Here is a 55714-nt window from a genome sequence, read left to right as displayed (position 1 = left end):
CACTCATGAAAAGGCCCGCTTTACCTGCAAGCGGGCTTATGTGACGCGATGATGACGATGTGCAACTCCCTTACGCGAGCAAACTAATGTCAGTTTTTGTGCCCAGGTTTCGGTGGGTACAAAAGGCGGGTGGAATTTGACCGGATAAGCGTCGGCTATCTTGAGTTCTGCACAGCCACGCAGAATCTTGAAGCGGTCACAGGAGCCAGATCGGCGACATTTCCCTTTAACTTGCAGGACGATTCCGAGAGGATCTCGACCGCTTGCGCCGCTCAAATCACGGCCCTGCGTTTTGGTGGATCGGACGCTGCCGTGTATACAGCCGAGCTAATACAGTGCTATCAGGGTGAGGGGGCATACTCCCTCACCATTGGTCGTCGGCACTGCCCTTACGAAAGAATACGACTTACCCTCGCCAAAAAGTCACGCCAGCTTATTTCAGGCTAACAGCGCCCGCGTTCAACCTATGAAGAGCCCATTAACTCTGAATAGGGAATATCAGAATGACCATCGGTTCCAACTTCAACTACTCTGCCGACATCGCTCAACGGCATCATCGAGAAAAGCGCTCCAGCAAGAATAAATGGAGAGCGACATACCCCAACCCGCCTGATTTGTGCTTTGACTACCGCGCGTTGGTGGAGCAAGTAAATGGCATCGCGCTGGCCACTGAAACCCAACATAAAATCTGCATCATCGGCGCGGGCATTACAGGCTTAACAACCGCACGCGAACTGTATCGATGCGGTTTCACCAACCTGACTTTACTTGAAAAATCGACACGCATTGGCGGCAGGCACCTTACCGCCCTTGGGCACAACAATACCAACACTGTCGGCAGACCACCTTTCGAGATGGGGGCAATGAGGATGCCGTTCTTCAACCACTCAAGCGAGCCCCCTAAAGAGGGGCGATCACTGATGGCCTATTACGCCAATGCGTTCGAATTACGTCATTCAGACTTTCCAAACCCGGGTAGCCCTGCAGTGCGCTCAACGGGCATCTACCTGCGAGAGGGAAGCATCGATAACAGCACAGAACCCACCATGCTCATCTGGAAAAACGCCGATGGAAAAACCCCGCCTCCGGGTCAAACGTTGGGCAACGTTTTTGCAAAATGGAAAGTCTTCGCCGAACGCATGACGCTGATCATCGCCGAACATTATGGCGCTGAACATTGGGAGGACATGTGGGCGTCGATAGTCAGAACATATGAAGGTATTTCCTTTCGCGACCTGGTCAAAATGCCAAGTATCGACAACTGGAATCAAAGCAACCCTGGAAACTTTGGTGGCATGGGCATGACGGCGCAGGAGTCGGCTGTTTTCTACGCGATCGGAATTGGTGATGGCAGTTGGGGAGCGTTTTATGACGTCTGCGCGCTTTATCCGCTACGCACGGCAATATTCGGGTTCAGTAGTCATCTGCAATTGATCCACGGCCGCGTAAACGCGGACGGCACCCTCATGGCCTCGCCTTACTTGGATGCTCCCGAGACGTTGGATTCGAGAGGCATTGCGTTCAACAAACCAAACTACATCGGCCTTGGATCGCTGGCCGAGTCCCTGCTCTTCATCAAACCCGGCGAAACGCAGGATTCCTTGTACGAACACCTCATAAAAAGTCAGTCCGGGTTATTGACCAGCAGTGCAGTGACAAAACTGAAGAAACTTAACAACGGGCAAATACGCGTCTATTACGACTGGAGCATCAGCCCAAAAGGAACATCGAGCAGCGCATTCATCGATTGCGATTCTGTCGTAATGACGCTGCCCTCATGGCTGATCGAAACACAGATATCCATTGAAGGTTTCAGCCAGGAAATGCTCCCCTTCGAGATCACAGAAGCCTACAAAACAGCTCATTGGGAAACCAGCTGTAAAGTGTACGCCCCGCTTAAAAAGTCGTTCCTCTCTCACAACAAGAACATCCCCCAGACGCTCGTGACAGACAGTTTAGTTCATGATGTATATACGTACCGCTACAACAACACCAACACCTATGATTGCATCCTACTCAGCTATACGTGGGAAGATGATGCCACAAAGTTATCGGTGTTCAGCGATGAAGAGCTTGTAGACAAATGCATCGAAGACCTTGACCGAATCTTGTTGAAAGCCACAAACATAAAAGAAAAAATATCACCCTACATCGGACGTAAACAAGCGGTCGTGCAACGCTGGATGAACGATAAAAACTCACTGGGTTGCGCAAAGCTTTACCGTGCAGGTACTTACTATAACGCTATGAAACTACTGCAATATAATCGTAACTTTTCTCATACGTCAGGCCTTTACCTCTGTGGGGAGTCTTTTTCCGTCGATGCAGGCTGGACGGAACCCTGTTTCAGAGGAGCAGTGGATACCGTGATAAACATTTGCAACAAAACCCATGCAACATTCAACGGAAGTTTTACTATGCAGGACTATCCCACCTACAAAGCCGAACCGTAAAAGAAAGAGACTACAACGCAACGGGAATCGCCCGACTTTCAATTAAACATTTACTCGCCTCTTATAAACACCCAACCGATTTCCGGTTGTATAACAATAAGAGGTCACCTCCATGAGCGAACCAGCAAGCCCTGCACGCGTAGCGGTCATACAACTTGATCCACAGGTTGGCATGAATAACCGAGCCAATAACTTGCATCAAAGTCTTGCACTGGCAACCGAAGCCGCAAACGGCGGAGCCAACCTGATCGTGCTGCCTGAGCTCACCAATTGCGGGTATTTTTTCAGCAGTCGCCAGGATGCTTTTGATCACGCCGAACTGATTCCAGACGGTACCAGCGTGCAGGCATGGATAGATTTTGCCTGCAGGCATCAGGTTTATCTGGTGGCTGGCCTGTGCGAAATAGACGGTATGCAGTTGTTCAATACGGCCGTGCTGCTAGGTCCTGACGGGTTTATCGGCAAATACCGCAAAGCGCATTTGTGGAACCTGGAAAAGCTTTGGTTCACACCTGGCAATACGGGCTTTCCAGTGTTTGAAACGTCGATCGGCCGTATTGGCTTGCTGATTTGTTGGGATATCTGGTTCCCGGAGGTGCCCCGCATTCTTGGCCAGCAAGGTGCCGATATTATTTGCAGCCTGAATAACTGGGTGTGGACGCCACCGCCGCTATTCGATGAGGCAGGCAAATGCATGGCGTCATACCTGACGATGACCGCCGCCCACGTCAATAATGTGTTTATCGCCGCCGCCAGCCGCATTGGCGAAGAGCGTGGAGCGCGCTACCTCGGATGCTCGTTGATTGCCGGCACCAACGGCTGGCCGATTGGCGCGGTAGCTTCGGCCAATCGCCAGGAAATCCTGTTCGCGGACATTGATGTCACCAGCGCCCGCAGTGCTCCGATCTGGAACAGCCTCAATGACCTGCAACGTGATCGACGTAATGATCTCTACGATCAAATGCTCGGTTACTCCCAACACCCCGCCCTTCCGCGTTGATCGGAGGGCACAGCATGAAAACACTCATTACCGAAACGAGATCCGGTTGCTCCTGGATGGACGTCACCGTCCTGATGCTGGGGTTGAGTAGCGTACTGCTGGTGCTTTGGGTAGCGCTGAGCACTCAAGGCTCATGGCCGGGCTATGCCGAGATGGTCGCGAGCCTGCCCCATCCGGTTGCGTGGCTACGGTGGATACTGGGGGATATCAGTGAAGTAGCCTTCTACAAGCATGAACTTGCATCACTCGGCTTGCTGGGCGGCGCTTACCTGGCTTGGTGGGCGAGCAAGCACGGTAAGACCTGGCAGGGATTTTCCATTTCCTACGGAACGGGACTGTGGCCTTGGCTGATAACCAGTTCACTGTTGGGGCTACTGCTGAGCAATCTACTGTGGGGCTGGAGCGTCACCGCACAGACGTGGCAACCGACGTTCGCGGCGTTCGTCTCATTACCGGCGGCGATGGTGCTGATGTTCGGTGGCGGCTGGAAAGTTGCGATAAACGGTGCGGTGCTGGGCGCATTGCTGGTGACGCCTATGTGCTTGTTGATCGTGAACTTCGTGTGCGTACCGCTAGGTCTTCCAGTGGTTATCGGCAACGTGGTGGGCATGGCCGTCGGCAGTGTCATAGCGTTTGTACTGTGTCGTCGAGTGCCCTTGCTGGTGCGTTCCGATTACATCGCCCCCGCCAGACCGGCGCCTGCAAAACCGCCGACTTACGGGATAGCCTGGAGCCTTCGACGGGTACTGGCAGACTTTTCCGAAGCGCCGTTTTTTGGGAACGAACTCGCCAGTCTCGGGTTGCTGGCAGGCGTGTTATTGGCATACGCCCTGAACCCCGTCAGCCCGGCGTATGGATCAGGCCTGGTCTTGCCGTTGCTGGGCGCCCAGGCGCTGACATCGTTGTCAGGTGTCGTGATCTGGCGAAAACAGTGGATCAAACGAGGCTGGTACCCAACCTACGTGCCACTGGTATCCGTCGTGCCTGCGGCTGTATTGACCCATGGTGGTAGTTGGACAGTCATTGCTTCGAGTGCACTGCTCGGGGCGCTAATCGCGCCGCCATTGGCCTGTGCGATTGCAGCGCGCGTGCCCGCACACGTTCACCCGTATATAGGTAATGTCACTTCAATGGCGTTGAGTACATTGATGATAGTGCCGCTGGTAGGTTGGTTAGTTCAAGCGTAAGAGCCTTCCCACGCTGCGCGCCTTCTGCAGCGTGGGAACAGCTTTCGGTCTCTCACAACCACCGCCAAAACCGACTCCAGAATCCCCGCCCCAAATCATCCTTACACCCCGCATATTGCTGCGCATACATCTGCGAGCGCGCCTGAACCTTGCTGGCCACCGGCGGCAACCAGGCTTTGCTGGCGTAGGTGCGCTGGCGGTAGCCGCCCCAGCCTTCGTGGTAGTTCAGGTACTGGCCGTAGGCGTCGTATTTGTACACGCCGTTGACGCTGTAGGTCTTGTCCATGTACCAGCCGACAAAGTCGATGGCGTCGTCGAAGTCATGGCGACTGGCGCCGCTGCGGCCGGTGCTTTTGCGGTAGTCGTTCCACACTTCATCCTTGGCCTGGGCGTAACCGGCGGCGGTAGAGACGCGGCCCCAGGGGATGATCCACAGCAGGTATTTGCGTGGGGCCAAGGCGTCCTGATGGAAACCCGACTCTTGGTACATGATGGCGAACGGCACCTGGATCGGCACGCCCCAACGCTTTTGCGTGACTTTGGCGGCGTCGTACCAGTCGTCCTTTTCACGGAAGATGCTGCAGAGATCGTTGGGGTTGCGTGGCGGTGAAGTACCGCACGCCGCCAACAGAGAAGAGAGGAGTAACAGTCCGACGGCTTTGCCTGCGCTCAAGGGGCACCTGTGTGTCATACGCGTAAAAGGCCGCCAGTTTACGCGTATCACACTCAAGTACAGCGCTACCGTGACGGGTAAAGCGGCGTCCTTGCCACTCGACCCAAAGGTTTAAGCCAACGGCACGCGACGGTTGGTCAGCGCCAGGCGACCCACAAAAAAGCTCAAGGCCGCACCCAGCAACAGCATGGCCAAGGTGCTCCAGGCAGCGCGCGACAGTTGCTTGGCGGCCACTTCGGCGGCTTCACGGGCTTTTTGTTCAGCCTGTTGTTTCAGCTCATCGACCTTCTGCATGGCCTGTTGATAGGCCTGGGCGTAGTTGTCGACGATCTGCGTGGCTTCTTCTTTGCTCTTGCCGGTACGGGCAGCCACGATGTTGACCAGGGCTTCTTTATCGGCCGCGTTCAGCGCAGGCTCACCGGAGGCTTTGACGCGCTCGAACCATTGCTTCAGCGCATCGCCGGCCTGGGCAGGGTCGGTCGCTGCGGCGGTGGCGGACTGTTTGCCATCGGCGGCGGCCTGGTCGGTCTTCTGCTCGACGTTAGCCGGGTCCAGTTCAGGCTTGCCGCTCTGCTTGAGCAAGGTATCGAGTTCGCCTTGCAGGCTGTTCCAATCCAACTGGATACCCTGCTCGTTCAGTTGTTGCTTGATGCTGTCACCAATGCCTGGCGCCGCCGCGGCGATACCACTGCCTGCAGCCGACAGGCCTTTACCGACCACATTGCCGGCAGTGCCGACGACACTGGCGGCCAAGCCAGCCAGCAGCCAGGTGGTGAGCAAGGTGGTGACGGTCCAGGTCAGCACGCCGTGCAGGCCGCCGCGATCCGGTGCCGTGCGGCCGGCGACAAACGCGCCAACGCCGATGGCAACCAGCGTGGAGACGAACAGCCAGATCCCTGCACCGGTGCCGAAACCGCTCAGCGGGTTACCGGCTTCCATGGGGTTGACCGCGCTGGCACCGATGGCCGTGCCCAGCACACTGAGTACCAGATAGGTCACCAGGGCAATTGCACTACCGGCGAGCACCGAGCTCCAGGACACACGAAACAGCGAGCGATTGGTTTCATAGACAGTGGTCATACAGAGGTCCTTCACACGTTATGGGAGCAAGGCGAAATGCCTTGATGGGTGTGAGTGTGGCGAAACGACATACGTTCAGTCGTGGCCCAAATGCACCAGGTGGCCTGGTGCATTCGCACTCCCCTCCCTGCACTTTCTCTGCACTATCCTGATACCCGGGTGTCGTACTTTCATGCACCCAAAACCCGGAGATTCTATGACCCAGGATGTTCTCGCCAAAGAAACCAACCGTCGCCAACTGCAGCAAATAATCTCCGGTGTGTCCGACGGGATCATCCTCGCTGAGGTCGACCAGACCATCCTCTGGGCCAATGAAGCTGCACTGAACATGCACGGCATTGATGACGTCACAGCACTGGGTGCCAATACCCAGGCCTACGCCGAACACTTCGCCCTGCGCTATCGCAACAATCATCCGGTGCTACTGGAAAACTACCCCCTCGCCCGCGTAGCCGCAGGCGAAGAGTTCAGTGATGTGGTGGTCGAATGCACCCCCATCGCTGACGCCGATAAGACCTGGGTCCATCGCCTGCGCAGCCTGATCATCACGGACTCGCACGGCGAACCGGAATTGCTGGTGCTGATCCTCAGCGACGCCACTGAATGGGCGAGTGCCGAGCAGCGGTTCGAGAAAACCTTCAACGCCAATCCGGCGCCCGCGGTGATCTGCCGCTTGAGCGACCTGCGCTACATCAAGGTGAACCAGGGTTTTCTGGAAATGACCGGCTACAACCGCGACCAAGTCATCGGCAAATCCGTGTATGAACTGGACGTACTGGAACAGGCCGAACGCAAGGACCTGGCCATCCAGCGCCTGGGCGAAGGCGCGACCATCCCGCAAATGCAGGCCGAACTGAGACTGCCCGAAGGTGGCAGCAAACTGGTGATCGTCGCCGGCCAGCCGCTGGACATGAACGAAGAGGACTGCATGCTGTTTTCCTTCATGGACCTGGAGCCGCGACGCAAAGCTGAAATCGCCCTGCGCCAGAGTGAGGAACGCTTCGCCAAGTCTTTCCGCCTGACCCCGGTGCCCACCCTGGTGTGCAGCGCCGCCAACCGCCAGGTGGTGGACATCAACGAAGCGTTCATGAGCCTCACCGGCTATACCAGCGAGGAACTGATCGGCAAGTCCGTCGAAGACATCGACTTCATCGACAGCCCCCAAGCGGGTGCGCAGTTGTTCACCAGCCTGGAAAAAGCCGGCAATCTCGACGGCCAGGACCTCAAGGTGCGTAAAAAAGGCAATGAGGTGATCGACTGTGTGGTCTCTGCCGACACCGTGATCATTCAGGACGTGCCCTGCTACTTGCTGGTGATGATGAACATCACCGAACGCAAACGCTCGGAACTGGAACTGGTGGCCGCCATCGAAGAGGTGATGCAGGACGCCTCCTGGTTCAGCCAGACCCTCATCGAAAAACTGGCCAATGCCAAGAGCGTCAACAGTCCCAACCAACCCAATATCAGCTTTACCGACCTCACGGCCCGCGAGCGCGATGTGCTGGGCTTGATTTGCGAAGGCCTGGCCGACAAGGAGATCGCCTCGCGGCTGAAACTGGCGCCCAATACGGTGCGCAATCATGTCGCCACGGTGTACTCGAAACTGGGGGTGCACAGCCGCAGCGCAGCCATCGTCTGGGCCCGTGAACGCGGGCTGTTTGCGGGTGAGTTGCGTCTTAAAAAGTAAACCCTTTAAGTGCAAATGCACTAGTGCACCTAGTGCGAATTCGCCTTATGGCGCCAGGGGCCAGTCCTTAACCTTCAAGGGTCGAAACTTATCCCTTGAAGGAAACAGCATGTTTACCCTCTCTCAATTGCGAAATTGCATCGAAGAAGGCCTGTCGCCGCTGACATGTGAATTCACGTTGTGCCGGGATGCGTCCCTGACGCTCAAGGTCTACGACGCTGAAACCGGCCGCGTGGACTTGGTGGTGACCGGGATCAGCACGAACCGGCTGCAGACCCCGCAAGAAGTTGAAAAGATGGTGGAAGAGCTGCGCTACGAATTGCAATGCAACAACGTGGGTAAGCTCACGCTGGATGATTTGCCTTCAGCGACGCAACAATAAGCTCAGCGTGCGGGGGTAGTTTCTTAGTGGAGTAAGCACCCCCTGCTTTCTTCGCTGGGAAGGTAACGCGGTTTTTGAAGCCGGTTACCTCAACCCGGAGCCGCTACGATAACCACCGTCACTTCTTGACGGGGGTGATCTCCAGGATGGTGCCGTTGGTGGTCTTGAGCAGTACGAACTTATCGCCTACCCGCGTCCATTGGCTGTCTTCTTCAGGCTGCTTGAGACCGCGTTTTTTCCAGTCGCTGACGGCCGATTCCTTGCGCATCAGCATATCCGGCGCGCGATCACCTTCTTTCAAGTCACGGGCGTTGATATTCGAAGGTTGCACGGTTTCCTGAGGGGTATCACCGGCCTGCACGATAAAGCTGGCGGTGGACAGGCTCGTGGCGACCAGCAGGCAAGCGATCAGGGATTTGGATTTCATGGGTGCTCCTTCAATGAATGATGCGTACCCAGGTTCGGACCGCTGCCACGCGCGATCATTCCATCAAGCAACACGCCACCTGTGGCGAGGGAGCTTGCTCCCGCTGGGTTGCGCAGCAGCCCCAAAAAGCAGAACCGTGTACTCCCTGAACAGACGCGGCGTAGGAGTTGGGGCCGCTTCGCAGCCCAGCGGGAGCAAGCTCCCTCGCCACAGGTGACATGCCTTCATAACCAGGTAGCGTCCCATAGAGAGTAGTCACCCACCAAGCCTGCTCACAGGGGATTCCCGACAATGTAGCGCACCACCCCCGTGGAGAGGGAGCTTGCTCCCGCTGGGTTGCGCAGCAGCCCCAAAAAGCAGAACCGTGTACTCCCTGAACGAACGCGGCGTATGAATTGGGGCNNNCGCTTCGCAGCCCAGCGGGAGCAAGCTCCCTCGCCACAGGTGACATGCCTTCATAGCCAGGTAGCGTCCCATAGAGGGTAGTCACCCACCAAGCCTGCTCGCAGGGGATTCCCGACAATGTAGCGCACCACCCCCGTGGCGAGGGAGCTTGCTCCCGCTGGGTTGCGCAGCAGCCCCAAAAAGCTAAACCGTGTACTCCCTGAACGAACGCGGCGTATGAATTGGGGCCGCTTTNGCAGCCCAGCGGGAGCAAGCTCCCTCGCCACAGGTGACATGCCTTCATAGCCAGGTAGCGTCCCATAGAGGGTAGTCGCCCACTTGCTCCACCAAGCCTGCTCGCAGGGGATTACCGATGATGTAGCGCGCGATTTGGATAAGGTCTTCTTCGGCACGCGCGGCTCGATCATGGTATCCGCTTTGCCAAAAAGCGCCCTGTGTGCCGCAGGCTCGATTGATCGTCAGCGTACTCCTCGATTTCACCCGCTGCATAACCTGGGGCAGCGACGCGTCCTGCAATTCAAACAACCAATGGAAATGATCCGGCATGATGACCCATGCGAGTGATTCAACCAGGCCGAGGTCATGGGCCTGCTTGAGTTCTGCAACCAGCAACCGCCCCAGGTAAAAGTGGGTAAATACGGGCCGCCGTTGATAAACCACCGCGGTCACCAAGTAGGCACGACCTGTTTCTGAGTAACGACCACGACGTAACAAATGAGAGCTGGGCTTCTGAAGCAACTCAATGCTCCTGGCGATTGATAATCCGATCAACTCAACCTAGCAGTCCGCACCCATCTCCCTGCTCAATTCAATTTCCTCATATTTCCTTCCACCCATGTGGCGAGGGAGCTTGCTCCCTCGCCACAGGAACCCCCTCATCCTGCAGCCCCCATTGCCCGCATGAAATAAATCCTGTAATTTTTCATGAAATTAATCGAAATAAATTTCATGAACCAACAAGAAGAACTCGCCACTCTCGCGGCGTTGATCCACGATCTGCGCAAGCACAAGAAGCTCACCCTCGCCCAGCTCGCGCAAAAAATTGAGCGTTCCGTGGGTTTCCTGTCGCAGGTCGAGCGCGGCCTGTCGCGACCGACGGTGGCCGATTTGACCGCCATCAGCCACGCCCTCGACGTGCCCACCACCTACTTCTACAGCCAGCCCAAACCCAAGGCCGTGGACTGGATCACCCGCCCCAACGAGCGGCGCACGGTGTATTACGCCAATGGCATCACCGACATCCTCGTCTCACCGAGCATGAACGGCGCGTTCTCGATGCTCGACAGCCTCTTAGCCCCTGGCGCCAACAGCGGCGAACAAACCATGAGCGATCGCGCCGAGCAGGCCGGTTTTGTGCTGGAGGGCGAATTGACGCTATGGGTAGAAGGTGAGGCCGATCCGGTCACCCTTGGCCCCGGCGACAGCTTTCACCTGGCCAGCTTCGCCCATTGCCGCTACGCCAACCTCACCGACCTGCCCGCCCGCGTGTTGTGGGTTTACAACTAGGAGCAACACCCGTGAAAAGCCATGCCTCCACGTTACTGGCCGAAGTACGGACCTTTCGCCAGAACCATCCCGATGTGCGTTATGTCGACCTGATCGCCCTGGACATTCCCGGGCATTTCTACGGCAAGCGCTACCCCATCGAGATGCTGGAAAAAGTTGCCGCCGGCAGCCCGTTGAAGCTGCCGCAGAATGCCGTGTTGCTGGGGGCTCAGGGCGGGTTGTTCAAGATTGGCGACTACTGCTTCAACGACGGCGACCCGGACGCCAACCGCCGCCTGGTGCCGGGCACGCTCAAGCCGGTGAGCTGGGAATCACAGCCGTTGGGCCAGATGCTGATGACCTCCGATGGCACCGACGCGCCCATCGAATTCGAACCCCGCGAAGTCCTGGCCAAGGTGCTGGAGCGCCTGCAGCACAAGGGCATCCACCCGGTGGTGGCGTTTGAGCTGGAGTTCTACCTGTTCGACAAAACGTTGGATAACGGCCTGCCGCAATTCGCCCGCGACCCGCTCAGCGACGATGCCGACGACCAGCCCAACCTGCACATCGAACGGCTGTCACGCTTCAGCGGCGTGCTGGATGACATGGCGCAAACCGCCAAGGACCAAGGCATCGATATCACGGTGATCACCGCCGAACTCGGCCCCGGCCAGTTCGAGATCAACTTCGGCCACCTCGACGACGGCCTGCGCGCCGCCGACTGGGCCGCCCTGTTCTGCCGCAGCACCCGTGGCGTGGCGCTCAAACAGGGGTACCGCGCCAGTTTCATGGCCAAGCCTTACCTGCAATTCCCGGGCAGCGGCATGCACGTGCATGTCAGCCTGTATGACGGCGCGGGCAACAATGTGCTCGCAGCCCATCAGCAGCAGCCCCTGCGCCACGCCGTGGCCGGGTGCCTGGAATTGTTGCCGCACTGCATGCCGATCTTCTCGCCCAACCACAACGCCTTCCGCCGCCTGGGCGGCACGGTAAATGCCGCCACCCGCGCCAGCTGGGGCTTTGAAGACCGCGACGCGTGTGTGCGCATTCCCGAGTCCGACCCACGCAACCTGCGGGTCGAGCATCGCCTGGCCAGTGCCGATGCCAACCCGTACCTGGTACTGGCGGCGATCCTGGTGGGCCTGGAGCATGGCCTCGAAGCCAAGCGCGAACCCATCGCCCCGCTGAACGAGGACCGTAGCAGCGGCAGCGACTTCCCCCTGGAAATGCTCGAAGCCGTACGCGCCATGCAGCATCAAGCGGTGTTGCGCGATAAGCTGGGCGCCGAATTTGTCGACGTGTACTGCGAGAACAAACGCCAGGATCACCTGGCCTTTCAACAAGAGATCAATGCGCGGGAATACCGCTGGTTTCTTTAACCGTCCCTGGAATCATCGATGACCGACCAAGCTGCCCCGGCGCTGAAGGAAATTTTCAACGTCGAACGCCTGCAACACATCGCCAGTGAGATGACGGCGGTGTACCCGGCGTTCGACGCCAAGGGCTTCCTCAAGCACGCCAAGGCCGGGCTGGCCGAGTTATCAGTGATGCAGCGCATGGCGCGGGTCAGCGAGAGCCTGCATGCGGTGATCCCGCTGGACTACCCGCAAACCCTCACGCTGCTCTACGCCTTGGCGCCACGCCTGAACAGTGGGTTTGTCAGCCTGTTTTTGCCGCACTACGTGGCGAGCTATGGGCGGGATGACTTCAAGCGCTCCATGGCCGCCCTTAAATACTTCACAACGTTTGGCTCGGCCGAATTCGCCATCCGCCACTTTCTGCTGCACGCCTTCCAGCGCACATTGGCGGTGATGCAGGCGTGGTCGCAGGATGACAACGAACACGTGCGCCGCCTGGCCAGCGAAGGGTCGCGGCCGCGCTTGCCCTGGTCGTTTCGCTTGGGCGAAGTCCAGGCTGACCCTGAGCTGTGCGCGTCGATCCTCGACCACCTCAAGGCCGACACCAGCCTGTACGTGCGCAAGTCCGTGGCCAACCACCTCAACGACATCACCAAGGACCACCCGGAGTGGGTGCTCAGCCTGATCGAAGGCTGGAACCTGGAGAACCCTCACACCGCCTGGATCGCCCGCCACGCCCTGCGCAGCCTGATCAAGCAAGGCAATACACGTGCATTGACCCTTATGGGTGCAGGCGCCAAGGCCGAAGTGAAGATCCACCATCTCATGGTCACGCCAGCGGTGATCAACCTCGGCGAACGCATCAACCTGTCCTTCACCCTGGAATCCACGGCCCCGGCCCCACAGAAGCTGGTGGTGGATTACGCCATCGACTACGTGAAGAGCACCGGCCACGGCGCGGCGAAGGTGTTCAAGCTCAAGGTGTTCAGCCTGGGTGCCGGAGCGCAGCAGCACATTCGGCGCGAACAGCACATTCGCGACATGACCACCCGCAAGCATTACCCTGGCCGGCATGTGGTGCATGTGCTGGTGAATGGGGAAAGGCTGGGGAGTGCCGAGTTTGAGTTGCGCGCCTGACCGGGTTCAGTGATTCCACCCAAATCCAATGTGGGAGCAGTATTGATCCGGTTTCTTCAGTTGGTTTCGCCCAGCAACAAGCCTTGCTCGCGCGCGCACAACTCCACCACGTAGTCCCACAACACCCGCAGCCGCACCGACTTATGCAACTCCCGGCGCGAGCTGATCCAGTAACTGCGCTGGATCCCCTCCCCCGGCAGCAACGGCACCAGCTCCGGGTCGCCGGCTGCCATGAAGCACGGCAACACCGCGATCCCCAACCCGGAGCGCGCCGCCTGGTGCTGGGCGATCACGCTGGTGCTGTGGAACACCACCTTGGGGTTGCGGCAGAAGCTGCTGAGGAATTTGAGCTCCTGGCTGAACAGCAGGTCGTCCACGTAATCGATCCACGCATGCGCCGCGAGGTCTTCGCGTTTTTCGATCGGCGGGTTGCGGTCCAGATAGGCACGGCTGGCGTAGAGGGCCAGGCGGTAGTCGGTGAGTTTGCGTGTGACCAGTTGATCGACGCTCGGGCGTTCGAGGTGGATGCTGATTTCCGCTTCGCGGTTGAGGATGCTGACAAAGCGCGGCACCGCCACCAGTTCCACTTCCAGGCCGGGGTAGCGGTCGAACAGGCCGCCCATGCGACTGGCCAGGAACATCACGCCCAACCCTTCGGCCACCCCGAGGCGGATCTTGCCCAGGGGCGCGGCGGAGTGGGTCAGTTCGTCTTCGGCCAGCAGCGCGACGTTTTCCATGGCTTCAGCGTGCTTGAGCAGCGCTTCGCCGGCGGGGGTCAGTTCGTAGCCCTGGGCATGCTGCACGAACAGTGCGGTGCCGAGGCTTTTCTCGATCGCCTCGATATGCCGGGCCACGGTGGCATGCGTGGTTTTCAGGCGTTGCGCGGCGGTAAGCAGGCGGCCGCTGCGCTGCAACTCAAGAAAGTACCGCAGGTCGTTCCAGTCGAACATGACGCCTCCATTGAATGAGCCTCGGCTACGCTGTTTAAAAACGCACAGCAGCTGGGTAAAAACTAACATTTTTAAGACGAAAACTAACAACTAGGATGGAACCAATAAGAAAAACAAGCGAGGCCTCAGATGCCCTTTGCAACTGCTGAATACGATTACATCGTGGTAGGCGCCGGCCCCGCGGGCTGCCTGCTCGCCAATCGACTGTCCGCCAACCCTGCCCATCGCGTGCTGCTGCTTGAAGCCGGCGGCCGCGACAACTACCCCTGGATCCATATCCCCGTCGGCTACCTGTTCTGCATCGGCAACCCGCGCACCGACTGGTGCTTCAAGACCGAAGCCCAGGAAGGCCTGCAAGGCCGTGCGCTGAGTTATCCACGCGGCAAGGTGCTGGGCGGCTGTTCGTCCATCAACGGCATGATCTACATGCGCGGCCAAGCCCTGGACTACGACGGCTGGGCGGCAGAAGGCAACGCAGGCTGGGCCTGGAAAGACGTGCTGCCGCTGTTCAAGCAAAGCGAAAACCACTTTGCCGGCAGCTCGGAGTTCCATAGCGACGGCGGTGAATGGCGGGTCGAGCAACAGCGCCTGCACTGGCCGATCCTCGATGCGTTCCGTGACGCAGCGGCGCAGAGCGGCATTGCCAACCTCAACGATTTCAACCAGGGCGACAATGAAGGCTGCGGCTACTTCCAGGTCAACCAGAAAGCCGGGGTGCGCTGGAACGCAGCCAAGGCGTTTCTCAAGCCGGTCCGCCAACGCCCCAACCTCACAGTGCTGACCGACGTGGACGTGGATCGCGTGCTGCTGGAAAACGGCCGCGCCTCCCAGGTGGTCGCGCGTCAGCACGGCCAGCAGGTCAGTTGGAAAGCGCACAGGGAGATTGTGCTGTGCGCCGGCTCCGTGGGTTCACCGGGCATCCTGCAACGCTCCGGGATAGGTCCCTCCAACGTGCTCAAGCCATTGGGCATCGAGGTACTGCACGAGTTACCGGGCGTGGGCGGCAACCTGCAGGATCACCTGCAACTGCGGCTGATCTACAAGCTGGAAAACGCCCGCACCCTCAACCAGATCGCCGGCACCGTATGGGGCAAGATGGGCATGGGCCTGCGCTACCTGTACGACCGCAGCGGCCCGCTGTCGATGGCGCCCAGTCAGCTCGGCGCATTTGCCCGCTCGGGCCCGGAACAGGCCTCGGCCAACCTTGAATACCATGTGCAACCGCTGTCCCTGGAGCGCTTTGGCGAACCGCTGCATGCGTTCCCGGCGTTTACCGCCTCGGTCTGCGACTTGCGCCCGCAAAGTCGCGGGCGCATCGACATTCGCTCGGCCAACCCGGCGGATGCACCGCTGATCCGGCCCAACTACCTCAGCCATCCGGAAGACTTGCGTGTGGCCGCCGATGCGATCCGCCTGACCCGCCGCATCGTTTCCGCACCGGCCCTGAGCCAGTTCAAGCCGGTGGAATATCTACCGGGCGACTCGCTGCAGACCGAAGAGGAACTGCACGAAGCCGCCGCGCGCATCGGTACGACCATCTTCCACCCGGTCGGTACCTGCCGCATGGGCAGCGATAAAGAGGCGGTGGTCGATGCGCAACTGCGGGTGCATGGCGTCCCTGGGTTGCGCATCGCCGATGCGTCGATCATGCCGCGCATTACCTCCGGCAACACCTGTTCACCGACGCTGATGATCGCGGAGAAAGCCGCGCAGCTGATCCTTTCGCCGCCTACAAGGAGTCTCGCCCCGGAGAAAGAACTGGTTCATGCAATCTGAATAGCGGCGCCAAACCTGGCGCCGACAGTGGAACAACAATAAATAATCACTGTGAGGGCTACCCGATGTCAGAACATGCTCAACCCCTGGGCGCGTCTATGGACGCGAGCACCCGCAACGACTCAAAGAAGGTCATCTTCGCCTCGTCCCTGGGGACGGTGTTCGAGTGGTATGACTTTTTCCTCTACGGCGCCCTGGCGGCGGTGATCAGCAAGCAGTTCTTTGCCGGGGTCAACGACACCACGGCGTTTATCTTCGCCTTGATGGCCTTCGCGGCCGGCTTTGTGGTGCGACCGTTCGGGGCACTGGTGTTTGGCCGGTTGGGCGACATGATCGGGCGTAAATACACCTTCCTCGTCACCATTATTTTGATGGGCGTGGCGACGTTCTGCGTCGGGCTGTTGCCGACCTACGCCAGCATCGGCATTGCGGCGCCGATCATCCTGATCGTGCTGCGCATGCTCCAAGGCCTGGCACTGGGCGGTGAATACGGCGGCGCGGCGACCTATGTGGCCGAGCATGCGCCTGCGGGCAAGCGCGGGTTTCACACCAGCTGGATTCAATCCACCGCGACCCTCGGCCTGTTGCTCTCACTGCTGGTGGTGCTGGCCTGCCGTTACTTCACCGGTGACCAGTTCGAAGTGTGGGGCTGGCGCATTCCGTTCCTGTTTTCCATCGTGCTGCTGGGCATTTCCACCTGGATCCGCATGAGCCTGCACGAGTCGCCGGCGTTCCTGAAAATGAAAGAGGAAGGCAAGGTCAGCAAGGCGCCGATCCGCGAGTCCTTCGGCAAATGGGAGAACCTCAAGATCGTGCTGATCGCCCTGTTCAGCATCAACGGCGGCCAGGCGGTGACCTTCTACGCGGCGCAATTCTACGTGCTGTTCTTCCTCACGCAGTTCCTGAAAATGGACCCGGCCCTGGCCAACATGTTGTTGATCATCAGCGTGGTGATCGGCGCACCGTTCTTTATCTTCTTTGGCTGGCTGTCGGACAAAGTGGGCCGCAAGCCGGTGCTGATGCTCGGCCTGCTGCTGGCCACCGTGCTGTACTTCCCGATTTTCAAGAGCCTGGCGCATTACACCAACCCGGCGATGGACCAGGCCAGTCGCCAGGCACCGATCACCGTACTGGCCGATCCGGCGACCTGCACCTTCCAGTTCGACCCGGTGGGCAAGGCGAAATCTGACAGCCCATGCGACAAGGTCAAGACCTTCCTGGTCAAGCAAGGCCTGCCCTACAGCAGCGCCGTGGCACCTGCCGGCAGCCCGGTGCAGGTGAGCGTGGGTGACGTGCGTATCGACGGGTTTGACGAAAAAGCCCTGCGTGGCGCCGTGACCCTGGCCGGCTACCCGTCTTCGGCGGATGTGGCCCAGGTCAACAAGACCATGGTGGTGGTGCTGATCGTGGCGCTGATCCTGATCGCCGCCATGTGCTACGGCCCGCTGGCAGCGCTGATGGTGGAACTGTTCCCGACGCGCATCCGCTACACCTCGATGTCCCTGCCCTACCACATCGGCAACGGCTGGTTTGGCGGGTTCCTGCCGACCGTGTCGTTTGCCCTGGTGGTGTACACCGGCGATATCTTCTATGGCCTGTGGTACCCGGTGGTCGTGACAGGGGTGAGCCTGATTGTGGGGATGGTCTGCCTGAAAGAAACGCGGCATGTGGATATCGATAACAACTGATCCGTAACAGCGGTTTTTCAAACACTGAAGACCGCCTGTGGGAGGGGGTTTGCCCCCTCCCACATTTATTCCCCAGCGCCTACATAAATTGCTGTACATCCATACAGATAACAGTTGCTCAAATCCCTCAGACTAAGCATCCTGCAAGGCATCAACCCAATCTGATGTGATGACCATGCGGCTGTACCTCTGTGAAAAACCCTCCCAGGCCAAGGATATTGCGGCCGTGCTCGGCGCCAGCCGCCGGGGCGACGGTTGCTGGCTGGGCAATGGGGTCACAGTCACCTGGTGCATCGGCCACCTGTTGGAAACCGCCCCGCCCGATGCGTACGATGCCAAGTACAAACGCTGGGTGCTGGCCGACCTGCCCATCGTCCCGGAAAAATGGAAGATGCTGGTCAAACCCAAGACCGCCAGCCAATTCAAGGTGGTCAAGCGCCTGCTGGGCGAAGCCCAGGAATTGGTGATCGCCACCGACGCCGACCGTGAAGGCGAGATGATCGCGCGCGAGTTGGTGGAGCATTGCCGCTATCGCGGGCCGATCCAACGGCTGTGGCTGTCGGCGCTCGACGATGCCTCGATTCGCAAGGCCTTGGCGGCCCTCAAACCCGGCGCCGAGACCTTCAGCCTGTATCACTCGGCCCTGGGCCGCTCCCGCGCCGACTGGCTGATCGGCATGAACATGAGCCGCCTGTTCACGCTGCTCGGGCGCCAGTCCGGTTACCAGGGCGTATTGCCCGTAGGGCGGGTGCAGACGCCGACCCTGCGCCTGGTGGTGGACCGCGACCGCAGCATTGCGGATTTCGTGCCGGTGCCTTACTGGGCCATCGATGTCGACCTGTACCACGAGCGCATGACCTTCACCGCCCAATGGCGCGCGGCCGAGGAGGCCTGTGATGACCAGGGACGCTGCCTCAACCCGCAACTGGCGCGTGACGCCGCCGATGCCATGGCCAATGCCGCCACGGCGCGACTGGTGAAGCTACGCACCGAACGCATGCGTGAGGTCGCGCCCCTGCCCTTCGACCTCGGCACCCTGCAGGAAATCTGCTCCAAGAAACTCGGCCTCGGCGCGCAGGAAACCCTGGATATTGCCCAGTCGCTGTATGAAACCCACAAAGTCATCACCTACCCCCGCAGCGATTGCGGCTACCTGCCGGTCAGTCAGCACAGCGAAGCGCCGAAAATTCTGGCTGCGCTGGGACGCGCTGATGCAGCGGTAAACGCATTGATGCCGCATATCGATCCCCAGCGTCGCTCGCGGGCGTGGAACGACGCCAAGGTCAGCGCCCACCACGGCATCATCCCGACCGGTGCCGGCAAGGAGGTCGGGCAACTGACCGGTAAGCATCGTGCGGTATACACATTGATTCGCGCGCGCTACCTGGCGCAGTTCCTGCCCAACCATGAATACGATCGCACCCAAGCGGATTTCGACTGTGCGGGCCAAGCATTGCGTGCGGTGGGCAAAGTGGTGATCGAGCCGGGTTGGAAACGCGCCCTGCCCGAAGCCCTCGCGCCGACCAAGGGCCGTGAAGCGCCTGTGCCGCAGGCATTGCCGACATTGGTGCAGGGCCAGGATTACGCGGTGGCCAAGGTCAACCTCAAGGACCTTTGGACCCAACCGCCCAAGCCTTTCACCGAAGGCGACCTGATCAAGGCGATGAAAAACGTCGCCAAGCTGGTGGAAGACCCGCTGCTCAAGCAAAAGCTCAAGGACACCACCGGCATCGGCACCGAAGCCACCCGCGCCGGGATTATCCAAGGGTTGCTCGACCGAGGTTACCTGGTGAAGAACGGCAAGGCGCTGTCGGCGACACCGGCGGCGTTCAGCCTGATCGACGCGGTGCCCCGCGCCATCGCCGACCCTGGCACTACCGCGATCTGGGAGCAGGCGCTGGACATGGTACAAAGCGGCGAAATGAGCCTGGAAGAATTCGTCGCCAAACAGGCGGCCTGGATGAGCAAGCAGGTGGCGCGCTGCAATGGCATGCGCATGACCATCACCGGCCCGGCCAGCCCGGCAGGTCGAGGCGCCACGCCGTGGAAAAACAAACGCAAGAGCGCGCCACGCAAGACGACAGCCAGCCCCAAGCGGGCAAAAAAGCCGACAAATGCTGGGTGAATACTGAAAAAAACACGCGAATGACGCTTTTCGACGGGTTTAACGCCGCTTTGGACCTTGCCTCGGCGTGGGCCGTCTAGGATTCTGTAAGGGGACCCTGACTAACTCACAACAACACCGGAGTGGCCGCCATGAAAACCGTTGCACAAGTGCTCAAAAGCAAGGACCAGAAAAACCAGGAGGTCCATACCATCAAACACGACCACACCGTGTTTGAAGCACTGGTCCGGATGTCGGAGAAAAACGTCGGGGCCTTGCCGGTCATCAAGGAAGGCGTGGTGGTAGGGATCATCAGCGAACGTGATTACGCACGTAAACTCATCCTCAAAGGCCTGTCGTCGGTCACCACTCGGGTCGATGAAGTCATGAGTTCTCCGGTGATCACCGTCGACTCCCATAAAAAGGTCGATGAGTGCATGAACATCATGACCGACAGTCACCTGCGTCACCTGCCGGTGGTCGAAGACGGCAAACTGCTGGGCCTGCTGTCCATCGGCGACTTGGTCAAAGAAGCCATCGCCGACCAGGCTGACCTGATCAAACAGCTGGAGCAGTACATCCGCGGCGAATAGGGGACCCCATGCTCGACACGCTGGAACATCAAGAGGACCACCTCGACACCTTGCACCGGGCCATGGCCGAACGGCGTTTTCTGGTGTTGACCGGTGCGGGGATCAGCACGTCGTCGGGCATTCCCGATTACCGCGACAGCGAAGGCGTGCGCCGAGGCCGGGCACCGATGATGTACCAGGAGTTCCTCGCCACCCCGCAGGCACGTCGCCGTTACTGGGCACGCGCGATGCTGGGGTGGCCAAGGGTACGCATTGCGCAACCGAACCAGGCACACCTGGCGTTGGCAACCTTGCAGCAGCGCGAGCGCATCAGCGGGCTGATCACACAAAACGTCGACACCCTGCATGATCAGGCCGGCAGCCACGATGTGATCGAACTGCACGGCAGCCTGCATTGGGTGCTGTGCCTGGACTGCCAACAGCGCAGCGAGCGCGGTGTGATCCAGCGGCAGATGGAAATCGACAATCCCTATCTGGCGCAAGTCCATGCGGTGCAGGCCCCGGATGGCGACACCTTGCTCGACCCGGCCTTTGAAGAACACTTCCAGGTCCCCCACTGCCCCCATTGCAATGGCGAGCGCTTGAAGCCAGATGTGGTGTTTTTTGGTGAGAACGTCGCGCCGGCGACAGCGGCCAGGGCGATGGCTGCGGTAGGACGTGCCGAGGGGTTGCTGGTGGTAGGGTCATCGCTCATGGCCTATTCGGCGTTTCGCTTGTGCAAAGCGATGGTCGAACACGGCAAGCCCGTGATTGCCATCAACCTGGGCAAGACCCGGGGGGATGAACTGCTGCAGGTGAAGATCGAGGCATCGTGCGAGCGATTGTTGCCGTTGTTGGTCGATCGACTCGGCTAGCACAACCACATTGAACGGTGTTGAGTTTGCCCTCTCAGTCTCGCGACCCACCGCACAAAAAATGACGCTCAAGTCACGTTTTCCCGCATTCTCCCGTCCCCACAGCAATTTATGTAGTGAACAAAAATAACCACTACATAACCGTTGACGTAACGATTTTGTCCTTGCATTATCGAGACGTCTCCCGGATCGGGAGCGTTGGAAACCAGTGTTTTGAACAAGCTCGTCTGACCGCCGAGCTGTTTTTTCCGGATGTGCACTGCCCACAAGGCGGATTGATGAAGCTGACCGGCCCAAAGGGCTCGGTACAAGGCGCTCAAATGCGGCTTGTCTTCGTTATGAAAGCATTGCGTAGCAGTTCATCAGCAAGACTACATGCATCAGGTTCAAGACCCTGCCCGTATTCGGCAGACCGTTGCTGACGCCCGGTTTTCGCAACCGGAGACAACTAACGAAGTTTTAACGAACCAACTGATAGATCGCCAACTGGTCAAGGGGCTTACACATGAATCTGAACAACCAACCAACTATCGATGAATTGGCTGAGATGTTCGCAGCGCAGAAAGACACACTCGACGACCATATCCTGTGGATTGGCAAATCGGGCGAAGTGCAACTTGACTGCCTGGAGCCCAATACCGAAGAGGCCGAGTTCGACCGCAATCACCGTGAACTGGCAGCGCGCCTGAAGGTTTACCGTCGCGGCCAGGGTTATGTTGGTAAGAAAGCGGCAGCCGATCGTAATTTTATCGAGCAAGTCTTCCACACACTTAACACCGAATGGCAGAACCTCAAGGACCAATCGCACGTTAAGGTAATTGATAGATACTGCTGATAAAAACCAATTAACACATTAAGTCCGCCCGGTGAGCCGAGCGGACTTTTTTATTGCCACCGTTATTCTGTTATCAACAACAGCCGGCGCCTGCAGTGATCAGAGCGGAAAGCGGCCTTTCGCGGCCTCATCCTGAAAAATATCAAACAACGCCTGCGCCGCCGCTGACAGCTCATGCCCCGGCTTGGTCAATACCCCAATCGGTCGCTCGATCACCGGGTCGGTCAAGGTGATGCAATGAGCACCCGCCTCTTCCATCTGCCGTGCGCACAACGCGGGTACCGCGCTGACGCCAAGCCCGCTGGCAACCATCTTGCCCACCGTCGCCAATTGATGGCTTTCCAGTGCGACCGGCAGCTTCATCTTTAGAGCGCCCAAGTGTTCTTCCAGCATCACCCGTACCGTGGACGGCCGTTGCAAAGTGATGAACGGCTGCTCCAGCAAGGTTTTCCAATCGATTTCGGCACACCCCGCCAACGGCGAATCACCCGGCACCACAGCGATGAAGCGATCCAGGTACAACGGCGTGAACGCCAGCGACGACCCTTCTGACGGCTCGAACGCCACGCCCAACTCCACCTGGCGGTCACGCACCATCTCCAGCACCTGCTCGTTGATCAAGTCATGCACCGTCACGTTCACCTGCGGGTAACGTGCGCGGAATATCTTCAGGATCGGCGGTAACAAGTTGCCCGCAAACGACGGCATCGCCGCGACCGTGACCCGCCCACGCTGCAGCGTGAACCGTTGGCGCAGCTCATCCTCGGCGTTGTCCCAATCGGCAATCAGCCGGCGTGCCAGCGGAAGCAGGGATTCGCCTTCGGGTGTCAGCGCTACATTGCGCGTATTGCGGCTGAACAGGCGCCCACCCAGACCTTCTTCAAGGCCCTTGATGGTCAGGCTCAGCGCCGACTGGGAAAGGTGCAGGCGCTCGCAGGCGGCAGCAAAACTCAGGCTCTGGGCCACGGCGAGAAACGCGCGCATCTGTTTGACGGTCATGAGGTTGCTCCGAGAGGCGGGTCGACTATGCTGTTTTCTAAATCAATCAACCTTAAAAAACAACTTAACAAATCAATCCGTCGGAGCAACACTCGGTTCATTGGCTGGCCCACACACACAAGAAAAAGAGGTGCATATGGCAGGTTTCGATAAACGCGTGGCGTCCTATGAAGAAGCGCTGGCAGGCCTGGAAGACGGCATGACCGTGCTCTCCGGTGGTTTTGGCCTGTGTGGCATTCCGGAAAACCTCATCGCCGAGATCAAGCGCAAAGGCACCCGCGACCTGACCGTGGTGTCCAACAACTGCGGCGTCGACGGTTTTGGCCTGGGCGTGCTGCTGGAAGAAAAGCAGATCAGCAAGGTGATCGCCTCCTACGTCGGCGAAAACGCACTCTTCGAGAAGCAATTGCTCAGCGGCGAAATCGAAGTGGTGCTGACCCCCCAAGGCACCCTGGCCGAGAAAATGCGCGCAGGCGGTGCCGGCATTCCCGCTTTCTTCACCGCTACCGGCGTCGGCACCCCGGTCGCCGAAGGCAAGGAAACCCGCGAATTCAACGGCCGCCCGTACCTGATGGAAGAATCCATCACCGGTGACTTCGCCATCGTCAAAGGCTGGAAAGCCGACCACTTCGGCAATGTCATCTATCGCCACACCGCTCAGAACTTCAACCCGCTGGCCGCCACCGCCGGCAAGATCACCGTGGTCGAAGTCGAAGAAATCGTCGAACCGGGCGAGCTGGACCCGGCGCAGATCCACACCCCTGGCATCTACGTCGACCGGATCATCTGCGGCACGTTCGAGAAGCGCATCGAACAGCGCACCGTGCGCAAATAATCCGCCCCCCAGCCCGAACAATAAGGACTCATAAAATGGCGCTTACCCGCGAACAAATGGCTCAACGCGTCGCCCGCGAAATGCAGGACGGCTTCTACGTGAACCTGGGCATCGGCATTCCGACCCTGGTTGCCAACTACATCCCCGAAGGCATGGAAGTCATGCTGCAATCGGAAAACGGCCTGCTCGGCATGGGACCGTTCCCGACTGAAGAAACCATTGATGCCGACATGATCAATGCTGGCAAACAGACCGTGACCGCGCGCATCGGTGCGTCGATTTTCTCCTCGGCCGAGTCCTTTGCAATGATCCGTGGCGGCCACGTCGATCTCACCGTGCTCGGTGCGTTTGAAGTCGACGTACACGGCAACATCGCCTCGTGGATGATCCCAGGCAAGCTGGTCAAAGGCATGGGTGGCGCCATGGACCTGGTGGCCGGTGCAGAAAACATCATCGTGATCATGACCCACGCCTCCAAGGACGGTGAATCCAAGCTGCTCAGCCAATGCAGCCTGCCGCTGACCGGTGCGAACTGCATCAAGCGTGTGCTGACGGACCTGGCGTACCTGGAAATCGAAAATGGCGCTTTTGTCCTCAAGGAACGCGCACCTGGCGTCAGCGTTGAAGAGATTGTGAGCAAGACCGCCGGTAAACTGATCGTCCCGGACCACGTTCCAGAAATGCACTTCCAGTGAGGACAGATCCCATGCAAGACGTCGTGATTGTTGCTGCCACCCGCACCGCCGTGGGCAGCTTCCAGGGTTCGCTGGCGAATATCCCGGCCCCCGAACTGGGCGCCGCCGTGATCCGTCGCTTGTTGGAGCAGACCGGCCTGGACCCGGCCGAAGTGGATGAAGTGATCCTCGGCCAAGTGCTCACCGCCGGCAGCGGCCAGAACCCGGCGCGCCAGGCTTCGATCCTTGCCGGCCTGCCCCACGCCGTGCCCAGCCTGACCCTGAACAAAGTCTGCGGCTCCGGCCTCAAGGCCCTGCACCTGGGCGCCCAGGCCATTCGTTGCGGTGACGCCGACGTGATCATCGCCGGCGGCATGGAAAACATGAGCCTGGCCCCCTACGTACTGCCCGCCGCGCGCACCGGGTTACGCATGGGCCACGCCAAGATGATCGACAGCATGATCACCGACGGCCTGTGGGATGCGTTCAACGATTACCACATGGGCATCACCGCCGAGAACCTGGTCGACAAATACGGCATCAGCCGAGAAGCCCAGGACGCGTTCGCCGCGGCTTCCCAGCAAAAAGCCGTCGCCGCCATTGAGGCCGGGCGGTTTGCCGACGAAATCACACCGATCCTGATTCCCCAGCGCAAAGGCGACCCGGTGGCCTTCGCCGTGGATGAACAGCCGCGCGCCGGCACCACCGCCGAGTCCTTGGCCAAGCTGAAACCGGCCTTCAAGAAAGACGGCAGCGTCACCGCCGGCAATGCCTCCAGCCTCAACGATGGCGCCGCTGCGGTGCTGCTGATGAGTGCCGACAAAGCCAAGGCCCTCGGCCTGCCGGTACTCGCGCGCATCGCCAGCTACGCCAACGCCGGCGTCGACCCGGCCATCATGGGCATCGGTCCGGTTTCGGCCACTCGCTGTTGCCTGGACAAAGCCGGTTGGAGCCTGGGCGACCTGGACCTGATCGAAGCCAACGAAGCCTTCGCCGCGCAATCCCTGGCCGTGGGCAAAGAGCTGGAATGGGACACCGACAAGGTCAACGTCAACGGTGGCGCTATCGCCATCGGCCATCCGATCGGCGCCTCAGGCTGCCGCGTACTGGTGACCCTGCTGCATGAAATGATCAAACGCGATGCCAAGAAAGGCCTGGCGACCCTGTGCATCGGTGGCGGCCAAGGCGTGGCCCTGGCCCTAGAACGCAGCTGATTGTAGTGAGCGGGCTTGTCCCGCGCTGGGCCGCGAAGCGGCCCCAATAGGCCGCCGCGTTTTTCAAGTAAAGCGCGGCGTCAGGTGTTGGGGCTGCTTCGCAGCCCAGCGCGGGACAAGCCCGCTCACTACAGGTCAGTCAGAACGCGGCACCGCAAACACCGCATTCGCCCGCGCCACCACCTTCTCCCCCACCTGCAGGCTCACCGTCGCAAACGCCATCTGCCGCCCGCGCTTGTGATGTTCCAGGCGCACCACAATCCACTCCCCCACCTGCACCGCGCCCAGGTAATCCAAGGTCATGCTCGCGGTAATCAACGGCAGTGGCGGCTCGCTGGAAAACGCCATTGCGTAACCCATGCCGATATCCGCCAGGGTCGCCAACACCCCGCCATGCACCGTGCCCCGTCCATTGGCGTGGCGATTGTCGGCCCGCAGGCCGATTTCCAATTGCAGGCCCTCCCCCCGGCAATACGCCGGGCCCAGCAAATCAAGCAGCGGGCTGCTGCGGGGCAGCGAGACAAAACCTTCGGGCACGGCGTGGGCAATCATGGCGAGTTCTTCCTTGGAGTCAGGCTTGAGGTGTACGCCAGGCCACCCACGGCAGCCATCACCATCAACCGCGCAAATCCCCCACGATGCTTTGCGTTAATCCGCCAGACCCGCTTTAATCGCCGTCAAATCCCCCCTGATCCCAAGGAACAGCAATGCGCCACCTGGACGGCAAACCAAAACCCTACCTGTTGCTCCTGCTGGCAGCGTTGGCCGTTGCAGGCTGTTCGCCCAAGGACCACTCCCGCGCCACGGTGATCAACGGCGAACAGGGCCGGGCCGGGGCACAACTGGCCTACGAGCACGAGCTGAGCCTGGCCCTGCCCGGCGCCCTGCTCGCCCCTCGTATGCAGGCCACCCGCGAGGCCTGCGAAACGGCACGCTTCGGTGCCTGCAATATCCTCGGCATCACCGAAGACAGCAGCGGCGGCCAGATCATTCTGCGCATTGCGCCGACCGGTGTGGAGCCGATCGTTGCGATGGCCGCAGAAGGCGGCAAACTCGGCCAGCGCATAACCACCGCCGAGGACCTGGCCGATGCCGTCGCCGACGTACACCGCCGCCAGGACCGCCTGCAAGCCCAACAACAACGCTTGGATGAGTTGGCCAAACGCAAGGACATCACCGTCAGTGACCTGATCGCCCTGAGCAAGGAACAGGCCGCTATCGAAAACGAACTCCAGGAGCTGTCCCAGGTTGCCGCCGGCCAGCAACGTCGTCTCGACACCAACCGTGTGACGCTGAATTTCCGCTCCTCTGACGGCGCCAATCAGCAGTCACGCTTCAGCCGCATGTTCAGCAATCTGGGCGACAACCTGGTGGAAGGCACAGCCGACGCCCTGGAACGGTCAAGCTATGTGTTGCCGTTCGTGATCCTGGCGTTTCCGGTCGTGTGGTTGTGGGTGTGGTTGTGGCGACGCTTTGTGGTGAGGAGCCGTCCTGGGGTGAACGGGCTTGCCCCGCGCTGGGGTGCGAAGCAGGCGCAGAGTGAGCCGCCGGGTGATGCCTGATAGACCGCATCGTACTTGATGGGGGGCGCTACGCACCCCAGCGCGGGGCAAGCCCGCTCACCACAGGAAGCCAGCTCACCACAGCAAGCCTGCTCACCACAGGAGCCCGCTTACCACAGGAGCCCGCTCACCACACAGTTGATCAGCGTTTCATGCAACGCTGATACCGCTCATCCACGCGCTTGGCGAACCATGCGGTGGTGAGGTTGCGGGTGATCTTGGGGCTCTTGAGCACGATGCCCGGCAGGATCGCCCGTGGCATCGGTTTGCCCGCGGCCTTGTCAGCCAGGGCAAATACGCGCTTGTAGAGCGTGGTGTCCTCGAAATCCAGTTGCTCACCCTGCTCCAGCTGGCTGCGGATGCTGGGGTTGCGCATATCCAGCTTCGCGCCCAATGAGCGCACCGCCAGTTCGGTGGTGCCGGGGAGCAATGAACCATAGCGAATCAAATCCCCATCCAGCGCCAACTCGGTACCCGAGGCACGGCTGACCGCGGCCTGGAACGCGGCATTGCGGCTGGCGTACCAACCGGCATTGAAGTCGGCAAAACGGTACAGCGGCTGGTCATAGTTCACCGGGTAACCGAGCAAATGCGCGATGCCGAAGTACAGGCCGCCACGGCGGGTGAAAACTTCGCGGCGAATAGTGCCGTCCACCGTGTAGGGATAACCGCGTGCCTGTTTCTGCGCGAAGTCGATACTCACCTGCATCGGGCCTGCGGTGTGCACCGGGTTGAAACCGCCAAACAGTGTATTACCCAGGGGCACCATGCTGATGAAGTCATCGAAGATGCCACTCAGGTCCTTCTCCGTGCGCGCCGCGTTCAGGCGGTCGGCGTAGGTCTTGCCGGTGGGCGAACTCAGTTGCAGCGCGCTGCGCACGACAAACGCCGGCACGTGGATTTTTCCGGCACGCCGCAGGATTTCGTCCTGGGCGATCTTGCCCATGTTCGGCACAGGCGGGTCGACTTGGTAAGTGGATTCCTGCTCGGTCACCGCCAGCACGGCGCAGATATTTTCCGTGCTGGGATAGATTTTCTGGGTGTCGAAGGCGGTGTAGATGTCTTGGGCCCAACCATTGCGATCGGACACCTTGGCCGGCAGCAAGCGCACGATCTGCGCCTTCACCTCGGCCTCGCTACGCTCCGGCTGTTGCGGATTGCGTGTTGTAGAGCAACCGGCCAGCACCAGCAAAGTGGCAAGGCACAGGATCAGGCGGCTTGAATACATGGGGTTTCCTTGGAGGGCGGCGGGCCGGGCGTTGCAGATATCGACCGGTAAGTCTAACCAGGGTTCGCCGCCCTGGCGTGCTCGCCAGTCAATCACAAACGTGACAGGATCTGTCATCGACCATTCGTACACGGAGTTTGAATGCCATGCTCAGCCTGAACTTCTTCATCACCTGCCTGATCGTCGTGCTGATTCCCGGCACCGGCGTGATTTTTACCGTGTCCACAGGCCTCACCGCCGGCAAGCGTGCCAGTGTGTTCGCCGCGCTGGGCTGTACCGCCGGGATCATCCCTCATTTACTGGCTTCGACTCTCGGCCTGTCCGCCCTATTGCACACCAGTGCATTAGCGTTCGATATGCTGAAGTACGCAGGCGTCGCCTACCTGTTGTACGTGGCATACGCCACCTGGCGGGATCGCTCGGCGTTTACGGTCAGCGACACCCCTACGCTTTCAAGTGCGTGGACCCTGATGTTGCGCGGCCTGTTGATGAACATTCTCAACCCGAAGCTGACCATTTTCTTCCTGGCCTTCCTGCCCCAGTTCGTCACGCCAGGCAGCACGGCCCCTGCCCTACACATGCTGGTGCTGAGCGCTGTATTCATGGCGATGACATTTGCGGTGTTCGTGATGTATGGCCTGCTGGCCAATGTGTTTCGCCGCGCAGTGATCGAGTCGCCACGGGTGCAGAACTGGCTGCGCCGCAGTTTTGCGGCGGCCTTTGCGGGGTTGGGCTTGAACCTGGCGTTTGCGCAACGCTGATAAACACTGCAATCAAATAATGTGAGAGCGGGCAAGCCCGCTCCCACATTTAGACTTGCGGTGTTTTCTAGATCCCGGCCAGTGCCAGGTCCATCGCGAAGTAGGTGAAGATCAAGTCCGCGCCCGCGCGCTTGATCGAGCCCAAGGTCTCACGCACCACACGGTCCTCATCAATCGCACCGGCCTGGGCGCCGAACTTGATCATCGCGTACTCGCCGCTCACCTGATACGCCGCCACCGGCAGGCGCGAGGCTTCGCGGATGTCGCGGATGATGTCGAGGTAGGCACCGGCCGGCTTGACCATCAGCGCATCCGCGCCTTCCTGCTCGTCGAGCAGCGATTCGCGCACGGCTTCGCGGCGGTTCATCGGGTTCATCTGGTAGCTTTTGCGGTCGCCCTTGAGCGCACTGCCGCCGGCTTCGCGGAACGGGCCGTAGAGGGCCGAGGCGAATTTGGTGGAATACGCCATGATCGGGATATGGGTGAAGCCCGCGTCATCCAGGGCACGGCGAATCGCCTGGACCTGGCCGTCCATCGCCGCCGACGGGGCGATGACGTCGGCACCGGCACGCGCAGCGGCCACGGCTTGCTTGCCGAGGTTGACCAGGGTCGCATCGTTGTCGACATGGGCGCCGTGCATCACGCCACAGTGGCCGTGGTCGGTGTATTCGCAGAAGCAGGTATCCGACATCACGATCATTTCCGGCACGGCGTCCTTGATGATCGAAGACATGCGCGAAACCAGGCCGCGCTCTTTCCAGGTGTCGCTGCCGCTGGCATCCAGGTGGTGGGACACGCCAAAGGTCATCACCGACTTGATGCCGGCACGCGCATAGCGCTCGATTTCACCGGCCAGTTTCTTCTCAGGAATACGCAGCACGCCCGGCATACTGGTGATGGGCACGAAGTCGTCGATGTCTTCTTCGACGAAGATCGGCAGCACCAGGTCGTTGAGGGTGAACTCGCTTTCCTGGAACAAACCACGCAGCTCCGGAGAGCGGCGCAGGCGGCGTGGACGGGCTTGGGGGAACTGGCTGGTCATGGATATCCTGAAAAAGTGGCAGAAAACTTTAGGGCGAAAGCTTATGCCCCAGGCCCCGGCAGCACAAACGCCAAGGGGCCAACAGTGTATTGCGTGTGCCGTAACAATTTATTGATCTAGAGCCGTACATGCCCTTCGATGCACACCGCAACCGCGCCACCGACCCAGATTTCATCGCCCTGGCGCTCAACGTGAATCCGCCCCGCCCGTCCTATGGCCGTGCCCTGGCTGACCACATAGCGCTCGGGCGCCAGGCCCTCGCTGAGCAACCATTGGGCCAGCCCGGCGTTCAAGCTGCCGGTGGCCGGGTCTTCCTGCGCGCCATCGCCTGCGATAAAGGCACGCACTTCGAACTGCGCGTCCACATCGTCGCGAGCGGGGTCACACGGCGCAATCACGCCCACCGCCAAACCGAGCAGTTGCGAGTAATCCGGTTGCAGGTCCAGCACCTGGTTTCGATCGGCCAACATCACCGCCAGCCAGCCCGCGCCATTATCGACCCACTGGCTGCGCACAATGGCGTCGGGCGCCAAGTGCAGCGCCTGACGCACGCGCTCTATCACGGCGGCCTCGACCCGCCCGGAACGCAATAATGGCGGTGCGATAAACGCCAGTTCATCGCCCTGGCGACGGATACGCACCAGGCCGATTTCGCACTCCTGGATGATCTCCTCGCCGCGTGGAATACCGCCTGCCTGCAGCCACGCGTGGCAACTGCCGAGCGTCGGGTGCCCGGCGAAGGGCAGTTCCTGCAGGGTGGTGAAAATTCGCACCCGATAGTCAGCCCTGGGGTCGCGGGGGGTCAGCAGGAACGTGGTTTCGCTGAGGTTGGTCCAGTTGGCAAAATCCGCCATCTGCTGGTCGGACAGGCTGTCAGCATCGAACACCACCGCCAGCGGGTTGCCTTTGAGCGACACGCGGCTGAATACGTCCAGCTGTTTGAAATCGAAAGTCTGCATGTTTCAACTCGGAATATTAAGGCCACGGATCACGGCTGGCCGCGCTACAAAACCGTCCAGCGCGCGCAGTACATTGGGGAAGTCGGCAATGCCCACCAGGTCGCCGGATTCATAGAAGCCGATCAGGTTGCGAACCCACGGAAAGGTGGCGATATCGGCGATGCTGTAGGCGTCGCCCATGATCCAAGTGCGGCCCAGCAGGCGTTTTTCCAGGACGTCCAGCAGGCGGCGGGACTCAGCGGCGTAGCGGTCGCGAGGGCGCTTGTCTTCGTAGGCCTTGCCGGCAAATTTGTTGAAGAACCCCAGTTGGCCGAACATCGGGCCGATACCGCCCATCTGGAACATCAGCCACTGGATGGTTTCATAGCGGGTGGCCGGGTCTTCGGAAAGCAGTTGGCTGGTTTTCTCCGCCAGGTAGATCAGGATCGCACCGGACTCGAACAGTGCCAGCGGCTGGCCGCTGGGGCCATTGGGGTCAATGATGGCGGGGATTTTGTTGTTGGGGTTCAGGGACAGGAACTCGGGAGACAACTGGTCCTGCGTCTCGAAGCTGACTTTATGCGCCTCATAGGGCAGGCCCAGTTCTTCGAGCATGATCGACACTTTCACCCCGTTGGGCGTGGGCAGCGAGTACAGCTGCAAACGCTCGGGATGTTGAGCCGGCCATTTGCTGTTGATCGGGAAAGCGGCAAGCGGGTTCATTGGGAAGTCCCTGGGCAGAAAGCCCCATCATAATCATCCGCACGGTGTCCTGCATGGGTCATCAATGCGCAACATCGGCTGGCTATTATCCCTCGCAGGCGAACCAATACGCCTATGGGCACTCTCAAGTGCGCTCGTCCGGTGAATGGAGGCACCTCGCTACATCGACAGGGAACACCGCAGGACGCTGGATGCGTACTGGGCCGGGCTTGTCCGCCTTAATCCGATGCACTGAAGACTCGACACTCATGACAATCAAGCCTCTGTGCCTTGCGCTGCGCCTGAAACGATATTCATACATTATGTTACCGCTGCTGCTGGCAGGCGGCGCTGTCGGCCTGACCCTGGAATCGCGCATCAGCAGCGCCGAACCGGTGGATGGCGTACAAACCCTGGTTTTCCTGCGCCACGGCGAAAAACCCGTCGGTGGCCTGGGCCAACTCAATTGCCAGGGCCTCAACCGTGCGATGAACCTGGCCACGGTGCTCCCGGAAAAATTCGGCAAAGCCAATTTCGTCTTTGCGGCCAACCCGACACGGAATGTCGAGGAAGGCGAGCTAGACAATTCCTACAGCTATATTCGGCCCCTGATGACCATCAGCCCCAGCGCCATCAAGTTGGGCCTGCCGGTGAACATCAAGTTTTCCGCGAATGACACCAGCGCCCTCGCCGACGAACTGGTCGAGGACAAATACCACAACTCCATCATCTACACCGCCTGGTCCCACGGCTACCTGCCGGAGTTGATCAACAAGGTGGCCAGTGAAGCGTCGGGGGAAAAACACACCATCACCCACGACTGGTCCGGCAGCGACTACGACACGCTGTATGTGTTGACGCTGACGTGGCACAACGGCAAGGCCTCGCTGCTGAGCCGCAACTACAAGCAAGGCTTGAACAACGGCGATCAGAGCTGCCCGGACCCTACGCAGGTCAGCGCGGAATCCTGACGGCAAAGGGCCGGCTGGGCTTCTGGGAGCTTAGGTATTCCTGGATCTGTGGCGAGGGAGCTTGCTCCCGTGGCGGCCTGACAGCCGAGCGCCATCTAACGGTTAGACCGCGATTCAAATGTGGGAGGGGGCTTGCTCCCGATAGCGGTGTGTCAGTCGATTCNTGATTCAGCGCCATCGGGGCCTCGGTATCTACACCACCCTGGGTATGGCGCTGGACCTGTGGCGAGGGAGCTTGCTCCCGCTGGCGGCCTGGCAGACGACCANTGAAGAGCGCAAAAGTAAGCAAAACGCTCTTGCCCCAACACTCGGCACCTCGCTCACGCTCGGTGTGCCCGTAATCCGACAGGAATTTGGGGGGCCGCCGCCACGCGNAACCGGCATCCCTGCCGGTTTACCCCCCAAATCCCTGTCGAATTCCGGCCAGCGTGTTTGATGGGGCGCCTGAGATCAAAAGCGAGATCAAGATCAGGATCAAGAGCGGCTCGCTTCGCATCGTGGGTAGCGTAGCGAGCCGTCTGTTTCTGCTGTTATTGCCGGGCAGCGAGCAAACGCTTGTGGCGGTTACGCCGGGCAATGTTCAAGCATTCAATCGCTGCGGAGAACGCCATGGCCGCATACACGTAGCCTTTAGGCACATGGGCACCGAAGCCTTCGGCGATCAGGGTCATGCCGATCATGATCAGGAAGCCCAGGGCAAGCATCACGACGGTCGGGTTGTCGTTGATGAACTTGGCCAACGGCTCAGCCGCCACCAGCATCACGATCACCGAGGTCACTACGGCAATGATCATGATCGGCAAGTGCTCGGTCATGCCCACGGCGGTGATGATGCTGTCGATGGAGAACACTAGGTCGAGCAACAGGATCTGCCCGATGGCGGCGGCGAAACCGATGGCGACCGTATTGCCGACGCTGGCCTTCTCTTCGGGCTCCGGGTCCATGCTGTGATGGATCTCGGTGGTCGCCTTCCACACCAGGAACAAGCCACCGGCGATCAGGATCATGTCTTTCCACGAGAAGCCTTGGCCGAACACTTCGAACACCGGCGTGGTCAGTTGCACGATGAACGCGATGGTGCTCAACAGGCCCAGGCGCAATATCAACGCCATGCTGATACCGATACGGCGCGCCTTGGCCCGATGCTTCTCCGGCAATTTGTTGGTGAGGATCGAGATAAAGATCAGGTTATCGATGCCCAGCACGATTTCCATGACGATCAAGGTGGCCAGGGCAACCCAGGCAGTGGGGCTGGCAGCCAGTTGTAAAAGGTAATCCATAGGTCAGTCCTGACGTTGTACGGGGAAGTTAGGCTTCTTTGCTGTTCGATTCAGACTCGTTTTCTTCCTGATCATCCTTTTTTTGTGGCGTGATCAGGCCGTTTGTCGCTTCACTCAACGCCTGCTCGGCGGCCTTGTGGGTGTCATCGATCGCTTGCTTGGCCGACTCGGTGGCTTTGCCCAGCACCTGCTGCGCACTTTTCTCGACCTGATCGCAACCGCTGATCACCACCAATGAAAGCGCAAGCAGCGCTGCCGTGCCCAGGGAATTGAGTTTCATGATGTCTTCCTCGTTAGAACCATTGGGTCCAAATAGTGGCCCCGCGATAGCGAGGCATTCTATGCAGATGAACAGTTCAGGAAAATTCGTATTTTTCTCGCGTATACTTCGGTTTTTACGAAGTGATGGCCGTCATGCTCAATTACCGACAACTGCACTACTTTTGGGTGGTGGCCAAGACCGGCAGCATCGTGCGCGCCTGTGAGCAACTCAACCTCACGCCCCAGACGATCAGCGGGCAGATCAGCCTGCTCGAGCAGACCTTTGGTATCGCGCTGTTTCAGCGTGTCGGGCGCCAGCTTGAACTGACCGAAGCCGGGCGCCGGGCCCTGCCCTATGCCGAGCAGATGTTCCAGACCGGCAACGAACTGGAGGCCCTGCTGCGCGCACAACCCGATGAGCAGCAGATCCTGTTCCGTGTCGGCGTGGCGGACGTGGTGCCCAAGTCCATCGTCTACCGGCTGATCGCGCCGACCATGGAATTGAGTGAGCCGATCCGTATCACCTGCCGCGAGGACAAACTCGAACGCCTGCTAGCCGATCTGGCGATCCAGCGCCTGGACCTGGTGATTTCCGACAGCCCTATGCCCACCCATCTGGACATCAAGGGCTACAGCCAGAAGTTGGGCGAATGTGGCATCAGCTTTTTCGCCACCCAGGCGCTGGCTGACGCATACGGTGGTGATTTCCCACAGTGCCTGCACGGCGCACCGCTGTTAATTCCGGGTGCGGAAACCGTCGTGCGCAGCCGTTTGCAGCGTTGGTTTGCCGAGCAGCAGATTCAACCGAAGATCATCGGCGAGTTCGATGACAGCGCGTTGATGCAGGCATTCGGTCAATCCGGCAGTGGGATCTTTATCGCCCCCAGCGTGATTGCCGATGAAGTGGTGCGCCAGTACGGCGTGGCGTTGATTGGCCAGACCGTGGCCGTGACCGAGTCGTTCTACGCGATCTCGGTGGAGCGCAAGGTCAAGCACCCTGGCATCGTGGCGATTACCGAGGGCGCTCGACGGGAGCTGTTTACCACCCTGCCCTGAGCATAATGTGGGCGTGCTGCAGTGAGTGGGGCTTGTCCCCCGACGGGTTCACCGCCGACCCAAGGGGCTGCTTCGCAGCCCAGCGCACGGCAAGCCTGCTCACCACAACAAGCCCGCGCCCACCTGAACCAGGCACAGATCGACATCGATTTCGCGGTCATCAGCCACAAGGCGAGCAGGATCGACACCAAGATAAACCCGGACGCGGCAAAGCCCAGGCTGCCCAGGCCGAGGGTGTCGATCACATGGCCACCGACCATCGCGCCCAGGCCGATCCCCAGGTTAGCCCCGGCGATATTCAGTGACGCGGCAAACGCCGGCGCGTGGGGCGCGGCCTTCATCAAGCGCACATGGCTGACCAGGAACATCGCCGCCTGGGTCACGCCCCACACGGCCATCGCCGCCGCCAGGCCGACGGTGGAGTGAATCGCCGGCACCAGCGCGACCATGCCGGCGATCATAAAGCCGCAGAACACCATGGACGCAATCAACGGATGGCGGTCCACCGCGCGCCCGCCCAAAGAATTGCCGATCAACCCGACTGCACCAAAGCCCATCAAGCACCAGCCCACCAACGTGCCGTCGAAACCAGCCAGGCGTTCAAGGATATCGGCCAGGTAGGTGTACGCCGTGAACATGCCACTGAACACCAGGATCGACAGCAGGATATGACCCTGCATCAACGGATTGCGCAGGATCTTGAACTGCGAGCGCAACGTCACTTGATCGTTCTTGGGTTGGGTCACCGGCAGGTAGATAAACAGCAGCAAGGCCTTGGCCACCGCCACGATCGCAAGGATGGCAAACGCGCTGCGCCAGCCGAACATATCGGAAATCAGCGTGCCCACCGGAATGCCGAACACCGTGGCGCAAACGATACCGAAACCGATCTTTTCGATGGCGCGCCCAGCGTATTCAGGGCCGACGATGTCCACTGCGGTTTCACTGGCCAAGGCCCAGAACACCGGTAAGCCCAACGCCGGAATCAACCGCGCCAGCGCCATGACCCAGATATTCGGTGCCAGCGCCGCCACCGTATTGGCCACGCCAAACATGATCAGGATGCTGATAAACAGCCGCTTGCGTGGGAAGCGCGCGCAGTACGCCGTGAGAAACGGACCAAAGGCCGCCACGGTAAACGCGAACAACGTCACCAGCAGCCCGGCCTGGGACACACTGACGTTCAAGTCACGGGCGATGGACGGCAGCAGGCCGACGATGACGAATTCTGTGGTCAGCACGGTAAAGCCGGCGGCCGACAGCAGCAGGATGGGAAACAACATGAAAACTCCAGAAACGACGACATCAACGACAGCCCTGAGGGCTCGCTGAAGGATAGGAAAAATGAGAGGACGCAATCTTAACAGGATTTTGCGAGAGCTTGGGCACCTGGGTGACGCGATGCCGCACCACCAAGGACTTTTCCTACAGCATGCTAGACTTCGCGATCCGCGTCCTACAGCCCTTTCTGCCTGTGCCGCTGTGCCTCCAAAAACTAGAGACAAGTGTTTATGACTTCTGCCCCTTCCCTCCTGCATCGACTCGCGCGTGTCAGCCTGGTCACGCAAATCGTCATTGGCTTGATCGCCGGTATCCTGTTGGCCTTGCTGTTGCCCGAGGCGGCCAAGGCCAGCGGGTTTATCGGCAAGGTCTTCGTCGCGGCGCTCAAGGCCGTGGCACCGATCCTGGTGTTTGTGCTGGTGATGGCGTCGATCGCCAACCATAAGCACGGCCAGGAAACCCACATCAAGCCGATCCTGTTCCTGTACTTGCTGGGCACCTTCGCCGCGGCCGTGGTCGCGGTGATCGCGAGCATGTGGTTTCCCTCATCGTTGGTGCTCGCGGCCCATGACGCGGCCGTCAGCGCGCCGGGCGGCATTGGTGAAGTGCTGCAAAGCCTGCTGCTGAGCGTGGTGGACAACCCGGTCAGCGCGCTGATGAATGCCAACTTTATCGGCATCCTGGCCTGGGCCATCGGTATGGGGGTTGCCATTCGCCATGCGGGCGAAACCACCCGCACGGTGCTCGACGACCTGTCCAACGGCGTCACACTGATCGTGCGCGTGGTGATCCGCTTTGCGCCGCTGGGCATTTTCGGCCTGGTGGCATCGACCCTGGCCACCTCCGGTTTCGACGCCCTGCTCGGCTACGCCCACCTGCTGCTGGTGCTGATCGGCTGCATGCTGTTCGTGGCACTGGTGATCAACCCGGCCATCGTGTTCTGGAAGCTGCGCCGCAACCCCTACCCACTGGTGCTGATGTGCCTGCGCGAAAGCGGGATCACCGCGTTCTTCACCCGCAGTTCGGCGGCGAACATCCCGGTCAACCTGGCGTTGAGCAAACGCCTGGGCTTGCATGAAGACACCTACTCGGTATCGATCCCGCTCGGCGCCACCATCAACATGGCCGGTGCCGCGATCACCATCACCGTGCTGACCCTGGCGGCCGTGCACACCTTGGGCATTGCCGTCGACCTGCCGACTGCCGTGCTGCTCAGCGTGGTCGCGGCCATCTGCGCCTGCGGCGCTTCCGGCGTGGCCGGCGGTTCGCTGCTACTGATTCCGCTGGCGTGCAGCCTGTTTGGCATCCCCAGCGAGATTGCCATGCAGGTGGTGGCTGTCGGTTTCATCATCGGCGTGCTGCAGGATTCGGCGGAAACCGCGCTCAATTCGTCGACTGACGTGTTGTTCACCGCGGCTGCTTGCCTGGGCAAGGAAGAACAACCGGCTTAAACGCCAGGCGAAAAAAAAGCCCGGGGTCGTTCACTGAAGAACGACCCCGGGCTTTTTTGTGACTGGATGCTTAGAAAGCGCCCATGTAATCGCGCTTGCCCACTTCCACACCGTTATGGCGCAGCAAGGCGTAAGCCGTGGTGACGTGGAAGAAGAACTGCGGCAGGCCGTAGGTCAGCAGGTAGGACTGGCCGCTGAAGCGCTTCTCTTTCGGCGTGCCGGGACGGGTGATGATCTCGATGCCTTCCTTGCCGTCGATCTGCTCTGGCTTGATGGTATCGACAAACGCCAGCACCTTGGCGATCAGCGCCTGCAGGTCGGCGAAGGTAACTTCGGTGTCTTCATATTTCGGCACTTCGATCTCGGCCAGGCGTGCGGAAACGCCCTTGGCGAAGTCGACGGCGATCTGCACCTGGCGCACCAGTTGGAACATGTCCGGGAACAGGCGCGCTTGCAGCAAGGCGTTCGGCTCGATGTTCTTGGCGGTGGCGTGGGCTTCGGCCTTGGTCAACACGCCGCTCAGGGCGGTGAGCATTTGCTTGAAGACCGGGATGGAGGCGGCGTACAGGGAAATAGTCATGGCAGTCTCATGGTTATGGCACGGTTTGAACCAGCGGCGATTATAGACATGCTCGCCGCTTGTCTTTTATTTTTTCGGGATTAGGCTAAGGACCTTCACAGCATAGGGAAAGCGCGATGACCGCCGAGCACGACACCGACACGCCTGAGCCGCGCCTCAACAGCACGGAAATCCGCATCCTGGGCTGCCTGATCGAAAAACAGGCAACCAACCCGGAAACCTACCCCTTGACCCTCAACGCCCTGGTGCTGGCCTGCAACCAGAAAACCAGCCGCGAGCCGGTGATGAACCTCAGCCAGGGCCAGGTCGGCCAGAGCCTGCGTGTGCTCGAAGGCCAAGGCTTTACCCGCTTGGTCATGGGCAGCCGTGCCGACCGCTGGGAGCATCGCGTGGACAAGGCGCTGGAACTGGTGCCGGCCCAGGTGATCCTGACCGGGCTGCTGTTTTTGCGCGGGCCGCAGACCGTCAATGAATTGCTGACCCGCAGCGGACGCATGCACGACTTCGAAGATGCCGAGCAGGTGGTGCACCAACTGGAGCGCCTGATTGCACGGGGGCTGGCGTTACTGGTGCCGCGTCAGGCGGGGCAGCGGGAAGATCGTTATACCCATGCGCTGGGGGACCCGGCGGATATCGAGGTGATTATCGCGGCACGCGGGAGTCCGGTGGAGCGCGGGGCTGGCAGTGGCGTGTCTGTGGAGCGCATCGAAGAACTGGAAGCGCGGATTGCACTGCTGGAAGAGCGGTTGGCCAAATTGGAGCCGCTGTAACGCGGAAAAAATGTGGGAAGGGGCCAGCCCCCTCCCACAGTTGATTTTCAGTACTCTTTAGGTTCGGGCGAATGCCACGGCTTTTTCGAACTGCTCCTGCGTCGGTCGCACCCCGGTGTAGAGCACAAACTGCTCCAACGCCTGGATTGCTATCACTTCCAACCCAGTGATCACTCGCTTGCCCTTGGCGCGCCCGCGCACGATCAGCGGCGTTTCGGAGGGGATCGCCACGACATCGAAAAGGGTGTCGGCCGCGTCGATAGCATTCGCCTCGAATGCCAACGCCTGCGCCTCGGGCCCGCCGGTCATGCCGATGGGCGTGACGTTGATCAGCATCTGCGGGCGCAAGTCCCCCAGTTCGGCTTGCCACTCATAACCCAAATGCTTTGCCAACGCCCGGCCCGCCGTCTCGTTGCGCGCGACGATGACGCCATTGGCGTAACCACCGTCGCGCAAGGCACTGGCCACGGCCTTGGCCATGCCACCGCTGCCATGCAGGGCAAACGTGGAGTCCTTCGGCACCGCGTGCTTTTTCAGCAACTGCTCGATGGCGATGTAGTCGGTGTTGTAGGCCTTGAGGTGCCCGTCGGTGTTGACGATGGTGTTCAGGGAATCGATGGCTTGAACCGAATCGTCGAGTTCGTCCACTAAGGCAATGGCGGCCTCCTTGAACGGCATGGACACCCCGCAGCCGCGTACGCCCAGCGCCCGGATACCACCGATCGCGCCGGGCAAATCCTGGCTGCTGAAGGCTTTATAGTAGAAGTTCAGACCCAGCTGTTCGTACAGATGGTTATGAAAACGCAGGCCGAAATTACCAGGGCGCGCCGACAGTGACATGCACAGCCGAGTGTCCTTGTTGGGGTGCATCTGCATGGGTAACTCCTTTGAGTAAGCAAATCGGTACAGACCTTACACAACCTTTACCTAGCGGCTGTGCTGTTTTTCAGAAATACGTTGTCTTAAAAGTATCCCCGCGACATTACTTGAGTCTATTGATTACAGACCACAAGCGCAGGGGCTAACCGAGGAATGACCATGATTCGTACAATCCCCAAGATCGCCTTGCTTGTTGGCGCACTCGCTATGGCAGGCCAAGCCTCCGCCCACGGTGGTGGTTGGGGTGGCCCGGCCGTATTGGGTGCTTTAGTCGGCGCCGCAGTCGTGGGCTCCGTGGTTGCCAGCCAGCCGCGTGAGGTCTATGTGCAGCAGCCGGTGTATGTGCAACCGCAGCCGGTGTATGCCGCTCCGCCGCCGGTCTATTACGCACCGCCGCCACCGGTGTATGTGCAACAACAGGTTTACTACCGTCCGGCGCCGGTTTATTACGGCCCACCGCGTGGCTACTACGGCCCTCCCCACGGCTACTACGGCCGCGGCTGGTAATCGACTGATCTGAAACAGGCCTCGCAGGTTGCGGGGCCTTTTTTTGCCTGGATTTTGTCTGGTAAGTCTGGATTTATCGCGCCAAGGTCGTTCCGAGGACAATGCCAGGCGCGTATTCGCACATCATCGACATCAATGTCTACTTGCCCGAACGGGCCTCGCGCTGTCATGTTTATGTCACGACATACTTCCACTATCGATTCTGTCCACTCAATAACAACAAGGACGACTGACCATGCCCACGCAAAACCCACACCGCACCGCCGGCCTTTGTACATCCAGCAAGGTCTACAGCGCCCTCACCGAGCTCAAGCACCTGGAAGGCCACCGCAGCGCCAAGTTCCTCGCGCTGCTGGCGGAAAACCTGGTGCGCAAAGGCCTGCTCAGCGAGCAGGAAGTGGTGAACATGCTCGACCAGGTCGTGGACTGACGCCTCGCGTCGATGTCGACTATCGAGCCAGGTGATTTTTCCTCGGCCGCCCAGCCCCGTAAGGTGACCCCCATAGCGATTGGAGGTCCTTATGCCCACTGTTCAGATCATGTCCGTCATCGGCAGCGCCGTCCCCGCCCCACTTCGGGAGCTGGGTTTGCTCGCATGCTGGTACGTAGTTCGCGATGGCGAGGCCATCAGCGGCCCGCTCACGTCCTTGTCGGCAGCCGAAAAACAGCTGCAACAAGCCTCGACCTTCAGGCTGCATGCTTGAGGTTTACGGTAATGGCAATTTGACTCGCGGCTTGCTTTCCACAAACAACGCCCAACTGGACATGAACAGCGCCGCCACCAGCGGCCCGATGACAAAGCCGTTCAAGCCAAACACCGACAGACCGCCCAGGGTCGAGATCAGGATCAGGTAGTCCGGCATCTTGGTGTCCTTGCCCACCAGGATCGGGCGCAGCACGTTGTCCACCAGGCCGATCACAAACACGCCAAACAGCGCCAGCACGACGCCCTGCCAGATCGAACCGCTCAACAGGAAGTAAGCGGCCACCGGCCCCCACACAATCCCGGCGCCCACCGCCGGCAGCAACGACAAAAACGCCATCAGCACCGCCCAGAGCAACGCACTGGGGATATCCAGGAACCAGAAGATCAACCCGCCCAGCGCGCCCTGGGTCACGGCCACCAGCACATTGCCCTTGACCGTGGCACGCACCACCCGATTGAACTTGAGTTGCAACCGGCGCTTCTGCGGCTCGGCCAACGGCACCGCCGTGCGCACCTTGCGCACCAGCTCAGGGCCATCGCGCAGCAGGAAGAACAGCAGATACAGCATGATGAAAAAGCTCACCAGGAAATCAAACGTGCCCTGGCCGAAGCTGAACGCCTGGGTCGCAAAGAACTGGCTGCCTTGCATTGCGCTCTTGACGATTTTCTCGCGCAAGCCTTCCAGGTTACCCATGCCAAAGCGGTCGAGCAGGTGCTGGAAGTACGGCGGCAGCACGTTCTTGAACTGCTCGATATACCCCGCCACGTCCAGCTTGCCGCTTTCCACATTTTTATAAAGCGTCGCGCCCTCTTGCACCAGCAAGGCACTGGTGATGATCACCGGCAGGATCGCGATGATCAGGCAGGCACTCAAGGTCGCCAGGGAGGTGAGGTTGCGGTTCCAGCCAAAGCGCTGCTGCAGGCGACGCTGCATCGGGGCAAAGATGATGCCGAGAATCACCGCCCAGAACACTGCGCCGTAGAACGGCAGCAATATCCAGATGAAGGCGATGGTCACCAGGCCCAGGAGCAACAGCAGGGTTTTGAATTGCAGGTTGGTTTGATTCATGTCCGATCCATGTCAGAAAAGCAGCAGCCCCGTGTAGGCCCCGTTGCTTAGTCCGCAGCGAAACCTGGGAGTGCCCTGGGTTATCGAACAAGCATAGACCGCCTCACTTGAGGGCTTTAGCTTCGTCCAATAACGCCTGGATCATCTGTTCCTGAACCTCATAACGACCTTCGCCAAAGTGGGTGTAACGCAGTTGCCCGTCGGCGTCGAACAGGTAATGGGCAGGCCAGTACTGGTTGTCGAAGCTGCGCCAGATCGCGCAGTGGTTGTCGACAGCCACCGGGTAAGTGATACCCAGCTTGCGCACCTGGTCCTTGACGTTGCTGAGGATGCGCTCGTAGCCGTATTCCGGGGTGTGCACGCCGATCACCACCAAGCCCTCCGGCCCATACTTCTGCGCCCATTGCTTCACATAGGGCAGCGTGTGCTGGCAGTTGATGCAGTCGTAGGTCCAGAAATCCACCAGCACCACTTTGCCCTTCAAGGATTCGCGCGTGAGTTCGGGTGAGTTGAGCCACTCGACCGCGCCGGACAGCGACGGCATCGCGCCCTGCGCGTTAGCCGGTACCGGATCGGCCTTGACCTTGCGCACCCGGTAATCCACCCCCTTGGGAACCTGTTCCAGCATACCTTTTTCCAGGCTGCTGACGCCTTCGGACGACGTACCCGCGAGCAGGGTTTTGTCGGCCCCGGTGGACATCACCACCGCCGCCGCCAGTACCGCCGCCCCAGCCCCACGGCGCAGCCAGCCGGTGACCGGAATCGAGGCCTTGAGCCGGTTGACCAGGCCGCGTCCCGCAACAATCAAGGTGCCCAGCGACAACGCGCTGCCCAAACCATATGCCACCAGCAACACGCTGGTCTGCGCATTGGCGCCTTGCAGCATCGCGCCGGTCAGGATGACGCCCAGGATCGGTCCGGCACACGGCGCCCACAGCAAGCCGGTGGCGACGCCGATCAACAGCGATTTGAGCGCGCCGGACTGTGCACGGTGGTCGGGGTCAATGCGGTTGCCCAACAGCACGAACGGCCGCGCCAACCAGCCGCCAACCCGCGCCGAGATCAAAGAGAGCGCAAACAGCACCATCACCATCAGCGCCCCTTGGCGGCCGGTATTACTGGCCTGTGCCACCCACTCACCGCTGGTCACCGCCAGGCTGGACACCAGCGCGAAGGTCAGGACCATGCCGCCAAGCGTCAGCAGGATGGAAAGGCGGGTTCGACCAACCCCGACGAACAGAAACGGCACCACCGGCAGGATACAAGGGCTGAGGACGGTCAGGATGCCGCCCAGGAATGCGATCAGTAGCATGATGTTCACCTTATGGCCGCAAGCAATCAGTTATCGCCGATGCAACCGTCGCCGAACTTGAGGTAGTCCAGCACCTGGGTCCTGTCGTGGGAGTCCAGGTAGGTCATGCGTGCATTGACCACGCCGCAGGCTGGCGTGGGATCCTGAGTCATGGACACCACCTGCTTGATGTCCAAGTGAGTGCTGTAGTCGTAGGTGTGCGCAGTGACGCTGGCTTCGGCGCGGGCCGACAAGGTGCAGACATTCAGGGCAGCAAACAGGCAGGCGGCGTACATGGCGTTGGTGTTCATGACGTTAGGCTCCAGGGTTCGATGACGAGAGGCGGTGTGCCTCGCTGGAATCCATTAGAAGGCCCGCAGGTATCGCGCCTGTGTCGAAAACCCGTGCGTGTAAATCCCCACGTATCCACGCCGCCCGTCGATACACAGCGATACAAAAAGCCCAAAGGACGACCTGGATCAATAAACCGCCGCTGCCGCTCGGCTACCTTCGCGACCTTTTGCGACCCGTGCCCATGCCTCCCATCCTCGCCCCCGAATTGCTCGCCCCCGCCGGCACCCTGAAAAACATGCGCTACGCCTTCGCCTATGGCGCCGATGCGGTGTACGCCGGCCAACCGCGCTACAGCCTGCGGGTACGCAACAACGAGTTCGACCACGCCAACCTGGCCCTCGGCATCCAGGAAGCTCACGCCCTGGGCAAGCGTTTCTACGTGGTGGTCAACATCGCACCCCACAACGCCAAGTTGAAGACCTTCCTCAAGGACCTGGCCCCGGTGATCGCCATGGGCCCGGATGCACTGATCATGTCCGATCCGGGGCTGATCATGCTGGTGCGCCGGCACTTCCCGCAGATGCCTATCCACTTGTCGGTGCAGGCCAATACGGTCAACTGGGCGAGCGTGGAGTTCTGGCAGCAGCAAGGGATCTGCCGGGTGATCCTGTCACGGGAATTGTCCCTGGAAGAAATCGACGAGATTCGCCAGCAAGTACCGGCCATGGAGCTGGAAGTGTTTGTACACGGCGCCCTGTGCATGGCTTATTCAGGGCGCTGCCTGCTCTCGGGCTATATGAACAAGCGCGATGCCAACCAGGGCACCTGCACCAACGCCTGTCGCTGGAAGTACCAGGCGACCCCGGCGGTGGAAAACGCCACGGGCGATATCGTCCAGGCATTTCAGCCCACGCTGGGCATAGGCGCGCCCACCGACCACGTCTTCCTGCTGCAAGAAGCCAACCGCCCCGATGAACAGATGCCCGCCTTCGAAGACGAGCACGGCACCTACATCATGAACGCCAAGGACCTGCGCGCCGTGCAGCATGTGGAGCGCCTGACCCACATGGGCGTGCATTCGCTGAAGATCGAGGGCCGCACCAAATCGCACTTCTACTGCGCGCGCACCACCCAGGTGTATCGCCAGGCGATCGACGATGCGGTAGCCGGTCGCGCTTTCGACCGCCACCTGATGACCGACCTCGAATCCCTGGCCCAGCGCGGCTACACCGAAGGCTTCCTGCGCCGCCATGTGCACGACGAATACCAGAACTACCAGAACGGCAGTTCGGTGTCGGAGCGCCAGCAATTCGTCGGGGAGCTGACCGGCGAGCGTCGGGGCGAGTTGGCCGAGGTCAAGGTGAAGAACCGTTTTGCCGTGGGCAATCATCTGGAATTAATGACGCCCGCCGGCAACTTTCACTTTGACCTGGCCACCTTGCACAACCTCAAGGGCGAGGCCATCGACGTGGCGCCGGGGGATGGGCACACGGTGTATGTGCCGCTTCCGGCCGAGATGGACGTGCGCTTTGGTTTGCTGATGCGCGACGTCTAACGGGTCGCCACGCAAAACCGGTGGATCGCCGCGCAGGCTTGGCGCAACGAATCCTCATCTAGGGCGTAGGCGATCCGCAGGTACGGGACCAGGCAGTTGCAGGAAATCCAGTGCATCGGAAACCGTGTGGGTGTCGAGTTCAGCCAGGCGTTGAAGCGGGTCGGCAAGGTCGGCAAGTGACATGAGATGAGCCCCTGTTGTGGTCAGGGCTCAAGTCTCACTGAGGGGCGGTGATAGGTATATTCGTATTAACGTTAGGCCAACATACGCTGAAGCTATGGCTGATCAGATCCTGAACTGGCCGACCAGTTGCCCCAAACGCTGACCCAGATCCGCCAGGCTGCGCGAGGTCTGGGCACCCAGTTGGGTCTCATCGGCGACGCTGTCGACCGCCACGGCGATCTGATGCACGCTGCGATTGATCTCTTCGGCCACGGCGGTCTGCTCTTCGGCGGCGCTGGCGATCTGGGCATTCATCGAATTGATGGTGCCGATCAACTGCGCCATGGTGTCCAGGGACGCCCCGGCTTCGTTGGCCTTGGCCGAGGTGCCGTCGCCAGCATCGCTGGAACGGCGCATGGCGTCCACGGCCGCTTCGGTGCCTTTTTGCAGGCGGTCGATCATGCCCTGGATTTCCTGGGTGCTGGTCTGCGTGCGGCTGGCCAGCGCGCGCACTTCATCCGCCACCACCGCAAAACCACGCCCGGCCTCCCCTGCCCGTGCGGCCTCGATCGCGGCGTTGAGCGCCAGCAGGTTGGTCTGTTCAGCAATAGAGCGGATCACGCTGAGCACACTGACGATGGAGGACACGTCCTGCTGCAAGCTGTCGAGGGACACGCCGCTGCTGCGGATGTCGTTCACCAGGGCATGGATCTGCGCGATGCTGCCGTCTACCACGCGCTTGGCGGCCTGGCCTTCGGCATCGGTTTGCTGGGCGGCCACCGAAGCGCCCTGGGCGCTGCGCGCCACTTCTTGCGCGGCGGACGACATCTGGTTGATCGCGGTGGCGACCTGGTCGGTCTCGTGGCGCTGGCGCTCCATGGCCTGCTCGGAGCGCTGGGCCTGATCGGAGACCTGGCTGACCAGACCGGTGAGTTGGGTGGTCATCTCGGTGATCTGGCGCACCAGGCCGTGGATCTTGTCGACAAAACGGTTGAAAGCGCCCGCCAGATCGCCCAGCTCGTCCTGGCTGGTGATGGCCAGGCGGCGGGTCAGGTCGCCCTCCCCGGCGGCGATATCGTCGAGGTTGGCTTTCATCAGGTGCAGCGGGCGCAGGATGGTATTGGCCATGACCATACCGACGGCCGCGATCACCAACAGCACCACCACGGCCACGCCGAGAATGCTCAGCAGCACGCCTTCCATGCGTTTCTCAACCTTGGCTTCGACCACGGCGACCTGGGCCTCGATGCCATCCAGGTTCACCGACGTACCAATGACCATGTCCCATTTGGGCAGGTATTCGGTGTAGCCCATCTTCGGCACCAGTTCGGTCTGCCCCGGCTGGGTCGAGCTGTATTGCAGGTAGTGGGTGCCGTCCTTGCCGACCTTGACCAAGTCACGGTTGACGTACACGCCATTGGGGTCGCGGTTGTCCTTGAAACTCTTGCCGACACCGTCGGGGCTGTTGCCCTTGAACAGGCGGATGGTCTCGGAGTCGTAGCCGAAGAAGTAGCCATCTTTGCCGTAGCGGGTATTGGACAGCAGCTTGACCACCTCGGCACGCGCGGCGGTATCACCGGGGGCAGCCGCGTCGTAGAGCGGTTTGATGGTGGTCATGGCCACTTCGACATAACTTTGCAGAGTGGCCTTGGCATCGTTGAGCAGGCGCTGGCGGGTTTCCTCCACCTCGTTGCGCGCCTGACCCTGCAGGATCCAGACGGTGGTCAGGCTGATGACCACGGCGAACAGCAACACCGGCACTACGGCGAGTGAAAGGACTTTGGCCTTGAGGCTCAGACGCATGGCTTTTCTCTCTTATTAGGCGACTTGAAAAGCTATCGGCCGCACAAGAGATATCTGTAGTCAGCGGGTCAGAGTGTCATTGCCGCCAGCCAGCCGAACGCCAGCAACGGGAGGTTGTAGTGCAGGAACGTCGGCACCACGGTGTCCCAGATGTGGTGGTGCTGGCCGTCGATGTTCAGGCCGGAGGTGGGGCCGAGGGTGGAGTCCGAGGCCGGTGAGCCGGCGTCGCCCAAGGCACCCGCCGTGCCGACGATGCACACGATGGCCACCGGGCTGAAGCCCAGTTGCACGCACAGCGGCACAAAAATCGCCGCCAGGATCGGCACCGTGGAAAACGACGAACCGATGCCCATGGTCACCAGCAAACCCACCAGCAACATCAGCAGCGCGCCCACCCCACGGCTATGGCCGATGAACGCCGCCGAGGTTTCCACCAGCGAACGCACGTCACCGGTGGCCTTGAGCACTTCGGCGAAGCCCGACGAGGCAATCATGATGAAGCCGATCATCGCCATCATCTTCATGCCTTCGGTGAACAGGTCGTCGGTGTCGCGCCAGCGCACGATGCCCGACACCGAGAAGATCAAAAACCCGGCCAGGGCGCCGATGATCATCGAGTCCAGCCACAGTTGGATGATGAACGCCGAGGCAATCGCCACGCCGGCCACCAGCAGGGTCAGCGGGTTGTATTGCACCGCGACCTGTTCGACCCGCTCGATTTTCTCCAGGTCGTACACGCGCTTTTTGCGGTAGCTGACGAACACCGCCACCAGCAGGCCAACCACCATGCCCAGCGCCGGCAGGCTCATGGCGTGAGTGACGTTGACTTGGCTGATATCCACCCCGCTCTTGGCCACGTTAGCCAGCAGGATCTGGTTGAGGAAGATATTGCCGAAGCCCACCGGCAGGAACATGTAGGGCGTGATCAGGCCGAAGGTCATCACACAGGCGATCAGGCGGCGGTCCAGTTGCAGCTTGGTCAGCACGTAGAGCAGCGGCGGCACCAACAGCGGGATGAACGCGATATGGATCGGCAGGATGTTCTGCGAGGCAATCGCCACCACCCACAGCAGGCCAATCAACAGCCATTTGACGTGACTGCCGCCGGTGGCTTCCTGGCGGTCGACCAGCAGCAGCGCCTTGTCGGCCAAGGCGTGGGCCAGGCCGGATTTGGCAATTGCCACGGCGAAAGCGCCGAGCAAGGCGTAGGACAACGCCACAGTTGCACCACCGCCCAAGCCGCCATTGAAGGCTTTGAGCGTGGCGTCGATACCCAGGCCACCGGTAAGGCCACCGACCAGGGCACCGACGATGATGGCGATGACCACATGCACGCGGGACAGGCTGAGCACCAGCATGGTGCCGACCGCGGCAATGACTGCGTTAATCATGGTTACCTCAAGCAGAAACATAAAAAACAGGCATGCCCGCGCCCAGGCGGCCATCGGATGGCAGCCAGCGTGCAGGCTTGAAGGAGGTCTTATTAGAGGGCGCGCACTTTGCAGCAGGTGGGCCCGCATGTCAAAAAACCTGTAGTGAGAATGACTGTTTTAATAAAGAAACCTCTGAAACCGCCGATACAGACCCTCTGTTTGTATTTTAGGTTAAGGATTTCCGATGTCGCTTAGGCAGCTCTCCATTCAATGGAAAATCACCCTGCTCGCCGGCCTGTGCCTGCTGGGGATCGTGACACTGCTGGTGGGTCTTTCGTTGTATCGCATGGCGCAGAGCTCTCAGCAGGTCAAAGCCTCCAGCATGCAGATGCTGGATGAAGCCGCCCAGGCGCGCATCGAGGCGCAGGGTGAAGTGCAAGCGTTGGGCATTCGTCGCCAATTCATGGACGCCTACCAATACGGCCACGGTTTTTCCCGCCAGGTGCTGTTTTTGCGTGAGCAGGCTGAAAAGCGCTTCCTCGACGCCTTCGACACCCGTGAAGACCTGACCCGCCAGGTGAAGGCCGCCCTGCAGGCCAACCCGGACTTGCTCGGTTTATCCCTGGTGTTCGAAGCCAATGCCCTGGACGGCAAGGATGAGTTATTCGCCGGCCAGGCCGAACTGGGCAGTAATGACAAGGGCCGCTTCGCCCTGTACTGGTCACAACCGACGCCGGGCAAGCTGACATCGATGGCGTTGCCGGAAAGCGACATGTCCAATACCCAGCTCAGCCCCAGCGGCGAGAAGGCCAACGCCTGGTTCACCTGCCCGCGTACGACCCTCAAACCCTGCGTGATCGAGCCTTACTTCTACAGGATCGATGGGCAAAACGTGCTGATGACCAGCATCGTCTTCCCGCTGATGGTCAATGGCAACGTCATCGCTTCGTTGTCGGTGGACATCAACCTCAACAGCCTGCAGGCCGTGAGCCAACAGGCCAGCCAGAAGCTGTATGACGGTCAGACCCAAGTCAGCATCCTCAGCCCCACCGGCTTGCTCGCCGGCTACAGTCCGGACGCGAGCAAACTCAGCCAGCGCCTGGACCAGGTCGACACCACCAACGGTGCACAGTTGATCAGCGCCCTGGCCGGCAGTACACAGATCCGCAGCCTGCGCAGCGACCATCAGCTCAAGGTACTGGCACCGTTCGCGCCGATTCCGGAGGGCAAACCGTGGGGCGTGTTGCTGGACGTGCCAGAGAACGTCCTGGTAGCCCCCGCCGAAGCGCTGAAAGCCCAACTGGATGCCGACAATGCCAAGGGCACCCTGCTGGAACTGAGCCTGGGCCTGATTGCAGCCGTGGTCGGCCTGATCCTGGTGTGGCTGATGGCGCGCAGTGTGACCCGGCCGATCCTCGGCGTGGCACACATGCTCGAAGACATCGCCAGCGGCGAAGGCGACCTGACTCGCCGCCTGGCCTACGACAAACAGGATGAGCTGGGCCAACTGGCCGGCTGGTTCAACCGTTTCCTCGACAAGCTGCAACCGATCATCGCCGAGGTGAAACGCTCGGTGCAGGACGCCCGTGGCACCGCCGACCAGTCCGCCGCCATTGCCACGCAAACCAGCGCCGGCATGGAACAGCAGTACCGCCAGGTCGATCAGGTGGCCACCGCCTCCCACGAAATGAGCGCCACCGCCCAGGACGTGGCGCGCAGCGCGGCGCAGGCGGCGCAAGCGGCCCGCGATGCCGACCAGGCGACCCGCGACGGCTTGACCGTGATCGACCGCACCACCGCCAACATCGGCCACCTGGCGGCGGACATGAGCACCGCCATGGCCCAAGTCGAAGGCCTGGCCGCCAATAGCGAGAAGATCGGTTCGGTGCTGGAAGTGATTCGCGGCATCGCCGAGCAGACCAACCTGCTGGCCCTCAACGCCGCCATCGAAGCCGCCCGCGCCGGTGAGGCCGGCCGTGGCTTTGCGGTGGTGGCCGACGAAGTGCGCAACTTGGCGCAACGCACCCAGGAATCGGTGGAAGAAACCCGCCTGGTGATCGAGCAGTTGCAAAGCGGCACGGTCGATGTCGTCGGCGCCATGGGTAACAGCTATCGCCAGGCCCAGGGCAGCGTCGAACAAGTCGGCGAGGCCGTGACTGCCCTGCGTCAGATTGGCGATGCGGTCACAGTGATCAGCGACATGAACCTGCAAATCGCCAGCGCCGCCGAAGAACAAAGCGCGGTGGCCGAGGAGATCAACAGCAACGTGGCGACCATTCGCGATGTGACCGAATCGCTGTCGGAGCAGGCGAATGAGTCGGCCAGGGTGAGCCAGGCGTTGAACAGCCTGGCGAATCAACAACAGGGGTTAATGGACCAGTTCCGCGTCTGAGCGACTGCACGCCACCTGACCTGACGCAGATCAACAGTGGGAGGGGGCTTGCTCCCGATAGCGATGAATCAGTCGATAGAGGCGTTGGCTGAAACACCGCCATCGGGAGCAAGCCCCCTCCCACGGGGTAATTCGATCAGCACTTTCAGCCCACCCAACTCACTTTCGTGCAACTGCAACACCCCGCCCCACACCTCGACAATGTCCCGCACGATCCCCAACCCAAGGCCGTGGCCGTCTATCTGTTCATCCAGGCGCGCGCCACGGCTGAACACCTGGTCACGCTGCGCTTCGGGGATGCCGGGACCGTCATCTTCCACCGCCAACCGGTAGCTGTGCTCAGTCTCGATGATGCCCAGGCGCACATCGGCGTCCGCCCATTTGCAGGCGTTGTCCAACAGATTGCCGAGCAGTTCCAACAGATCTTCACGGTCCCAGGGCAACTGCAGGCCGGGTGCGGCGTGGTAGCTGAGGTCCAGGTGCTCGCCGTGGATCATGGTCAGGGTGGCGAGCAGGCCAGGCAGTTCTTTATCGCAATCGAACAACGCACCGGGCAGGGTTTCACCCGCCAGGCGGGCGCGGTTGAGTTCGCGGTTGAGGCGTTGTTGCACCTGCTCCAACTGGTCACGCAACAGTTTGCTCACCTCAGGACGATCTTTGAGCGCCTCGCTCGATGCCGCGCTCAACAGCACCGCCAACGGGGTTTTGAGCGCGTGGCCAAGGTTGCCGAGGGCATTGCGCGAGCGCTTGAGGCTGTCTTCGGTGTGGGCCAGCAAGTGGTTGATCTGCGCCACCAACGGCTCCAGCTCCAGCGGTACCTGGGTGTCGAGCTGCGAACGTTGGCCCTGCTGCAGTTGGGCGATCTGGTTGCGGGCGGTTTCCAGCGGGCGCAATGCGCGGCGTACGGTGACCCGCTGCAGGACCAACACCAGCAGCAGCGCCGCCAACCCCAGCACCAGGCCGATCTGACGCATCAGGCGGAAGCTTTCACGCACCGGGGTGTAGTCCTGGGCCACGCTGATGGAAATCGACTGGCCGAAGCGTTTGTAGTCCGAACGCAACACCAGCAATTGCTGGCCTTCCGGGCCCAGTTGCAGATTGCCCTTGAGCCCGATCTCGGGCAGGCGCGGCAGTTCCTGGTCCCATAAGGAGCGGGAGCGCCAGTGGGTCTCGGCAAAATCGATGCGGAAGTAGTGCCCGGAAAACGGCCGCTGATAGGCCGGCGACAGGCGTTGTTCATCCAGCTGCACGCCGTTGGGTCCGCGCACCAGAGCCACCAGCAGGTTTTCGGCATCGTTGCGCAGACCGGCTTCCAGGTAGCGCTGCAAACCGGCTTCGAACAACCACAGACTGGTCTGCGCCAGCACCACGCCGACGATCACCATCACACTGATAAGGCCCAGGCTCAGGCGCCGCTGGATCGACCTCATGCAGGGTTGGCGCCAAACCGGTAACCCTGGCCGCGCCGGGTCTCGATCACGCTGCGGCCCAGCTTGCGGCGCAGGTGATTGACGTGCACTTCCAGCACATTGGAATCCCGCTCGGTCTCGCCATCGTACAGGTGCTCGGCCAGGTGGCTTTTCGACAGGATCTGTTCGGGGTGCAGCATGAAATAGCGCAACAGGCGGAATTCGGCGGCGGTCAGCTGGATCTCGGCGCCATCGCGCAACACGCACTGGCGGCCTTCGTCCAAGTGCAGGCCGGCGGCTTGCAACGTGGGCTGGTTAGCCTGGCCATGGGAACGGCGCAACAACGCCTGGATACGCAGGTATAACTCTTCAGGGTGAAAGGGTTTGGCCAGGTAATCGTCCGCGCCGGCCTTGAGCCCTTCGATGCGCTCGGCCCAGGAATCGCGGGCGGTGAGAATCAGCACCGGGATCGCCAACGCGGCGGCACGCCACTGAGCCAGCACCTCAAGCCCAGGCAGGCCGGGCAGGCCAAGGTCGAGAATGATCAGGTCGTAGGGCTCGCTTCGGCCCTGGTAAACGGCATCGCGCCCGTCGGCCAGCCAATCGACGGCATAGCCCTGGCGCTGGAGGCCAGCCAACAGTTCATCGGCCAAGGGTACGTTGTCTTCCACCAGCAGCAGGCGCATCAGTCTTCCTCGTCTTTGATCAGCACACCGGTGCTCGCGTCCAGCTTGATCTCGCGCACCACACCGTCGGTGGTCACCAGTTCCACTTCATAGGCATATTGCCCGTGTTTCTTTTCCAACTCGGCTTCCAGCAGGCGTGAGCCGGGATAGCGCGCCATGGCTTGATGCAACAGCTGTTCGAGCGGCAGGATTATTCCCTGCTGGCGCAGTGCCAAGGCTTCATCCTGATTGAGGTCGCGGGCCGCCAGGCTGGAGCAAAATGCCATGAGCACCAGCGCCACGCGACTGCCGGCGCGTAAATTTACCTTCATTACGTATCCTGATGATTCTTGAGAACCTGCCCGGTGAGCGCGTCCAATTCAACATCCCATTCGATGCCGTGGGCATCTTCCAATTCGACCTCGTAGACGTACTTGCCATAGGCCTCGTCCAGGTCGGTATCCAGCAGTGTCGAACCGGGGTGCAGGGCCAGGGCCGCCGCTTCCAGTTGGTCAAAGGCGACAATAGTAACAGTGGCCGGCACTTTCAGTGGCTTGTCGGGGTCCACGGCTCGGGCCTGGGTCGCCGTGAGAGCGATGATACCGGCGGCAACCAGAGCGGTGAGGCGCGTCATGATAAGTCTCCGTTACAGGATGTTTTCCTACGCCAGCCACCGTACGCGCTGCAACTTAACTGAAACTGAATTGCCACCATGGCAATTCCAGCCCAGGCCTTTTTCCCTCATCCCGCGAGATTTTCTATACTGCCCCGCTCGCTTCAACAGAGACCGGTATGACAGCCATCCACATCAAGTTTCCCGCCCTGACCCTCAAGGCCGGCAAACGCGCCTTTGCCCGGATTCGCGAGCAAGGCCTCAAGCCTGCCGATGTCGGCATCCTGCCCGGCGCGGCCGGTGGCCCCAAGGCGCTGGGCATCCAGGGCCTGGACCTGGCGCTGTTCGGCGACTGGCTGCCCCGCGCACCACGCGAGCGGGCGCTGATCGGCGCGTCCATCGGTTCCTGGCGGTTTGCCAGCGCCTGCCTGCCCGACCCGGTGCAAGGCCTGCTGGACCTTGGCCGCTTATATAACGAACAGCGCTTTGCCAAAGGCGTGACCATGGCCGAAGTCAGCCACAGCTGCCGGCGCATGCTCGACGACCTGCTGGCCGGCCGCGATGCACGGGTGCTGGACAACCCGGACTACCGCCTCAACATCATGGTGGTCAAGAGCCATGGCCTGCTTGCCGATGACCACCGTGGGCGCCTCGGGCTGGGCCTGTCCTCAGTAATCGCCGACAACCTGCGCGGCCGTGCGCGGCTGTCGCGACACTTCGAACGGCTGATCATCCACGACCCGCGCCAGGCCCCGCCCGTGCACCCGCTAAAGGATTTCCCCTCGCGCTTCCTGGCCCTGGAACTGGGCAACCTGCGCCAGGCACTGCTGGCGTCGGGCTCAATCCCGATGGTCATGCAAGGCGTGCGCGACCTGCCCGGCGCAGGCGCTGGCACCTACCGCGACGGTGGCCTGCTGGACTACCACCTCGACCTGCCCTACCACGGCGATGACATCGTGCTGTACCCGCACTTCACCGACCGGGTCATCCCCGGCTGGTTCGACAAGGGCCTGCCGTGGCGGCGCAGCAACCAGCAGGGCCTGCAGGACGTGTTACTGCTGGCGCCATCCAAGGACTACCTCGCCCGCCTGCCCCACGGCAAACTCCCGGACCGCAGCGACTTCAAGCGCTTCATGGGCGACGACCCAAGCCGCAACAAATACTGGCAGACAGCGATGAGCGAAAGCCGGCGGCTAGGGGATGAGTTTCTGGCATTGGCGGATAACGGCGGATTGGGCGAGATACTACAAGTCTTGTAGACGCTGGCTTACCAGCGATAACCAAAGTTATCGGCACAAAACTGTGCAGCCCCTCCAC

Annotated in this window: 54 protein-coding genes and 2 pseudogenes; 30 read left to right on the top strand and 26 right to left on the bottom strand. The window is 60.7% G+C overall.

The genetic code is table 11. The annotated features are described in order from the left end of the window. Window positions 1–503 precede the first annotated feature (503 nt). From AO064_RS29690 to AO064_RS29680, 3 genes are all read left to right on the top strand, one after another. The gene (locus tag AO064_RS29690) at window positions 504–2453 is read left to right on the top strand and encodes a flavin monoamine oxidase family protein (RefSeq protein ID WP_064055495.1); all 1950 of its coding nucleotides are present in this window, start codon (window positions 504–506) and stop codon (window positions 2451–2453) included. A gap of 112 nt (window positions 2454–2565) precedes the next feature. Continuing rightward, window positions 2566–3453, top strand: a complete 888-nt coding sequence (locus AO064_RS29685; protein ID WP_064055494.1) for a nitrilase family protein — start codon at window positions 2566–2568, stop codon at window positions 3451–3453. A 14-nt stretch (window positions 3454–3467) separates the two neighbouring features. Next, complete coding sequence (locus AO064_RS29680) at window positions 3468–4640, top strand: hypothetical protein (RefSeq protein WP_064055493.1); 1173 nt, start codon at window positions 3468–3470, stop codon at window positions 4638–4640. A gap of 52 nt (window positions 4641–4692) precedes the next feature. Here AO064_RS29680 and AO064_RS29675 read toward each other — a convergent pair whose 3' ends face one another. Together AO064_RS29675 and AO064_RS29670 are read right to left on the bottom strand one after the other, a co-directional pair. After that, complete coding sequence (locus AO064_RS29675) at window positions 4693–5313, bottom strand: transglycosylase SLT domain-containing protein (RefSeq protein ID WP_012723408.1); 621 nt, start codon at window positions 5311–5313, stop codon at window positions 4693–4695. Window positions 5314–5424: 111 nt separating this feature from the next. Then, entirely contained in the window at window positions 5425–6393 is a 969-nt protein-coding gene (locus tag AO064_RS29670; protein ID WP_064055492.1) for a hypothetical protein, read from the bottom strand. Between the two features lie 196 nt (window positions 6394–6589). On the opposite strand from AO064_RS29670, the gene AO064_RS29665 reads away from it, so the two are divergent. Both AO064_RS29665 and AO064_RS29660 read left to right on the top strand, forming a co-directional pair. Beyond that, window positions 6590–8080: a helix-turn-helix transcriptional regulator gene (locus AO064_RS29665; RefSeq protein ID WP_064055491.1), complete on the top strand. Its 1491-nt coding sequence runs from the start codon at window positions 6590–6592 to the stop codon at window positions 8078–8080. Between the two features lie 109 nt (window positions 8081–8189). Further along, the gene (locus tag AO064_RS29660; RefSeq protein WP_012723405.1) at window positions 8190–8462 is read left to right on the top strand and encodes a DUF1652 domain-containing protein; all 273 of its coding nucleotides are present in this window, start codon (window positions 8190–8192) and stop codon (window positions 8460–8462) included. 118 nt (window positions 8463–8580) lie between these two features. Here AO064_RS29660 and AO064_RS29655 read toward each other — a convergent pair whose 3' ends face one another. Together AO064_RS29655 and AO064_RS29650 are read right to left on the bottom strand one after the other, a co-directional pair. Beyond that, window positions 8581–8889: an RcnB family protein gene (locus AO064_RS29655; RefSeq protein WP_012723404.1), complete on the bottom strand. Its 309-nt coding sequence runs from the start codon at window positions 8887–8889 to the stop codon at window positions 8581–8583. Window positions 8890–9573: 684 nt separating this feature from the next. Next, entirely contained in the window at window positions 9574–10032 is a 459-nt protein-coding gene (locus AO064_RS29650; RefSeq protein WP_122256146.1) for an REP-associated tyrosine transposase, read from the bottom strand. A 210-nt stretch (window positions 10033–10242) separates the two neighbouring features. Here AO064_RS29650 and AO064_RS29645 point away from each other — a divergent pair, with 210 nt between their 5' ends. The 3 genes from AO064_RS29645 to AO064_RS29635 are packed head-to-tail and all read left to right on the top strand — an operon-like array spanning window position 10243 to window position 13274. Next, the gene (locus tag AO064_RS29645) at window positions 10243–10800 is read left to right on the top strand and encodes a helix-turn-helix domain-containing protein (protein WP_046035925.1); all 558 of its coding nucleotides are present in this window, start codon (window positions 10243–10245) and stop codon (window positions 10798–10800) included. An 11-nt stretch (window positions 10801–10811) separates the two neighbouring features. Beyond that, window positions 10812–12158, top strand: coding sequence for a glutamine synthetase family protein (locus AO064_RS29640; RefSeq protein WP_064055489.1), 1347 nt, complete (start codon window positions 10812–10814; stop codon window positions 12156–12158). 18 nt (window positions 12159–12176) lie between these two features. Then, window positions 12177–13274 (top strand): DNA alkylation repair protein, encoded by a 1098-nt coding sequence (locus AO064_RS29635; RefSeq protein ID WP_064055488.1) that lies wholly within the window; start codon window positions 12177–12179, stop codon window positions 13272–13274. Window positions 13275–13330: 56 nt separating this feature from the next. On the opposite strand, the gene AO064_RS29630 is transcribed toward AO064_RS29635, so the two are convergent. After that, window positions 13331–14224 carry a LysR family transcriptional regulator gene (locus tag AO064_RS29630; protein ID WP_046035923.1) on the bottom strand — a complete coding sequence of 298 codons (894 nt, stop codon included), beginning with the start codon at window positions 14222–14224 and terminating at the stop codon, window positions 13331–13333. Between the two features lie 129 nt (window positions 14225–14353). Here AO064_RS29630 and AO064_RS29625 point away from each other — a divergent pair, with 129 nt between their 5' ends. From AO064_RS29625 to AO064_RS29600, 6 genes are all read left to right on the top strand, one after another. Continuing rightward, the gene (locus tag AO064_RS29625; protein ID WP_064055487.1) at window positions 14354–16000 is read left to right on the top strand and encodes a GMC family oxidoreductase; all 1647 of its coding nucleotides are present in this window, start codon (window positions 14354–14356) and stop codon (window positions 15998–16000) included. Between the two features lie 65 nt (window positions 16001–16065). After that, a complete protein-coding gene (locus AO064_RS29620; protein ID WP_064055486.1) occupies window positions 16066–17688 on the top strand; it encodes an MFS transporter in 1623 nt (540 codons plus the stop codon). Between the two features lie 175 nt (window positions 17689–17863). Continuing rightward, window positions 17864–19813, top strand: coding sequence for a DNA topoisomerase III (locus tag AO064_RS29615; protein ID WP_064055519.1), 1950 nt, complete (start codon window positions 17864–17866; stop codon window positions 19811–19813). A 131-nt stretch (window positions 19814–19944) separates the two neighbouring features. Then, on the top strand, window positions 19945–20385 hold the full coding sequence (locus AO064_RS29610) for a CBS domain-containing protein (protein ID WP_012723394.1): 441 nt from the start codon (window positions 19945–19947) through the stop codon (window positions 20383–20385). Window positions 20386–20393: 8 nt separating this feature from the next. Beyond that, window positions 20394–21239 (top strand): NAD-dependent protein deacetylase, encoded by an 846-nt coding sequence (locus AO064_RS29605; protein ID WP_046035920.1) that lies wholly within the window; start codon window positions 20394–20396, stop codon window positions 21237–21239. 505 nt (window positions 21240–21744) lie between these two features. After that, on the top strand, window positions 21745–22074 hold the full coding sequence (locus tag AO064_RS29600) for a hypothetical protein (RefSeq protein ID WP_064055485.1): 330 nt from the start codon (window positions 21745–21747) through the stop codon (window positions 22072–22074). Between the two features lie 99 nt (window positions 22075–22173). On the opposite strand, the gene AO064_RS29595 is transcribed toward AO064_RS29600, so the two are convergent. Beyond that, entirely contained in the window at window positions 22174–23073 is a 900-nt protein-coding gene (locus tag AO064_RS29595) for a LysR family transcriptional regulator (protein ID WP_012723391.1), read from the bottom strand. 136 nt (window positions 23074–23209) lie between these two features. Between AO064_RS29595 and AO064_RS29590 the strand changes: the two genes are divergently transcribed. From AO064_RS29590 to AO064_RS29580, 3 genes are read left to right on the top strand one after another with little or no spacing between them, the layout of a single operon-like run. Further along, window positions 23210–23908, top strand: a complete 699-nt coding sequence (locus tag AO064_RS29590) for a CoA transferase subunit A (protein ID WP_010211319.1) — start codon at window positions 23210–23212, stop codon at window positions 23906–23908. A 35-nt stretch (window positions 23909–23943) separates the two neighbouring features. After that, on the top strand, window positions 23944–24603 hold the full coding sequence (locus AO064_RS29585; protein WP_032886654.1) for a CoA transferase subunit B: 660 nt from the start codon (window positions 23944–23946) through the stop codon (window positions 24601–24603). Between the two features lie 11 nt (window positions 24604–24614). Then, complete coding sequence (locus AO064_RS29580) at window positions 24615–25796, top strand: acetyl-CoA C-acetyltransferase (protein WP_064055484.1); 1182 nt, start codon at window positions 24615–24617, stop codon at window positions 25794–25796. Window positions 25797–25931: 135 nt separating this feature from the next. Here the strand turns inward: AO064_RS29580 and AO064_RS29575 are convergent, their stop codons facing one another. Further along, the gene (locus AO064_RS29575; RefSeq protein ID WP_064055483.1) at window positions 25932–26348 is read right to left on the bottom strand and encodes a PaaI family thioesterase; all 417 of its coding nucleotides are present in this window, start codon (window positions 26346–26348) and stop codon (window positions 25932–25934) included. 155 nt (window positions 26349–26503) lie between these two features. Here AO064_RS29575 and AO064_RS29570 point away from each other — a divergent pair, with 155 nt between their 5' ends. Further along, complete coding sequence (locus tag AO064_RS29570; protein WP_064055482.1) at window positions 26504–27358, top strand: DUF4349 domain-containing protein; 855 nt, start codon at window positions 26504–26506, stop codon at window positions 27356–27358. Window positions 27359–27500: 142 nt separating this feature from the next. Here the strand turns inward: AO064_RS29570 and AO064_RS29565 are convergent, their stop codons facing one another. Next, complete coding sequence (locus AO064_RS29565) at window positions 27501–28586, bottom strand: DUF1615 domain-containing protein (protein WP_064055481.1); 1086 nt, start codon at window positions 28584–28586, stop codon at window positions 27501–27503. A 146-nt stretch (window positions 28587–28732) separates the two neighbouring features. Here AO064_RS29565 and AO064_RS29560 point away from each other — a divergent pair, with 146 nt between their 5' ends. Beyond that, the gene (locus AO064_RS29560) at window positions 28733–29347 is read left to right on the top strand and encodes a LysE family translocator (RefSeq protein WP_064055480.1); all 615 of its coding nucleotides are present in this window, start codon (window positions 28733–28735) and stop codon (window positions 29345–29347) included. Between the two features lie 67 nt (window positions 29348–29414). Here AO064_RS29560 and hemB read toward each other — a convergent pair whose 3' ends face one another. The 3 genes from hemB to AO064_RS29545 all read right to left on the bottom strand — a co-directional run bounded on the left by hemB (window position 29415) and on the right by AO064_RS29545 (window position 32050). Beyond that, a complete protein-coding gene (hemB, locus tag AO064_RS29555) occupies window positions 29415–30389 on the bottom strand; it encodes a porphobilinogen synthase (protein WP_012723386.1) in 975 nt (324 codons plus the stop codon). Between the two features lie 116 nt (window positions 30390–30505). After that, complete coding sequence (locus AO064_RS29550; protein ID WP_064055479.1) at window positions 30506–31348, bottom strand: PhzF family phenazine biosynthesis protein; 843 nt, start codon at window positions 31346–31348, stop codon at window positions 30506–30508. 3 nt (window positions 31349–31351) lie between these two features. Then, window positions 31352–32050, bottom strand: a complete 699-nt coding sequence (locus tag AO064_RS29545) for a glutathione S-transferase N-terminal domain-containing protein (RefSeq protein WP_012723384.1) — start codon at window positions 32048–32050, stop codon at window positions 31352–31354. A gap of 248 nt (window positions 32051–32298) precedes the next feature. Here AO064_RS29545 and AO064_RS29540 point away from each other — a divergent pair, with 248 nt between their 5' ends. Further along, complete coding sequence (locus AO064_RS29540) at window positions 32299–33000, top strand: hypothetical protein (protein ID WP_064055478.1); 702 nt, start codon at window positions 32299–32301, stop codon at window positions 32998–33000. A 530-nt stretch (window positions 33001–33530) separates the two neighbouring features. On the opposite strand, the gene AO064_RS29535 is transcribed toward AO064_RS29540, so the two are convergent. Both AO064_RS29535 and AO064_RS29530 read right to left on the bottom strand, forming a co-directional pair. Next, entirely contained in the window at window positions 33531–34280 is a 750-nt protein-coding gene (locus AO064_RS29535; RefSeq protein ID WP_064055477.1) for a TerC family protein, read from the bottom strand. Between the two features lie 28 nt (window positions 34281–34308). Continuing rightward, window positions 34309–34560 carry a hypothetical protein gene (locus AO064_RS29530; protein ID WP_012723381.1) on the bottom strand — a complete coding sequence of 84 codons (252 nt, stop codon included), beginning with the start codon at window positions 34558–34560 and terminating at the stop codon, window positions 34309–34311. A 134-nt stretch (window positions 34561–34694) separates the two neighbouring features. Here AO064_RS29530 and nhaR point away from each other — a divergent pair, with 134 nt between their 5' ends. Further along, a complete protein-coding gene (nhaR, locus tag AO064_RS30535) occupies window positions 34695–35597 on the top strand; it encodes a transcriptional activator NhaR (RefSeq protein ID WP_012723380.1) in 903 nt (300 codons plus the stop codon). A gap of 131 nt (window positions 35598–35728) precedes the next feature. Here nhaR and AO064_RS29520 read toward each other — a convergent pair. Next, a pseudogene (locus AO064_RS29520) lies at window positions 35729–36880 on the bottom strand (MFS transporter); the annotation flags it as partial. Window positions 36881–37108: 228 nt separating this feature from the next. On the opposite strand from AO064_RS29520, the gene sstT reads away from it, so the two are divergent. Further along, window positions 37109–38329, top strand: coding sequence for a serine/threonine transporter SstT (sstT, locus tag AO064_RS29515; RefSeq protein WP_064055475.1), 1221 nt, complete (start codon window positions 37109–37111; stop codon window positions 38327–38329). Window positions 38330–38399: 70 nt separating this feature from the next. On the opposite strand, the gene AO064_RS29510 is transcribed toward sstT, so the two are convergent. Beyond that, entirely contained in the window at window positions 38400–38909 is a 510-nt protein-coding gene (locus AO064_RS29510) for a DUF1993 domain-containing protein (RefSeq protein ID WP_010211342.1), read from the bottom strand. 116 nt (window positions 38910–39025) lie between these two features. On the opposite strand from AO064_RS29510, the gene AO064_RS29505 reads away from it, so the two are divergent. Beyond that, window positions 39026–39679 (top strand): YceH family protein, encoded by a 654-nt coding sequence (locus AO064_RS29505; RefSeq protein ID WP_012723375.1) that lies wholly within the window; start codon window positions 39026–39028, stop codon window positions 39677–39679. A gap of 57 nt (window positions 39680–39736) precedes the next feature. Here AO064_RS29505 and AO064_RS29500 read toward each other — a convergent pair whose 3' ends face one another. Then, a complete protein-coding gene (locus AO064_RS29500; RefSeq protein WP_064055474.1) occupies window positions 39737–40555 on the bottom strand; it encodes a shikimate 5-dehydrogenase in 819 nt (272 codons plus the stop codon). A 156-nt stretch (window positions 40556–40711) separates the two neighbouring features. On the opposite strand from AO064_RS29500, the gene AO064_RS29495 reads away from it, so the two are divergent. The 3 genes from AO064_RS29495 (at window position 40712) to AO064_RS31425 (ending at window position 41769) form a co-directional block, all read left to right on the top strand. After that, a complete protein-coding gene (locus AO064_RS29495; RefSeq protein WP_012723373.1) occupies window positions 40712–41065 on the top strand; it encodes a hypothetical protein in 354 nt (117 codons plus the stop codon). A 235-nt stretch (window positions 41066–41300) separates the two neighbouring features. Then, the gene (locus AO064_RS29490) at window positions 41301–41495 is read left to right on the top strand and encodes a hypothetical protein (RefSeq protein WP_010211349.1); all 195 of its coding nucleotides are present in this window, start codon (window positions 41301–41303) and stop codon (window positions 41493–41495) included. A gap of 91 nt (window positions 41496–41586) precedes the next feature. Further along, the gene (locus tag AO064_RS31425) at window positions 41587–41769 is read left to right on the top strand and encodes a hypothetical protein (RefSeq protein WP_012723371.1); all 183 of its coding nucleotides are present in this window, start codon (window positions 41587–41589) and stop codon (window positions 41767–41769) included. 3 nt (window positions 41770–41772) lie between these two features. On the opposite strand, the gene AO064_RS29480 is transcribed toward AO064_RS31425, so the two are convergent. From AO064_RS29480 to AO064_RS29470, 3 genes are all read right to left on the bottom strand, one after another. Beyond that, window positions 41773–42840, bottom strand: a complete 1068-nt coding sequence (locus AO064_RS29480; RefSeq protein ID WP_064055473.1) for an AI-2E family transporter — start codon at window positions 42838–42840, stop codon at window positions 41773–41775. Window positions 42841–42943: 103 nt separating this feature from the next. Continuing rightward, window positions 42944–44152 carry a cytochrome c biogenesis protein DipZ gene (locus AO064_RS29475; RefSeq protein WP_064055472.1) on the bottom strand — a complete coding sequence of 403 codons (1209 nt, stop codon included), beginning with the start codon at window positions 44150–44152 and terminating at the stop codon, window positions 42944–42946. A 26-nt stretch (window positions 44153–44178) separates the two neighbouring features. Then, window positions 44179–44442 carry a DUF2790 domain-containing protein gene (locus AO064_RS29470; RefSeq protein ID WP_064055471.1) on the bottom strand — a complete coding sequence of 88 codons (264 nt, stop codon included), beginning with the start codon at window positions 44440–44442 and terminating at the stop codon, window positions 44179–44181. Between the two features lie 224 nt (window positions 44443–44666). Between AO064_RS29470 and trhP the strand changes: the two genes are divergently transcribed. Then, window positions 44667–45980 carry a prephenate-dependent tRNA uridine(34) hydroxylase TrhP gene (trhP, locus tag AO064_RS29465; RefSeq protein WP_064055470.1) on the top strand — a complete coding sequence of 438 codons (1314 nt, stop codon included), beginning with the start codon at window positions 44667–44669 and terminating at the stop codon, window positions 45978–45980. Between the two features lie 54 nt (window positions 45981–46034). On the opposite strand, the gene AO064_RS31550 is transcribed toward trhP, so the two are convergent. The 3 genes from AO064_RS31550 to AO064_RS29450 all read right to left on the bottom strand — a co-directional run bounded on the left by AO064_RS31550 (window position 46035) and on the right by AO064_RS29450 (window position 49333). Then, on the bottom strand, window positions 46035–46163 hold the full coding sequence (locus AO064_RS31550; protein ID WP_259640962.1) for a hypothetical protein: 129 nt from the start codon (window positions 46161–46163) through the stop codon (window positions 46035–46037). A 102-nt stretch (window positions 46164–46265) separates the two neighbouring features. Beyond that, a complete protein-coding gene (locus AO064_RS32045; protein ID WP_046036845.1) occupies window positions 46266–47945 on the bottom strand; it encodes a methyl-accepting chemotaxis protein in 1680 nt (559 codons plus the stop codon). 68 nt (window positions 47946–48013) lie between these two features. Next, window positions 48014–49333: a Na+/H+ antiporter family protein gene (locus tag AO064_RS29450; RefSeq protein WP_162471077.1), complete on the bottom strand. Its 1320-nt coding sequence runs from the start codon at window positions 49331–49333 to the stop codon at window positions 48014–48016. 229 nt (window positions 49334–49562) lie between these two features. On the opposite strand from AO064_RS29450, the pseudogene AO064_RS31965 reads away from it, so the two are divergent. Continuing rightward, window positions 49563–50852, top strand: a pseudogene (locus tag AO064_RS31965) (methyl-accepting chemotaxis protein); the annotation flags it as partial. A 102-nt stretch (window positions 50853–50954) separates the two neighbouring features. Next, a complete protein-coding gene (locus tag AO064_RS31960) occupies window positions 50955–51710 on the top strand; it encodes a methyl-accepting chemotaxis protein (protein ID WP_375232532.1) in 756 nt (251 codons plus the stop codon). A gap of 68 nt (window positions 51711–51778) precedes the next feature. Here the strand turns inward: AO064_RS31960 and AO064_RS29440 are convergent, their stop codons facing one another. Genes AO064_RS29440 through AO064_RS29425 form a run of 4 tightly spaced genes read right to left on the bottom strand, consistent with a single transcriptional unit; the run spans window position 51779 to window position 54418 of the window. Further along, a complete protein-coding gene (locus AO064_RS29440; protein WP_064055467.1) occupies window positions 51779–53140 on the bottom strand; it encodes a sensor histidine kinase in 1362 nt (453 codons plus the stop codon). Continuing rightward, a complete protein-coding gene (locus tag AO064_RS29435) occupies window positions 53137–53805 on the bottom strand; it encodes a response regulator transcription factor (RefSeq protein WP_046036848.1) in 669 nt (222 codons plus the stop codon). Before AO064_RS29435 ends, AO064_RS29440 begins: the two co-directional genes overlap by 4 nt. Further along, window positions 53805–54116: a PepSY domain-containing protein gene (locus AO064_RS29430; protein WP_012723361.1), complete on the bottom strand. Its 312-nt coding sequence runs from the start codon at window positions 54114–54116 to the stop codon at window positions 53805–53807. The genes AO064_RS29435 and AO064_RS29430 overlap by 1 nt, the downstream gene beginning before the upstream one ends. Further along, window positions 54116–54418 (bottom strand): PepSY domain-containing protein, encoded by a 303-nt coding sequence (locus tag AO064_RS29425; RefSeq protein ID WP_064055466.1) that lies wholly within the window; start codon window positions 54416–54418, stop codon window positions 54116–54118. Before AO064_RS29425 ends, AO064_RS29430 begins: the two co-directional genes overlap by 1 nt. Before the next feature lie 158 nt (window positions 54419–54576). Between AO064_RS29425 and AO064_RS29420 the strand changes: the two genes are divergently transcribed. Then, window positions 54577–55656, top strand: coding sequence for a hypothetical protein (locus tag AO064_RS29420; RefSeq protein ID WP_064055465.1), 1080 nt, complete (start codon window positions 54577–54579; stop codon window positions 55654–55656). Window positions 55657–55714: the final 58 nt, after the last annotated feature.

This window comes from Pseudomonas marginalis, assembly GCF_001645105.1.
Taxonomy (GTDB): domain Bacteria; phylum Pseudomonadota; class Gammaproteobacteria; order Pseudomonadales; family Pseudomonadaceae; genus Aquipseudomonas; species Aquipseudomonas petroselini.
This window is presented reverse-complemented; position numbering and strand designations above follow the sequence as displayed.

Excerpts from the sequence above, each read along its gene's own strand:
- AO064_RS29475 (WP_064055472.1), bottom strand. The coding sequence starts at position 44,152 with ATGCTACTGATCGCATTCCTGGGCGGCATCCTGACCGTCCTCAGCCCT.
- AO064_RS29635 (WP_064055488.1), top strand. The coding sequence starts at position 12,177 with ATGACCGACCAAGCTGCCCCGGCGCTGAAGGAAATTTTCAACGTCGAA.
- trhP (WP_064055470.1), top strand. The coding sequence starts at position 44,667 with ATGCCTCCCATCCTCGCCCCCGAATTGCTCGCCCCCGCCGGCACCCTG.
- AO064_RS29480 (WP_064055473.1), bottom strand. The coding sequence starts at position 42,840 with ATGAATCAAACCAACCTGCAATTCAAAACCCTGCTGTTGCTCCTGGGC.
- nhaR (WP_012723380.1), top strand. The coding sequence starts at position 34,695 with ATGCTCAATTACCGACAACTGCACTACTTTTGGGTGGTGGCCAAGACC.
- AO064_RS29545 (WP_012723384.1), bottom strand. The coding sequence starts at position 32,050 with ATGAACCCGCTTGCCGCTTTCCCGATCAACAGCAAATGGCCGGCTCAA.
- AO064_RS29495 (WP_012723373.1), top strand. The coding sequence starts at position 40,712 with ATGACCATGATTCGTACAATCCCCAAGATCGCCTTGCTTGTTGGCGCA.
- AO064_RS29625 (WP_064055487.1), top strand. The coding sequence starts at position 14,354 with ATGCCCTTTGCAACTGCTGAATACGATTACATCGTGGTAGGCGCCGGC.
- AO064_RS29660 (WP_012723405.1), top strand. The coding sequence starts at position 8,190 with ATGTTTACCCTCTCTCAATTGCGAAATTGCATCGAAGAAGGCCTGTCG.
- AO064_RS29430 (WP_012723361.1), bottom strand. The coding sequence starts at position 54,116 with ATGAAGGTAAATTTACGCGCCGGCAGTCGCGTGGCGCTGGTGCTCATG.
- AO064_RS29680 (WP_064055493.1), top strand. The coding sequence starts at position 3,468 with ATGAAAACACTCATTACCGAAACGAGATCCGGTTGCTCCTGGATGGAC.
- AO064_RS29590 (WP_010211319.1), top strand. The coding sequence starts at position 23,210 with ATGGCAGGTTTCGATAAACGCGTGGCGTCCTATGAAGAAGCGCTGGCA.
- AO064_RS29550 (WP_064055479.1), bottom strand. The coding sequence starts at position 31,348 with ATGCAGACTTTCGATTTCAAACAGCTGGACGTATTCAGCCGCGTGTCG.
- AO064_RS29470 (WP_064055471.1), bottom strand. The coding sequence starts at position 44,442 with ATGAACACCAACGCCATGTACGCCGCCTGCCTGTTTGCTGCCCTGAAT.
- AO064_RS29620 (WP_064055486.1), top strand. The coding sequence starts at position 16,066 with ATGTCAGAACATGCTCAACCCCTGGGCGCGTCTATGGACGCGAGCACC.
- AO064_RS29440 (WP_064055467.1), bottom strand. The coding sequence starts at position 53,140 with ATGAGGTCGATCCAGCGGCGCCTGAGCCTGGGCCTTATCAGTGTGATG.
- AO064_RS29500 (WP_064055474.1), bottom strand. The coding sequence starts at position 40,555 with ATGCAGATGCACCCCAACAAGGACACTCGGCTGTGCATGTCACTGTCG.
- AO064_RS29610 (WP_012723394.1), top strand. The coding sequence starts at position 19,945 with ATGAAAACCGTTGCACAAGTGCTCAAAAGCAAGGACCAGAAAAACCAG.
- AO064_RS29420 (WP_064055465.1), top strand. The coding sequence starts at position 54,577 with ATGACAGCCATCCACATCAAGTTTCCCGCCCTGACCCTCAAGGCCGGC.
- AO064_RS29630 (WP_046035923.1), bottom strand. The coding sequence starts at position 14,224 with ATGTTCGACTGGAACGACCTGCGGTACTTTCTTGAGTTGCAGCGCAGC.
- AO064_RS29425 (WP_064055466.1), bottom strand. The coding sequence starts at position 54,418 with ATGACGCGCCTCACCGCTCTGGTTGCCGCCGGTATCATCGCTCTCACG.
- AO064_RS29435 (WP_046036848.1), bottom strand. The coding sequence starts at position 53,805 with ATGCGCCTGCTGCTGGTGGAAGACAACGTACCCTTGGCCGATGAACTG.
- AO064_RS29530 (WP_012723381.1), bottom strand. The coding sequence starts at position 34,560 with ATGAAACTCAATTCCCTGGGCACGGCAGCGCTGCTTGCGCTTTCATTG.
- AO064_RS31425 (WP_012723371.1), top strand. The coding sequence starts at position 41,587 with ATGCCCACTGTTCAGATCATGTCCGTCATCGGCAGCGCCGTCCCCGCC.
- AO064_RS31550 (WP_259640962.1), bottom strand. The coding sequence starts at position 46,163 with ATGTCACTTGCCGACCTTGCCGACCCGCTTCAACGCCTGGCTGAACTC.
- AO064_RS29565 (WP_064055481.1), bottom strand. The coding sequence starts at position 28,586 with ATGTATTCAAGCCGCCTGATCCTGTGCCTTGCCACTTTGCTGGTGCTG.
- AO064_RS32045 (WP_046036845.1), bottom strand. The coding sequence starts at position 47,945 with ATGCGTCTGAGCCTCAAGGCCAAAGTCCTTTCACTCGCCGTAGTGCCG.
- AO064_RS29665 (WP_064055491.1), top strand. The coding sequence starts at position 6,590 with ATGACCCAGGATGTTCTCGCCAAAGAAACCAACCGTCGCCAACTGCAG.
- AO064_RS29575 (WP_064055483.1), bottom strand. The coding sequence starts at position 26,348 with ATGATTGCCCACGCCGTGCCCGAAGGTTTTGTCTCGCTGCCCCGCAGC.
- AO064_RS31960 (WP_375232532.1), top strand. The coding sequence starts at position 50,955 with ATGGAACAGCAGTACCGCCAGGTCGATCAGGTGGCCACCGCCTCCCAC.
- AO064_RS29690 (WP_064055495.1), top strand. The coding sequence starts at position 504 with ATGACCATCGGTTCCAACTTCAACTACTCTGCCGACATCGCTCAACGG.
- AO064_RS29600 (WP_064055485.1), top strand. The coding sequence starts at position 21,745 with ATGAATCTGAACAACCAACCAACTATCGATGAATTGGCTGAGATGTTC.
- AO064_RS29490 (WP_010211349.1), top strand. The coding sequence starts at position 41,301 with ATGCCCACGCAAAACCCACACCGCACCGCCGGCCTTTGTACATCCAGC.
- AO064_RS29670 (WP_064055492.1), bottom strand. The coding sequence starts at position 6,393 with ATGACCACTGTCTATGAAACCAATCGCTCGCTGTTTCGTGTGTCCTGG.
- AO064_RS29615 (WP_064055519.1), top strand. The coding sequence starts at position 17,864 with ATGCGGCTGTACCTCTGTGAAAAACCCTCCCAGGCCAAGGATATTGCG.
- AO064_RS29585 (WP_032886654.1), top strand. The coding sequence starts at position 23,944 with ATGGCGCTTACCCGCGAACAAATGGCTCAACGCGTCGCCCGCGAAATG.
- AO064_RS29505 (WP_012723375.1), top strand. The coding sequence starts at position 39,026 with ATGACCGCCGAGCACGACACCGACACGCCTGAGCCGCGCCTCAACAGC.
- AO064_RS29560 (WP_064055480.1), top strand. The coding sequence starts at position 28,733 with ATGCTCAGCCTGAACTTCTTCATCACCTGCCTGATCGTCGTGCTGATT.
- AO064_RS29540 (WP_064055478.1), top strand. The coding sequence starts at position 32,299 with ATGACAATCAAGCCTCTGTGCCTTGCGCTGCGCCTGAAACGATATTCA.
- AO064_RS29580 (WP_064055484.1), top strand. The coding sequence starts at position 24,615 with ATGCAAGACGTCGTGATTGTTGCTGCCACCCGCACCGCCGTGGGCAGC.
- AO064_RS29605 (WP_046035920.1), top strand. The coding sequence starts at position 20,394 with ATGCTCGACACGCTGGAACATCAAGAGGACCACCTCGACACCTTGCAC.
- AO064_RS29595 (WP_012723391.1), bottom strand. The coding sequence starts at position 23,073 with ATGACCGTCAAACAGATGCGCGCGTTTCTCGCCGTGGCCCAGAGCCTG.
- AO064_RS29510 (WP_010211342.1), bottom strand. The coding sequence starts at position 38,909 with ATGACTATTTCCCTGTACGCCGCCTCCATCCCGGTCTTCAAGCAAATG.
- sstT (WP_064055475.1), top strand. The coding sequence starts at position 37,109 with ATGACTTCTGCCCCTTCCCTCCTGCATCGACTCGCGCGTGTCAGCCTG.
- AO064_RS29645 (WP_046035925.1), top strand. The coding sequence starts at position 10,243 with ATGAACCAACAAGAAGAACTCGCCACTCTCGCGGCGTTGATCCACGAT.
- AO064_RS29655 (WP_012723404.1), bottom strand. The coding sequence starts at position 8,889 with ATGAAATCCAAATCCCTGATCGCTTGCCTGCTGGTCGCCACGAGCCTG.
- AO064_RS29570 (WP_064055482.1), top strand. The coding sequence starts at position 26,504 with ATGCGCCACCTGGACGGCAAACCAAAACCCTACCTGTTGCTCCTGCTG.
- AO064_RS29535 (WP_064055477.1), bottom strand. The coding sequence starts at position 34,280 with ATGGATTACCTTTTACAACTGGCTGCCAGCCCCACTGCCTGGGTTGCC.
- hemB (WP_012723386.1), bottom strand. The coding sequence starts at position 30,389 with ATGACCAGCCAGTTCCCCCAAGCCCGTCCACGCCGCCTGCGCCGCTCT.
- AO064_RS29685 (WP_064055494.1), top strand. The coding sequence starts at position 2,566 with ATGAGCGAACCAGCAAGCCCTGCACGCGTAGCGGTCATACAACTTGAT.